The 57,671-nt window shown below is 54.1% G+C and carries 49 protein-coding genes; 19 read left to right on the forward strand and 30 right to left on the reverse strand.

Annotation, left to right across the window (positions count from 1 at the left end; translation table 11 throughout):
- Positions 1 to 995: 995 nt before the first annotated feature.
- Complete coding sequence (locus tag HCZ99_RS13525) at positions 996 to 2,291, forward strand: M23 family metallopeptidase (RefSeq protein WP_167447559.1); 1,296 nt, start codon at positions 996 to 998, stop codon at positions 2,289 to 2,291.
- A gap of 278 nt (positions 2,292 to 2,569) precedes the next feature.
- Here HCZ99_RS13525 and HCZ99_RS13530 read toward each other — a convergent pair whose 3' ends face one another.
- Together HCZ99_RS13530 and cyaY are read right to left on the reverse strand one after the other, a co-directional pair.
- The gene (locus tag HCZ99_RS13530; protein WP_368484263.1) at positions 2,570 to 4,366 is read right to left on the reverse strand and encodes an ABC transporter transmembrane domain-containing protein; all 1,797 of its coding nucleotides are present in this window, start codon (positions 4,364 to 4,366) and stop codon (positions 2,570 to 2,572) included.
- A 47-nt stretch (positions 4,367 to 4,413) separates the two neighbouring features.
- Positions 4,414 to 4,746 carry an iron donor protein CyaY gene (gene cyaY / locus HCZ99_RS13535; protein ID WP_167447560.1) on the reverse strand — a complete coding sequence of 111 codons (333 nt, stop codon included), beginning with the start codon at positions 4,744 to 4,746 and terminating at the stop codon, positions 4,414 to 4,416.
- Between the two features lie 276 nt (positions 4,747 to 5,022).
- Here cyaY and rpmE point away from each other — a divergent pair, with 276 nt between their 5' ends.
- Both rpmE and HCZ99_RS13545 read left to right on the forward strand, forming a co-directional pair.
- Positions 5,023 to 5,247 (forward strand): 50S ribosomal protein L31, encoded by a 225-nt coding sequence (gene rpmE, locus HCZ99_RS13540; protein WP_008891651.1) that lies wholly within the window; start codon positions 5,023 to 5,025, stop codon positions 5,245 to 5,247.
- A 256-nt stretch (positions 5,248 to 5,503) separates the two neighbouring features.
- Entirely contained in the window at positions 5,504 to 7,360 is a 1,857-nt protein-coding gene (locus HCZ99_RS13545) for an adenylate/guanylate cyclase domain-containing protein (protein WP_167447561.1), read from the forward strand.
- 167 nt (positions 7,361 to 7,527) lie between these two features.
- Here the strand turns inward: HCZ99_RS13545 and HCZ99_RS13550 are convergent, their stop codons facing one another.
- Together HCZ99_RS13550 and HCZ99_RS13555 are read right to left on the reverse strand one after the other, a co-directional pair.
- Positions 7,528 to 7,986 (reverse strand): DUF1465 family protein, encoded by a 459-nt coding sequence (locus HCZ99_RS13550; RefSeq protein ID WP_254869615.1) that lies wholly within the window; start codon positions 7,984 to 7,986, stop codon positions 7,528 to 7,530.
- Between the two features lie 541 nt (positions 7,987 to 8,527).
- Entirely contained in the window at positions 8,528 to 8,716 is a 189-nt protein-coding gene (locus HCZ99_RS13555) for a DUF1192 domain-containing protein (protein ID WP_368484264.1), read from the reverse strand.
- A 134-nt stretch (positions 8,717 to 8,850) separates the two neighbouring features.
- Between HCZ99_RS13555 and HCZ99_RS13560 the strand changes: the two genes are divergently transcribed.
- A complete protein-coding gene (locus HCZ99_RS13560) occupies positions 8,851 to 9,885 on the forward strand; it encodes an NAD(P)H-quinone oxidoreductase (protein ID WP_254869616.1) in 1,035 nt (344 codons plus the stop codon).
- A 313-nt stretch (positions 9,886 to 10,198) separates the two neighbouring features.
- Positions 10,199 to 10,879, forward strand: a complete 681-nt coding sequence (locus tag HCZ99_RS13565) for a DUF1013 domain-containing protein (RefSeq protein WP_167447563.1) — start codon at positions 10,199 to 10,201, stop codon at positions 10,877 to 10,879.
- A gap of 5 nt (positions 10,880 to 10,884) precedes the next feature.
- Here HCZ99_RS13565 and HCZ99_RS20830 read toward each other — a convergent pair whose 3' ends face one another.
- A complete protein-coding gene (locus tag HCZ99_RS20830; RefSeq protein ID WP_303047846.1) occupies positions 10,885 to 11,016 on the reverse strand; it encodes a hypothetical protein in 132 nt (43 codons plus the stop codon).
- 57 nt (positions 11,017 to 11,073) lie between these two features.
- Between HCZ99_RS20830 and HCZ99_RS13570 the strand changes: the two genes are divergently transcribed.
- Complete coding sequence (locus HCZ99_RS13570; protein ID WP_167447564.1) at positions 11,074 to 11,886, forward strand: DeoR/GlpR family DNA-binding transcription regulator; 813 nt, start codon at positions 11,074 to 11,076, stop codon at positions 11,884 to 11,886.
- A gap of 139 nt (positions 11,887 to 12,025) precedes the next feature.
- Here the strand turns inward: HCZ99_RS13570 and HCZ99_RS13575 are convergent, their stop codons facing one another.
- Both HCZ99_RS13575 and HCZ99_RS13580 read right to left on the reverse strand, forming a co-directional pair.
- On the reverse strand, positions 12,026 to 13,921 hold the full coding sequence (locus HCZ99_RS13575; protein WP_167447565.1) for a propionyl-CoA synthetase: 1,896 nt from the start codon (positions 13,919 to 13,921) through the stop codon (positions 12,026 to 12,028).
- Between the two features lie 468 nt (positions 13,922 to 14,389).
- Positions 14,390 to 14,554 carry a YdcH family protein gene (locus HCZ99_RS13580; RefSeq protein WP_167447566.1) on the reverse strand — a complete coding sequence of 55 codons (165 nt, stop codon included), beginning with the start codon at positions 14,552 to 14,554 and terminating at the stop codon, positions 14,390 to 14,392.
- Between the two features lie 114 nt (positions 14,555 to 14,668).
- On the opposite strand from HCZ99_RS13580, the gene HCZ99_RS13585 reads away from it, so the two are divergent.
- Positions 14,669 to 15,292 carry a UbiX family flavin prenyltransferase gene (locus HCZ99_RS13585; protein ID WP_167447567.1) on the forward strand — a complete coding sequence of 208 codons (624 nt, stop codon included), beginning with the start codon at positions 14,669 to 14,671 and terminating at the stop codon, positions 15,290 to 15,292.
- A 122-nt stretch (positions 15,293 to 15,414) separates the two neighbouring features.
- Here the strand turns inward: HCZ99_RS13585 and HCZ99_RS13590 are convergent, their stop codons facing one another.
- Entirely contained in the window at positions 15,415 to 15,888 is a 474-nt protein-coding gene (locus tag HCZ99_RS13590) for a TIGR02444 family protein (protein ID WP_167447568.1), read from the reverse strand.
- A gap of 72 nt (positions 15,889 to 15,960) precedes the next feature.
- Entirely contained in the window at positions 15,961 to 17,067 is a 1,107-nt protein-coding gene (locus tag HCZ99_RS13595) for an ATP-dependent 6-phosphofructokinase (protein WP_167447569.1), read from the reverse strand.
- Positions 17,068 to 17,175: 108 nt separating this feature from the next.
- On the opposite strand from HCZ99_RS13595, the gene HCZ99_RS13600 reads away from it, so the two are divergent.
- On the forward strand, positions 17,176 to 17,382 hold the full coding sequence (locus tag HCZ99_RS13600; protein WP_167447570.1) for a YdcH family protein: 207 nt from the start codon (positions 17,176 to 17,178) through the stop codon (positions 17,380 to 17,382).
- A gap of 302 nt (positions 17,383 to 17,684) precedes the next feature.
- On the opposite strand, the gene HCZ99_RS13605 is transcribed toward HCZ99_RS13600, so the two are convergent.
- Positions 17,685 to 18,524, reverse strand: a complete 840-nt coding sequence (locus tag HCZ99_RS13605; RefSeq protein ID WP_254869617.1) for a GGDEF domain-containing protein — start codon at positions 18,522 to 18,524, stop codon at positions 17,685 to 17,687.
- Positions 18,525 to 18,786: 262 nt separating this feature from the next.
- Between HCZ99_RS13605 and purE the strand changes: the two genes are divergently transcribed.
- The 3 genes from purE to HCZ99_RS13620 all read left to right on the forward strand — a co-directional run bounded on the left by purE (position 18,787) and on the right by HCZ99_RS13620 (position 21,346).
- Positions 18,787 to 19,287: a 5-(carboxyamino)imidazole ribonucleotide mutase gene (gene purE, locus HCZ99_RS13610; RefSeq protein WP_167447571.1), complete on the forward strand. Its 501-nt coding sequence runs from the start codon at positions 18,787 to 18,789 to the stop codon at positions 19,285 to 19,287.
- Between the two features lie 131 nt (positions 19,288 to 19,418).
- Positions 19,419 to 20,507: a 5-(carboxyamino)imidazole ribonucleotide synthase gene (locus HCZ99_RS13615; protein WP_167447572.1), complete on the forward strand. Its 1,089-nt coding sequence runs from the start codon at positions 19,419 to 19,421 to the stop codon at positions 20,505 to 20,507.
- Positions 20,508 to 20,686: 179 nt separating this feature from the next.
- The gene (locus HCZ99_RS13620) at positions 20,687 to 21,346 is read left to right on the forward strand and encodes a thermonuclease family protein (protein WP_167447573.1); all 660 of its coding nucleotides are present in this window, start codon (positions 20,687 to 20,689) and stop codon (positions 21,344 to 21,346) included.
- A 127-nt stretch (positions 21,347 to 21,473) separates the two neighbouring features.
- On the opposite strand, the gene HCZ99_RS13625 is transcribed toward HCZ99_RS13620, so the two are convergent.
- Positions 21,474 to 22,169 (reverse strand): COQ9 family protein, encoded by a 696-nt coding sequence (locus tag HCZ99_RS13625; protein ID WP_167447574.1) that lies wholly within the window; start codon positions 22,167 to 22,169, stop codon positions 21,474 to 21,476.
- Between the two features lie 10 nt (positions 22,170 to 22,179).
- On the reverse strand, positions 22,180 to 22,767 hold the full coding sequence (gene def, locus HCZ99_RS13630) for a peptide deformylase (RefSeq protein ID WP_167447575.1): 588 nt from the start codon (positions 22,765 to 22,767) through the stop codon (positions 22,180 to 22,182).
- Between the two features lie 235 nt (positions 22,768 to 23,002).
- Between def and rpsU the strand changes: the two genes are divergently transcribed.
- From rpsU to HCZ99_RS13645, 3 genes are all read left to right on the forward strand, one after another.
- Positions 23,003 to 23,206, forward strand: a complete 204-nt coding sequence (gene rpsU / locus HCZ99_RS20715; protein ID WP_007091098.1) for a 30S ribosomal protein S21 — start codon at positions 23,003 to 23,005, stop codon at positions 23,204 to 23,206.
- A 249-nt stretch (positions 23,207 to 23,455) separates the two neighbouring features.
- Positions 23,456 to 23,839 carry a hypothetical protein gene (locus HCZ99_RS13640; RefSeq protein ID WP_167447576.1) on the forward strand — a complete coding sequence of 128 codons (384 nt, stop codon included), beginning with the start codon at positions 23,456 to 23,458 and terminating at the stop codon, positions 23,837 to 23,839.
- Positions 23,840 to 23,928: 89 nt separating this feature from the next.
- Complete coding sequence (locus HCZ99_RS13645) at positions 23,929 to 25,353, forward strand: PepSY-associated TM helix domain-containing protein (protein ID WP_167447577.1); 1,425 nt, start codon at positions 23,929 to 23,931, stop codon at positions 25,351 to 25,353.
- A gap of 137 nt (positions 25,354 to 25,490) precedes the next feature.
- Here the strand turns inward: HCZ99_RS13645 and HCZ99_RS13650 are convergent, their stop codons facing one another.
- Positions 25,491 to 26,078: a hypothetical protein gene (locus tag HCZ99_RS13650; RefSeq protein ID WP_167447578.1), complete on the reverse strand. Its 588-nt coding sequence runs from the start codon at positions 26,076 to 26,078 to the stop codon at positions 25,491 to 25,493.
- A gap of 358 nt (positions 26,079 to 26,436) precedes the next feature.
- On the opposite strand from HCZ99_RS13650, the gene HCZ99_RS13655 reads away from it, so the two are divergent.
- Both HCZ99_RS13655 and HCZ99_RS13660 read left to right on the forward strand, forming a co-directional pair.
- The gene (locus HCZ99_RS13655) at positions 26,437 to 27,912 is read left to right on the forward strand and encodes a Na+/H+ antiporter family protein (RefSeq protein WP_368484265.1); all 1,476 of its coding nucleotides are present in this window, start codon (positions 26,437 to 26,439) and stop codon (positions 27,910 to 27,912) included.
- Positions 27,913 to 28,305: 393 nt separating this feature from the next.
- Positions 28,306 to 28,845 carry a glycine-rich domain-containing protein gene (locus tag HCZ99_RS13660; RefSeq protein WP_167447579.1) on the forward strand — a complete coding sequence of 180 codons (540 nt, stop codon included), beginning with the start codon at positions 28,306 to 28,308 and terminating at the stop codon, positions 28,843 to 28,845.
- 103 nt (positions 28,846 to 28,948) lie between these two features.
- On the opposite strand, the gene HCZ99_RS13665 is transcribed toward HCZ99_RS13660, so the two are convergent.
- The 5 genes from HCZ99_RS13665 to HCZ99_RS13685 all read right to left on the reverse strand — a co-directional run bounded on the left by HCZ99_RS13665 (position 28,949) and on the right by HCZ99_RS13685 (position 35,832).
- Positions 28,949 to 30,346 (reverse strand): NAD(P)(+) transhydrogenase (Re/Si-specific) subunit beta, encoded by a 1,398-nt coding sequence (locus HCZ99_RS13665; RefSeq protein WP_167447580.1) that lies wholly within the window; start codon positions 30,344 to 30,346, stop codon positions 28,949 to 28,951.
- A 12-nt stretch (positions 30,347 to 30,358) separates the two neighbouring features.
- Positions 30,359 to 30,790 (reverse strand): NAD(P) transhydrogenase subunit alpha, encoded by a 432-nt coding sequence (locus HCZ99_RS13670; protein WP_167447581.1) that lies wholly within the window; start codon positions 30,788 to 30,790, stop codon positions 30,359 to 30,361.
- Positions 30,783 to 31,946 (reverse strand): Re/Si-specific NAD(P)(+) transhydrogenase subunit alpha, encoded by a 1,164-nt coding sequence (locus HCZ99_RS13675; RefSeq protein WP_167447582.1) that lies wholly within the window; start codon positions 31,944 to 31,946, stop codon positions 30,783 to 30,785. Before HCZ99_RS13675 ends, HCZ99_RS13670 begins: the two co-directional genes overlap by 8 nt.
- Before the next feature lie 738 nt (positions 31,947 to 32,684).
- Positions 32,685 to 34,055, reverse strand: coding sequence for an ABC1 kinase family protein (locus HCZ99_RS13680; RefSeq protein WP_167447583.1), 1,371 nt, complete (start codon positions 34,053 to 34,055; stop codon positions 32,685 to 32,687).
- Position 34,056: 1 nt separating this feature from the next.
- Positions 34,057 to 35,832, reverse strand: a complete 1,776-nt coding sequence (locus tag HCZ99_RS13685; RefSeq protein WP_167447584.1) for a M3 family oligoendopeptidase — start codon at positions 35,830 to 35,832, stop codon at positions 34,057 to 34,059.
- Positions 35,833 to 36,376: 544 nt separating this feature from the next.
- On the opposite strand from HCZ99_RS13685, the gene HCZ99_RS13690 reads away from it, so the two are divergent.
- Together HCZ99_RS13690 and HCZ99_RS13695 are read left to right on the forward strand one after the other, a co-directional pair.
- Positions 36,377 to 38,197, forward strand: coding sequence for an AMP-dependent synthetase/ligase (locus tag HCZ99_RS13690; RefSeq protein ID WP_167447585.1), 1,821 nt, complete (start codon positions 36,377 to 36,379; stop codon positions 38,195 to 38,197).
- A gap of 34 nt (positions 38,198 to 38,231) precedes the next feature.
- Positions 38,232 to 38,654 carry an ATP-binding protein gene (locus tag HCZ99_RS13695; protein ID WP_167447586.1) on the forward strand — a complete coding sequence of 141 codons (423 nt, stop codon included), beginning with the start codon at positions 38,232 to 38,234 and terminating at the stop codon, positions 38,652 to 38,654.
- A gap of 50 nt (positions 38,655 to 38,704) precedes the next feature.
- Here HCZ99_RS13695 and HCZ99_RS13700 read toward each other — a convergent pair whose 3' ends face one another.
- Entirely contained in the window at positions 38,705 to 39,544 is an 840-nt protein-coding gene (locus HCZ99_RS13700; protein WP_167447587.1) for a DUF4197 domain-containing protein, read from the reverse strand.
- A gap of 148 nt (positions 39,545 to 39,692) precedes the next feature.
- Positions 39,693 to 42,284 (reverse strand): ATP-dependent chaperone ClpB, encoded by a 2,592-nt coding sequence (gene clpB, locus HCZ99_RS13705; protein ID WP_167447588.1) that lies wholly within the window; start codon positions 42,282 to 42,284, stop codon positions 39,693 to 39,695.
- Positions 42,285 to 42,625: 341 nt separating this feature from the next.
- Between clpB and HCZ99_RS13710 the strand changes: the two genes are divergently transcribed.
- Complete coding sequence (locus HCZ99_RS13710; RefSeq protein ID WP_167447589.1) at positions 42,626 to 43,390, forward strand: MOSC domain-containing protein; 765 nt, start codon at positions 42,626 to 42,628, stop codon at positions 43,388 to 43,390.
- A 161-nt stretch (positions 43,391 to 43,551) separates the two neighbouring features.
- On the opposite strand, the gene HCZ99_RS13715 is transcribed toward HCZ99_RS13710, so the two are convergent.
- The 10 genes from HCZ99_RS13715 to HCZ99_RS13760 form a co-directional block, all read right to left on the reverse strand.
- Positions 43,552 to 45,153, reverse strand: coding sequence for a type IV secretory system conjugative DNA transfer family protein (locus HCZ99_RS13715; RefSeq protein WP_167447590.1), 1,602 nt, complete (start codon positions 45,151 to 45,153; stop codon positions 43,552 to 43,554).
- 344 nt (positions 45,154 to 45,497) lie between these two features.
- Positions 45,498 to 46,373, reverse strand: a complete 876-nt coding sequence (locus HCZ99_RS13720) for a DUF4167 domain-containing protein (RefSeq protein WP_167447591.1) — start codon at positions 46,371 to 46,373, stop codon at positions 45,498 to 45,500.
- A gap of 452 nt (positions 46,374 to 46,825) precedes the next feature.
- Entirely contained in the window at positions 46,826 to 47,755 is a 930-nt protein-coding gene (gene prmC / locus HCZ99_RS13725) for a peptide chain release factor N(5)-glutamine methyltransferase (protein ID WP_167447592.1), read from the reverse strand.
- Positions 47,756 to 47,759: 4 nt separating this feature from the next.
- The gene (gene prfA, locus HCZ99_RS13730; protein ID WP_167447593.1) at positions 47,760 to 48,842 is read right to left on the reverse strand and encodes a peptide chain release factor 1; all 1,083 of its coding nucleotides are present in this window, start codon (positions 48,840 to 48,842) and stop codon (positions 47,760 to 47,762) included.
- On the reverse strand, positions 48,839 to 50,194 hold the full coding sequence (hemA, locus tag HCZ99_RS13735; protein WP_368484266.1) for a glutamyl-tRNA reductase: 1,356 nt from the start codon (positions 50,192 to 50,194) through the stop codon (positions 48,839 to 48,841). The genes prfA and hemA overlap by 4 nt, the downstream gene beginning before the upstream one ends.
- Positions 50,195 to 50,202: 8 nt before the next feature.
- Complete coding sequence (gene hisS, locus HCZ99_RS13740; RefSeq protein ID WP_167447594.1) at positions 50,203 to 51,444, reverse strand: histidine--tRNA ligase; 1,242 nt, start codon at positions 51,442 to 51,444, stop codon at positions 50,203 to 50,205.
- 128 nt (positions 51,445 to 51,572) lie between these two features.
- Positions 51,573 to 52,697 carry a flavodoxin-dependent (E)-4-hydroxy-3-methylbut-2-enyl-diphosphate synthase gene (ispG, locus tag HCZ99_RS13745; RefSeq protein WP_167447595.1) on the reverse strand — a complete coding sequence of 375 codons (1,125 nt, stop codon included), beginning with the start codon at positions 52,695 to 52,697 and terminating at the stop codon, positions 51,573 to 51,575.
- 178 nt (positions 52,698 to 52,875) lie between these two features.
- Positions 52,876 to 54,132 carry a helix-turn-helix domain-containing protein gene (locus HCZ99_RS13750; RefSeq protein ID WP_254869618.1) on the reverse strand — a complete coding sequence of 419 codons (1,257 nt, stop codon included), beginning with the start codon at positions 54,130 to 54,132 and terminating at the stop codon, positions 52,876 to 52,878.
- A gap of 168 nt (positions 54,133 to 54,300) precedes the next feature.
- Positions 54,301 to 56,583 carry a phosphoenolpyruvate--protein phosphotransferase gene (ptsP, locus tag HCZ99_RS13755; RefSeq protein ID WP_167447597.1) on the reverse strand — a complete coding sequence of 761 codons (2,283 nt, stop codon included), beginning with the start codon at positions 56,581 to 56,583 and terminating at the stop codon, positions 54,301 to 54,303.
- Positions 56,584 to 56,588: 5 nt separating this feature from the next.
- The gene (locus HCZ99_RS13760; protein WP_167447598.1) at positions 56,589 to 57,617 is read right to left on the reverse strand and encodes an NAD(P)H-dependent flavin oxidoreductase; all 1,029 of its coding nucleotides are present in this window, start codon (positions 57,615 to 57,617) and stop codon (positions 56,589 to 56,591) included.
- Between the last annotated feature and the right edge of the window lie 54 nt (positions 57,618 to 57,671).

Below are 57,671 nucleotides of genomic sequence, written 5' to 3' on the forward strand. Positions count from 1 at the left end.
TCCAGGATGCACAGACTTTGCGCCATAACGCTGCCCGCGCATCCCTTCCTACTGATCAACAATGTCAAAGAACTCTAAGGACCGAAGCCCATCCCGTCCGCCCCGCGTCGCCATTCTCGTTGGCGCCGCACTGCGTCGGTGGAGGCGGGTTATAGGGCGCTGTCACAGAACTGTCAAACCCTTTTTGGAAAGAAAATGCATTAAAAACGCAAAAACTTTCATTCGCGCAGATCTCATATAAAGAGACGTGTTTTACGCCCTCACCCTATGATTGAGCATGCCCCATAGACGTCAAAACCAAACGAAATCACCATGCATGGAAAACTGCGGATTTTGCGGTTTCGCCGCCTCCGAATGCCCCCTGTCGAGCCAGCCTTTAAACACATACATATATATGTGTCAGATCAGGGAACATTTCGAAGGTCCCTATAACGCACCCTATAAAAGGTGAAAGCTTTGGCGAATCTTTTGGGATGTGTTTTTCATAAAAATCCACGGCAAAGTGTTGTAATTCACATCCTTCGTGACGATGTAGCGACTGATCTTGCATCGCATTGCGATTTTTTTTACCCAATGTGGCAAGAAAACGCCGTGGGGGAATATGCCCATTATGACCGGAAGGCGGCTGCGCAAATATTTGTTTTAACAGGTGAAGTTTTCGCACCCCGCCGACAGCGCGCAGCGGCCCGTAAAAGACAGGCGTGCAGATTGCGCCAGATACAGGCTTTATGAACCGTGCTTTTGGTGTTCACCCGCCTTTATCTTGCCATTGTCGGGTGGCACCTCAGCGCCGCCCAAGATCGAAATGGCGTCGGTGTTCCTCAACGGTTCGTAAAGGAAATAGCGCCATGATATGTGATCGGGCGATGTCAGCCCCATGTTAATTGGCATTTCACAACCGCATCACTTTTTTGTATAAGGGGTGCGCCGGTGTTGCCAAAAAGAGCAACGGGTTGAGCATACTGCATTTTTGGTTCGAGGGGAGTTCTACGGCCATGGCCGGAAGAGACTTGGTATCTATTGTCACTGTGTTGGCAATTCTGGGGGGAACAGCGGGTTATCTGCTGTCCGATCATTATTCCACCGCTGACGATACAGCCTTATCGGCGAGCGCTGCCGAAAGCTTGCCAGAGAACGTCACCGAGACAGCAAGCATTCCTGTTCAACCTGCACGCCGTGAAACGGTTGTGCTTGAGCAGGGCTCAAACTTGATGGCAGCACTCACCTCCACCGGGGTTGAACGCAACACAGCCTATAGTGCGATTGAAGCACTGCGCGATGTTTACAATCCGCGCAAACTTCGCGCGGGTCAGAAATTTGAACTGGTTTATTCCGCTGACGCGCAAGACAGCGATGACCTTCTTGACGTGTTAAGCTTCCAGCCGGATCCCGAGACAATCGTTTCGGTTTCACGGACCGATGACGGTTTTGACGCCGCCACCGACAAAGTCGAATTGACCCCTGCTGAGAATGCGGCATCTGGCACCATTCAGCAGAGCCTTTTCCTTGCGGCGGAAAATAATGGTGTTCCGGTTCCGGTTCTGATGGAAATGATCGAGCTTTATTCTTACGAAGTCGACTTCCAGCGTGACATTCAGCCCGGCGACAGCTTTGAAGTCATGTATGAGCAGCTCAACAATGATGCTGGCGAACGGGTGCGCTACGGCGATATCCTTTATGCCAGCATGACGCTGAGCGGCAATGAAGTCCGGCTTTATTCCTATACCGACAGCAATGGCGACACTGACTTCTATAATCAGAAGGGTGAGTCTTATCGTCGTGCGCTGATGCGGACCCCGATCAATGGTGCACGCCTGTCCTCGGGCTATGGCGCACGCCGGCATCCGGTTCTTGGCTATACCAAAATGCACAAAGGTGTGGATTTTGCCGCACCGCCGGGCACGCCGATCTTTGCTGCGGGTAACGGCACCATCGCACGCATCGGTCCGTTCAGCAGTTATGGTAACTATATCCGTATTCGCCACAATGATTCCTACTCGACCGCTTATGCTCACATGCGTGGTTTTGCCAAGGGCCTGCACCAGGGATCGCGCGTTAAACAGGGCGACGTGATTGGCTATGTCGGGGCGACCGGCCGTGTGACAGGACCGCACCTGCATTACGAAATCCTCAAAGATAATGTTCAGGTCAATCCGATCAAAGTCAGAATGCCCAGCGGCAAGAAGCTCAAAGACAAAGAACTTGAACGTTTCATTGCCAGCGCGAACATGCGCCGCAAACAATATGCTGAGCTGTCGCTTAAAAACCGCAAGATCGCCAGCGCGGATTAAGCTGCATAAGCATCCGAAACACGATGATCAAAAAGCCCGCCAGTTTGGCGGGCTTTTTTAGTGCTTGCGCTATGTCCGCCCTACTTATCGACAAAGGCAACGCTTGCCGCCCTGCGGGACGAACGACACATGCCGGACGCACGGAGGCAGTACCCATTCCCCGCTAGCTGTTGCGCCATTACCGTCCTGTCAGAGCGCCACGCAAAAACAAAGCCCCTGACCAGATGGCAGGGGCTTTCGCTTTAGAGCGCCTTAACGGCTCGGTCGATAAAGACGGATCAGGCGGCGTCACGTTCAAATTGCAACTTGGCCAAACGCCCATATAACGGGGAGCTTTCGAGCAATTCCTGATGGGTGCCGATCGCAACCAATTTACCATCATCGACCACAGCAATCCGATCCGCATGCAGCACAGTCGCCAAACGGTGTGCAATAACAAGTGTGGTGCGTTCTTTCATGATGGTTTCAAGCGCCTTTTGAACCACCTGTTCGCTTTCGGCATCGAGCGCACTGGTCGCTTCATCAAGCAACAACACAGCCGGATTGCGCAAGATCGCACGCGCAATGGCAATGCGCTGACGTTGTCCCCCTGAAAGGCGCACGCCCTTTTCACCCAGGAAGCTGTCAAAGCCATCGGGCAAGCGATCCAGGAATTCACTGGCATAGGCCGCATCCGCCGCCGCACGCACATCCGCATCCGACGCATCCGGGCGACCATACCGAATGTTATCCCAGGCATTTGCCGCAAAGATCACCGGATCCTGTGCGACAAGGCCAAGCCGTTCACGCACATCAATCGGATCGGCATCGCGGATATTCACACCATCAACGCAGATGTTTCCGCTGTCGGGATCATAGAACCGCAGCAAAAGCTGAAACACGGTGGTTTTACCCGCACCTGACGGCCCAACAAGCGCGACGGTCTCGCCGCGTTTGACCTTAAGCGTGAATCCTTCAAGCGCGGATTGGTCTGGGCGGGCCGGATAGTGGAAGGTCACATTGTCAAAGCTGACAGATCCCTGATGCGGGACCGGCAAGGCCACCGGATTTTCCGGGGCGGCAATGGCGGGCTTCGTCGCCAGCAGGGCGACAAGGCGTTCGGCCGCCCCCGCAGCGCGCTGCAAATCACCGATCACTTCGCTGATCGCGCCAACCGATCCGGCAACCACGACGGCATAAAACACAAAGGCCGAAAGCTCCCCGGCGGAAATCGCGCCATCAAGAACGTCATGCCCACCAATCCAAAGGATGGTCCCCACCGCACCAAAGACCATCACGATCACAATCGCAGTCAAAAGGGCACGGGCTGAAATCCGCGCGACAGCGGTTTTAAACGCCCCTTCGACGTAACCGCCAAAACGGGCACTTTCGATTTCTTCGTGAGTATAGGCCTGCACGGTGCGCAGCGCATTGAGCGTTTCTTCGGAAAAGGCGCTGACATCGGCAACGCGGTCTTGGGACTCGCGCGATAAACGCCGAACCCGTCGGCCATACCCGATAATCGGCACTACCACCAACGGCACGACAAGAAGAACAAGGGCGGTAAGCTTGGGACTGGTGATGGCAAGCATGGTCAGCCCGCCAACAAACATCAGCATATTGCGAAGCGCAATCGACACGCTCGAGCCAATCACCGACTGCAACAATGTGGTGTCGGTGGTCAGACGCGAAAGAACTTCGCCCGTTCGGGTGACTTCAAAGAAGCTGGTATCAAGCCGGATGACATGGCGATAGACCGCCGCACGGATATCGGCAACAACGCGTTCGCCAATCCACGACACCAGATAAAACCGTGCATAGCTTGCCCCGGCCATCAAAAGTGTGACGCCAAACAAAACGAACAATGCACGATCAAGCAGGGTCGAGTCGCCTTCAGCAAAGCCTTGGTCGACAAGCATGCGCAGGCCATTACCAAGTGCCAACACCGTCCCCGATGCGGTAATCAGCGCAATCAACGCGCCAAAAAGCTGCAATCGGTAAGGTGTGACAAAGGGGATGATGGCCTTTAACGAGGACATATCCCGGCTTTTTTCGCGGTCGGTTAATTTTGCAGAAGCAGATGGTCTACGCGCCACGGCACTCTATCCCGTCGTCAAATAAAACATGAAAGCCAATCAACAGATCAGCCCAGGTCCAGCTTGTTTCCGGTCTTTACGGCCAGATCGGCGGACAATTGATCATGCAATGTCGTGGACCCACGGGTCGAGGTCCAGGTCTCGTTATCATCGTCGAAATCATAATGGCTGGCCCCGCTTACCGGGGATGACAGCCAAAGCTGACGGTTCGGACCGTGCTTATTGATGATGAATTGTTCACCCGAATCGAGTTCGATGGTCAAGATGCCAGCTTGCAAATCGACATCAAGGCTATCTCCGATCGCGTCATCAATGACGTCGGAGAGATTTTCTATCGTGTCATCTGCAATCTGATGAAATCGGGTTTCCTCAAGGGCCACAGTGCTGTTCTCCGTCTGTCATCGGGGGGAACACGCCCCCGTTTCGGCGATAATCATTCGTTGGCGCACCATACTATATAAAGAGTGCTGTGCAAGTATGCATAAGACCCCATGCGAGAAAAGCTTGAAACGCGGGCTGCGTACTGCTAAACGACCGCGAGATCGCTACTGCACTCCCTTCTATTTACGTTATTCGGCTAATTACCGTTTACAGGGGTTGCGCGAGCCGATTTTTTACACTATACACCGCGCTTCAAATTCCGGAGTGATTAGGCGATGAAAAAAGATATCCATCCCGATTACCATGAGATCACCGTTCAGATGACTGACGGCAGCACCTTCACCACGCAATCGACCTGGGGCAATCCGGGCGATGTGTTGAAGCTCGACATCGATCCAAAAAGCCATCCGGCTTGGACTGGTGTTCACCGTCTGCTGGACAGCGGCGGGCAGCTTGCGAAATTCAAAAAGCGCTTCGCTGGTTTCAATATCGGTAATTAAGAAAAGAACGTTTCTTTGCGTTCTGACGGATCAGCGCCCGCCGCATCTTCTTGATGCCGCGGGCGTTTTTCTTTGTCATATTGCAAAATCTGTTCAATTGTAACGAACAGACGCAAGTACCCTCTTCTATTCGTCGAGCTCGACATCATATGTAATGGTGAATTGGGATGTTGTTTGCCATAATCGGCAGTTCACGGGCTTAGATCGCGGGCGTTTCGCTGTCTCTGTCGCTTTGCAAGAGTTACCGGACTATTAGATGAACCAAACGGTTGCGCGTAACCAGGTAAGTTATGAGGTCTATGTCAAAGACCGTTCGGGGCGTTGGGAGATTCACGCTCACTTTACTGGTGCACAAAAATCGCAGGCTGAAGAAGAAGCAAAGCAGATTGAGCGTTCGGCCCATGTCAGCGCCGTCAAAGTCATTCGTGAAATTTACAGTCACGCGACCAACAGTTCCGACGAATACGTTATCTACGAAACCCGCGACAAGGGCGGTAAAACCGCACCGGGCGCACAAGCCCAGGCACCGCGTGGCAAAGCGCCAGCAAAACCCGCACCGTTTGTTAAACCTGCGGCCAATTGCGCGCCAAAGCCCCAAGCCCCGGCTCATTTCCGCACCACCACGGTCAAGAACGCACGTTCGGAACCGGACGAGTTTGGCATCATCGGTCTGTCCCTGAAAATTGCGATCACGTTCTGTGCTGCGGTTGCCCTTGGCCTAGCGGCCATGCTTCTTGGCGCCAAGGGACTTGAATATCTGGGCAAGTCAGGTGTCCACATCAGCCGGGACATTGTCGATAAAGCCAACTTTATGTTCTTTATCATCGGTTTCTTGGCAAGTGCCGTGCCCATGCTGATGGTGGTGACCAAGAAATACAAAGCCGCCCCGCGCAATCCATCGGCCAAGCCAGAACCCGTTTCACGGACCTCCGCCCAAATCGCTGCGGGGCCCAAAGACTCCGAAACGTTTGAAAGTGCGAACAGTGCTAACGCGGCACCGGCTTCTCATTCAACAACACCGGCCGCCGAGGTTACTGCTGAAAGCAGCACGGATACCACGCCCCCTGCGGCGTTTGACGTCGGGAACATGGGTGCGAATGACGTTGAGCCTGATAACGTGCTTTCTGAGCAAACCGATAGCGACGACGAAGCCTCCGCAATAACTGCCGACATTCCCGATACGCAGCCTATTGATACGCCGCGCATGCGCACCACACGTGCGAAGATGAAGGATTTTATCACCGGCTCGGTCAATGCGATCAAACGCAATGTCCAAAATCTGGATGCCTATAACAAGTTCGGGCTCAATCTTTATGTCGCAGGCGCCTGCGATGCCTGTAGCGAGAAAAACGAGCTGGAGCAAAAAGACGGCCGCACGGTGCTGCGCGATTGCATCACCGCCCTTGGCGCGGACAAAAGCATGGCCGATACGTTTTGTAAGAATGTCGATAGCTACATCCTCGAGCCGAAATACAAGGATATGTATGGTGCCGGGCGCCAATCGATGGATTCATATTTTGAAGATGAAAACAGCATCACAGAATCCGTTTCAAACGCGTTGAAATCATGGGGCGATAAAACCAGCTCCAAACCGCAAACGCCGAACGGCCCCAAACTCCATGCCCTGATGTTCACCGATATTGTGAATTCCACCCAAAGAACGCAGGAACTGGGCGATCACGGCGCACAACAAATGCTGCACGTTCACAATCAGATCGTGCGCACCGCGCTGATCAATAACTATGGCAAGGAAGTCAAACATATGGGGGACGGCATCATGGCTGTTTTCCCATCCTCAGCCAGTGCGGTTGAAGCCAGCATCGAGATTCAGAAAAACATGGCAGGCCACAACGCCAATAATGATCTGAAGTTCCAAATCCGGATCGGCATCAATAGCGGCGAAGCAATTGCCGAAGAAAACGATCTGTTTGGCACGGTGGTGCAGTTGGCAGCGCGCGTTTGCTCTCAGGCGGGCGGCGATGAAATTCTTGTGTCTGAGAACACCAAGAACACCTATGCCGGCAGCCGGGCCAGCTTCACCTCCCGCGGGCCCCGGACCATGAAGGGCTTTGCCGAGCCGGTCGAAGTTTTTGCCGTGACCGCGCGCGCTTAACCCCCGCCCACCCCACTCCGCCTATAACATCGCAGAACACACGCAAGACGCGGCCGCTTAGCCGTGCTTTGGCATGGATCATTGTGCCCGCCACCCACGATAAAACGTATCGCGTGCGGCTCACGGGATAGTGGGTGATAGACTGGTGAATGTCCGAAGGAGAAGCGTTAAGCGTTACAGCGCGCCGCCACCTGAAGCTCCATGCGTGCGGCACGCATATAAAGCCCGTGGGCACGCTCCATCAAATCAAGCAGTTCTGGTGACAGAAGGGTACAATCGGCGCGCTGATCATCAATACAGACCCGAAGATCCGTCATGAGATTGTCCGTATCCACGGCGTCTTCCCAATCAATTTCCCCGGCCTCAACCGCGCGCACTGTCATAAGCCAACCCATTGCGTGGATTAAACGCGTTGTCATACGCATTTCTTCGACGCATTTGGTCATCGCTTCCATGTCTCGTCCGGGTTTTTCGCGCTTGCTTCGATGATGCGAGAGATAATTTCTCGCCTCTACAAGCAGGGTAAAAGCTTCGTCATAGGTCCGCGAAAAATGAACGACTGCGAAATTGCTTTTGTAGGACGCCGAATTGGACGCCGCTGGATGCTCATTGTCCATATTAAGCATATTGGAAATGCATCCGCAGGCTTCAAGGATGAAATGTCACCCCAAATAGAAAGACCGCCCTTTTTAGGGCGGCCTCACCTCAACCTGCTAAACTTGCCGGACTTTTTTAGTATTGTTCTTGTTTGTGGGACGAACTGTAGCCAGCGGTTCATTAGTGGTCAAGGCTATTAATGGCACAATTGTGACAATACGTAGTAACCCGTACCCCATTTTGCCCCTTTTATGGCAGCCAAACCCAGCAAACCGCTAAGTCCTTCAAGAATAAGCTGAAACAAAAAAAACCGCCCTAAAAAGGGCGGTCTAGTTTAACAGGGAGGCATCGAAACATCACGTTCGACGGGGGTCAACAGATGACCCTTAACCCATATATAAGACGTTAGATTTAAATTTCAATTAACTCAGGGTATAAAAAACTATACATATGAATAATAAATTATACCCTGCGTATACCCTTCCAACGGTTGCAGCGTCAAATCCGCAGAAAACCGCCACGCATCAGTTGCACTCTTGGCACACCTAAACCGTGTTCCACTGATCGCGGTTACGATTTAAATAACGCCTGTGCCCCGGCCAAGGCCCCTTCGCGATGCGACAGCGCATGCTCGACACTGGCAATTTCTTGTTCCAACGCCGTGCGATATGCCTTCAAACTGTCAACGGACATGCCTTCCAGGCTGCGTGGCAACCCAAATTCCTGTGCTTTCGCGGCAAGCAGATCATCCTCGTTCACAATGAACCTCCAGTGCATTTTGGCCAACACCACACCTTTGCCTCTTTGAGGGCGTAAAGGTTTGTTGGTTTGAACAATTACCGTTTCTCGGTATTACATAGTTACAGATGTTTCCATTCGCCACGGAGGTCGATATGTCCCGGTCCAATTTTTCCCAAACTGATGGGTCCCACGCTGAAATACCAAAGCGCATGCAGGCCATCGAAATCAAAAACGACCGCAAAGATCCCTATCTGGCAATGACCGAGGAAGACGTGCCCGCCTTTGGCGCCGAAGATGTTTTGGTCCGTGTGCGCGCATGCGGGGTCAACCGCCCCGACTTGATGCAGGTTGCTGGCATGTATCCCCCGCCCCCGGGTGCCTCGCCGATTGTCGGGCTTGAACTGGCTGGGGAGATTGTCGCTGTTGGTGCAGATGTCACCGAATGGCGTGTGGGCGACGAAGTATGTGGCCTGGTAACCGGTGGGGCGTACGCGCAATACGCCACCGTTCCCGCCGCGCAATGCCTGCCAATCCCCAAAGGGCTTAATATGGTTCAGGCCGCCGCCCTTCCCGAAACCTTTTTCACCGTTTGGCATAACCTGTTTGATAAGGCCGGTTTAAAAGCGGGCGAAACCCTGCTGGTGCATGGCGGCACATCGGGTATTGGCACCACCGCCATTCAAATGGCCAAGGCCATGGGCGTTACGGTCATGACAACCGCGGGCTCGGATGAAAAATGCCAGGCCTGCCGCGATCTGGGTGCGGATATCGCAATCAATTATAAAACCCAGGACTTCGTCGAAGAAGTCAAAGCCGCAACCGACGGCAATGGCGCCAATGTAATTTTGGATATGGTTGGCGGCGATTACGTCAGCCGCAATTTCAAGGCCGCCGCCTTCGAAGCGCGCATCTTGGTCATCGCGTTCCTAAACGGCCCCAAAGCAGAAACCAATTTCACCCCGCTTTTGATGAAGCGACTGACCCTGATGGGGTCAACATTGCGCGCCCAGCCCGTCGCAAGCAAAGGCGCAATTGCCCAAAACCTGCGTAAAACGGTCTGGCCTTTGATCGAAGCAGGTAAAATCGCGCCGGTGATTTATAAAACACTTCCGCTTTCCGACGCCGAAGACGGCCATGCGATTTTGAAGGGTGGCGCGCATGTCGGAAAAGTGATACTTGAGGTATAGGTTGAGGCACTTTCAACCGATTACGGATCAAGTTGGCAGGTGACGGCTAACCGATCTTGGGCGGCAATTGATTGATTGCGGCGCGCCAAAGAAATATTCTTTTGGCAAACCCGCAACAGATTGTTGCATTTAACCGCACATTGATCGAAAAGAACGCTGTGGCGGATCTGGTGATGCGCGGCAACACTCGTGGTTGCCTTCGCAGCATTGCCGGACCACCAAAAGAGATTATATTCTGGGGCAGACATTCCTGCGTATTTGGGATCATCCCCATCGCCGGTCTCCAGAGAGATAGAAGGAAATAGGAGGAATCATGGCACAGCCCCTCATGCCCAAAGCAACCGCTGTATGGCTTATCGACAACACTGGTTTGTCATTCCGGCAGATTGCAGCCTTTACCGAACTGCATGAGCTTGAAATTCAGGCAATTGCCGACGGTGATGTAAGTCAGGGCATTGTTGGCCGTGACCCGATCGCCAACAGCCAGTTGACCCAAGAAGAAATCGCGCGCTGCGAAGCAGACCCGCGGGCTCTTTTGAAAATGGCCAAAAGCGATCTGCCGCGCCCGCGTACCCAGTCAAAGGGCGCGCGCTATACCCCGGTTTCCAAGCGCCAGGATCGCCCGAACGCGATTGCTTGGCTGCTCAAACATCACCCGGAACTGTCCGATGCCCAGGTTTGCAAACTGATCGGCACCACCAAGGACACCATCGGCAAAATCCGTGACAAAAGCCACTGGAACTCGGCCAACCTTGCGCCGCGCAACCCAGTGACCATGGGCCTGTGCACCGAACTTGACCTTGAAAAACAGGTCGTGATCGCGCGCTCTAAAAACCCGGAAAAAATCGTCACGAATGTCGAGCCGGATCCGCTGCCAGAAGAATTGCAGATCAATCCGGAACCAGAATATCCGGGCAGCAAAAAAAGCGACAAAAAAGAAGAGCCGAAAACTTCCGATTACATGGAAGCCGCAGAAAACCTCTTCCGCTCTTAATATCTTTAAAAGGCTGCCTTCACCCGGCAGCCTTTTTTCTTTGGGCCCTGTTCACGCTCGGCGAAGTCTTCGATGTCTTCGAAATCCGACGCACAATCTTTCATATGAACGCCGTTAAACCGTAATGAAACGGACATATGCGCGGCTTACCATGCGAAAGATTTTCGGATGAACAGCGCCAAAGATACATTTCCATGCAAAAACGCCCAACCGAACGCCAAGCTGGCATCGTTGAACTTGTGCGCGCCGATGGTTTTCGCACCATCGAACAACTTGCAGAACGCTTTGACGTCACCCCCCAAACCATCCGACGCGACGTAAACGCATTATGTGACGAAGGGTTGTTGCGCCGCCGTCATGGTGGTGTCGAACCTGCCCTTGAACATGAAAACATCGCTTATCGCGCGCGCAAGGTTCTCAATGTGAATGAGAAACGTAAAATTGCCGCCTTGGTCGCGCGCCAAATCCCTGATGATGCATCGCTGTTCTTTTCCATCGGAACCACGCCCGAACTGGTGGCCAGCGCACTTTTGCAGCATCGCAATTTGCGGGTATTCACCAACAATCTAAACGTCGCCTATGTTGCCGCCACCAATGACAGCTTTGATGTCACCTTGATCGGCGGGCGCTTGCGCAATCGCGACCGCGATGTACTGGGCCCCGACGTCGAGGCATTCTTTAACAGCTACAAGGTCGATTACGGCATCTTTGGCGTTGGCGGCATTGAAAGTGACGGCAGCCTGCTTGATTTCGACGAACAAGAAGTCCGCGCGCGCTCCGCCATTCTCAACAATGCACGGCAAAACTATCTGGTTGCTGATCATACCAAGTTTGGCCGCAACGCCGTGGTCCGCGGCGGCTCAATCACACAGGTCACAGCATTCTTCACCGATTGCCCACCGCCTGCTCATATTACGCAAATGATCAATAAGGCCGGTGTTGATCTTTACACCCCTGACGCAAATGCAGATTACCCAACCTTTATCCTGCCAAGCGACGCGGATTAGGCAGAGTTTCATCAATAACGCAAAGCCCAAAAATCCCGGCCGATGCCCTGGCCATAAAAAAACACCCGTCATCGGGGGAAATGACGGGTGTCAATTCGGCGACCTTTAAAATCGGGCCGCCAAAATATGAAGGGTACGGCTATTTCGCGTAGCCAATTTCCTTAAGGGCCTCGGAAATTTCCGGCAAAATCGCTGGATCATCGATGGTTGCGGGCGTGTTATAGCTTTCGCCATCGGCAATCGATCGCATGGTTTTGCGCAGGATTTTGCCCGACCGGGTTTTGGGCAAACGATCAACAATCGTTGCCTGCTTAAACGCTGCCACCGGGCCGATTTTATCGCGGACCATGGCAACAAGTTCGGCAATGATGGTTTCATTGGGCCGTGTGACCCCGGATTTCAACACGACAAAGCCAAGCGGCAATTGCCCCTTAAGGTCATCATGCACCCCAATCACCGCACATTCGGCAACGTCTTGATGCCCCGATAGGGCTTCTTCCATCGCACCAGTCGACAAACGATGCCCGGCGACATTGATGATGTCATCGGTCCGCGACATCACATAGATATAGCCATCATCATCAATAAAGCCCGCATCCCCCGTGGCATAGTATCCTGGGAATTCTTCCAAATAGGCCGACTTAAACCGGTCGTCATTCTGCCAAAGGGTCGGCAAGGTTCCCGGTGGCAGGGGCAGCTTGGTCACCAATGCGCCAATCTTGCCGCGTTCAAGCGGCTTGCCACCTTCGTCCACCACCTGCACGTCCCAGCCACAGACCGCGACAGTTGGGGAACCATATTTAATCGGCATCATTTCGATCCCGCGCGGATTGGCGCAAATCGACCAACCGGTTTCGGTTTGCCACCAGTGATCAATCACCGGCACGCCAAGGCTTTTCTCCGCCCATTGCAGGGTATCGGGATCGGACCGTTCCCCCGCAAGGTAAAGCGCCTCAAAACAGCTCAGATCATAATCGGCCATCAAGGATGCATTGGGATCATCCCGCTTAATCGCGCGAAATGCCGTCGGGGCGGTAAACAGGACCTTGACCCGATGTTGTGAAATCACCCGCCAAAACGCGCCCGCATCGGGCGTTCCGACCGGTTTTCCTTCATACATCACGGTGGTGCAGCCCGCCAAAAGCGGCCCATAAACGATATAGGAATGGCCAACAACCCACCCGACGTCGGACGCCGCCCAATACACATCGCCCGCATCCACGCCGTAAATATTCTTCATCGACCAATGCAACGCGACCATATGCCCGCCATTGTCACGGACAACGCCCTTTGGCTGGCCCGTGGTGCCCGACGTATACAGAATATAAAGCGGATCGGTCGCCGCCACCGAAACGCAATCAGCCGGTGTTGCCTTGGCGCATTCCCCGGCCCAATCATAATCACGCCCGTCAACAAGTTCGGCTGTGCATTGCGCACGCTGGAACATCAAAACGCTTTCGGGTTTGTGATCGGCCATTTCAATCGCACGATCCAAAAGCGGTTTATATTCAATCACCCGACTGCCTTCGATCCCGCAACTCGCCGCCAAGACCAGTTTTGGTTTCGAATCATTAAACCGCGTTGCCAATTCATTGGCGGCAAAGCCACCAAACACCACCGAATGGATCGCCCCGATCCGCGCACAGGCCAACATCGCCATCGCGGCCTGCGGGATCATCGGCATATAAATGATCACCCGATCACCTTTGGTCACGCCGCGCGCCTTAATCGCCCCGGCAAGGCGGGCAACTTCGTCGCGCAACTGGCGATAGGTGAATGTCTCAACGGTGGATGTGACCGGGCTGTCATAGATCAGGGCCGCTTGGTCGCCCCGACCATCGTCGATATGACGATCCAGCGCGTTAAAGCATGTATTGACCATGCCACCGGCAAACCAGCGGTAAAACGGCGGATTACTGTCATCAAGAACGCGGTCCCACTTCTTGTCCCAAGACAGCTTCTGCGCAGCCTCCCCCCAGAATTCTTCTGGGTTGGCAATCGAACGATCATAGATTTCCTGATAGCGACCGGTCATAGACAAAACATCCTCCCGCAAAGTTGGGTCTTACGCCCAAATGGTCTGCGTCGTGTGGCGCCGTGTATTGTCTGCTGACCGATCGGGTCAATCGCGCGCCAGCAAAATCAGCCGGGTCAGCGACAATGCGGATTGGCCTAAACCAATAAATCGGCATTATAATACCGATTTATTTTCCACTTGCCCCTTAGACATTGGTCGAGACCCCAAAACCCGCAGAAACCTGCGGACTGTAATCACTCCAAATTCATACCCTTACAGGGGATGATCCATGCAAGGCGGTCTTGACGTATATCGTGAAAGGATCAAAGCACGTGGCTTGAAGGGTGCCCACAAGAATGCCGCCTCACGTCGTGGGCGACTGTCGGAGGCGGCAAAAGATAAAGGATCAGAGTTTACGACGTCTCGAAACCGTCAGCACAGGTCAATCACGCTGATCATCACGTGACGATGACCTTGCATCGACGGCTAATGGGTTATTCGGTTTATCTCGTCCTTGATTTCAAGCTTGCGACGTTTAATGTCTGCGACAATCGAATCATCGGGCGCCGGTCGGCGCTGCTCGTGATGGAGGTCCTGCTCAAGTGCAGCATGTTTGGCAGTTAGAGCTTCGATATGGCTTTGAACGCTCATCGCCTACTCCTTATATCTGACATTGCCCACAAGAAGATGGTAGTAATTTTGTAACATGATTTCCAGTCTTTCGATCACCATCGTGAACTAGAACACAGGCCAACAAGGATCGGCATGACCCAAAAAGATCGACTTATCATTGGCATAACCGGCGCATCCGGGGTGATTTACGGCATACGTTTTTTACAATTGCTCAAAAACACGCCGATCGAGACTCATTTGGTCCTCTCTAAGGCGGCAGAGCGTACCATCGCCTATGAGACCGATTTTAAAATTCGCGAAATCAAAGAGATGGCCGACGTCCTGCACGACATCGCCGACATCGGTGCACCGATTGCGTCTGGTTCCTTCCGGGCACGCGGCATGGTGATTGCCCCCTGCTCGATGAAGTCCCTGGCCGAGGTTGCCAGCGGAGTCGCCGATAATTTGATCGCACGCGCCGCCGATGTGATGCTCAAAGAACGCCGTCGTCTGGTCCTGATGGCGCGTGAAACCCCGCTGCATGCCGGGCATATTCGCAACATGGCGCAAGCCACGGAAAACGGCGCAATCATTGCCCCGCCGGTCCCGGCCTTCTATGCCCGTCCGACATCGCTTGATGAAATGGTCACGCAAAGCTGCGGTCGGATTTTGGATCTCTTTGACATTGATCTGCCCGAAACCGCCCGCTGGGGCGACGAAGATGCCCTAAACCACATCCCGGTAACCGGCAAGCCGCGCAATCGGCAACCAGACTAGGGTGATAGCTTAATAGGCTAAAAAGGCTGATAGGGCTCATAAGACTGATCCGCCAAGCGCCCGTCATCGCACGTGCGCTTGGCCGAAAACCTCTCGGCTTTGCGGTTTCGGATCACTTGGCTTTATGCCGTCTCGCTCAACCCCATCAAGCCACAAAGCGATGCAAACGCCGCGTCACATTCCGCCTGGCTTAAATCAAACCGTGTCGGCGATAAATACGCCCGTGCTGCCGCCAAACCATCGCTGGCGGCAACGGTTTGAACGGTGTCACACAGAATATGTTGCTCGATCCGTTCGGCCTGAAGCTCGTCTGATTTGACTTTCTGGCGCAATGCTTGCGCCGCATCGCCTTGGGCATTTTTCAAATACCGTCGGGTTTGGCGCAACGGAATAATCACATTATCCCGCCAGTCTTTCACCGCGGTTTCAAGCGCCGAAATACTGCTGGGGGCTTTGCCCTGCGTGCCCAGATAGAACATGAACAACATCATGTTCACATCCAGCCCGCAGCGCTCCTGAAGCGTTAGAAATAACGGCGCAACGCCGTCACGGCCATACATCTTGACCGTGAACTGCCAAACATCTTCGTGGTCCATCGCCAACCCAACCTATGTGTTTTTTGTTCTCTGACGGGCTTATTGCGCGCCAGATCTTAAACCGTCTTTATCTTAAACCGTCTTTGCCGTGCGCGCGATCTTTGGCGGTTCACCAAGATACGCGCCAAGCCCCTTGGCGGTCGAAACCATCGTTCCGGCGGTCTCGACCAAACGCGGGCCGACAATAACATCTTGCATGGCAACATCGACGACTTTGCGGCGTGACCATGCAACAACCCGGTCAAATTTCTGATCGGCAATCAAATCGACCGCATGCACGCCAAAGGCCGATGCAATCACCCGGTCGCGTGGTGATGGAATACCACCGCGTTGAACATGGCCCAAAACCGTCACCCGGGTTTCCCAGCCGGTGCGCGCCCCCAATTCATCGGCCAACCAATGACCAATGCCGCCATATCGGGCCTTTTGGCCGTCATTACCCTGTGTCACTGCCGCGCCGTCATCGCGTTTAACCGCCTCGGCAACAATCACCAGCGCATGATTGCGCCCGCGCTTGCGGATATTCAGGCAATGCTCGGTCAGGGCCTCAAGATCATAATCCATTTCCGGGATCAAAATCGCATCCGCCCCACCGGCCACCCCGGCAAACAGGGCAATATGCCCGGCATCACGGCCCATCACCTCAAGGATCATGATCCGATCATGGGATGCGGCCGTTGGCTGCAACCGATCAAGTGCTTCCACCGCAACATTAACCGCCGTGGTAAAGCCGACCGAATATTCCGTCAGGGCCAAGTCGTTATCAATCGTTTTGGGAATCCCCACCAGATTGATGCCGCCCTTTTTGGCAAGGCGGTGCAAGATGGACATGCTGCCATCCCCGCCAACCCCGATCAGCGCATCAAGACCCAGCGTGTGATACCCGCGAATGACATCATCGGACCGGTCGGCAAAGCTGCCATCGGGCATGGGATAGTTAAACGGATCACCCTTGTTGATCGTGCCAAGGATTGTGCCGCCCATGCGCAACATCGCGTCGTTATTAACCTGATCATTCAGGTCAATCGCCTGTGGCGGGTCTTGCATCAAACCATGGGTGCCTTGGCGAATGCCGACCACGTCCCAGCCATAGCCAAGGACAGCGCGCCGCACCACCGCCAGAATAACCGCGTTCAATCCCGCGCAATCCCCACCGCTGGTCAAAATACCGATCCGCATCTGCCTTCTCCGTCCTATTGGCGCTTTTGTAACAAATCATATGGGTTGCCCATGTGATATCTGTTAATATCATTCTCACTTCGCGTTGATTAAGAAGCTGGATCAAAAATGGACGAAATCAATCAGATCGAGATTGAAAAGAAATTGATGTCGTTGCGCGAGGAACACCGGGATCTCGATGTTGCCATTGAACAAATGGCAAGCTCCCCGCATCACGACCAACTGCGTCTTGGGCGCATGAAAAAGCGCAAACTCGGCCTTAAAGACGAAATTCGTTATGTCGAGTCGCAGCTGGTTCCAGACATCATTGCCTGATGGACGCCCATTTACTTCATGATATTGGGGTGCCCTGCCCGGCGTATTAAACGCCGTCGGCCTCCCTGCATCTTGGCATCCTCGCATCCCATATCAGATGCAAACGCGCGACCGTGACGTTCCACAAAACGCAACGTCATAGAACTGAACCAATCCACGCCCCTTCACCGCACCACGTGACAGCGTGAAAACAACGCAGCGGCCTTAAAAAGCCGTGGCGATAGCGATCTCTCGGTCAATTTCGTCAGCGGGAAGGTTTATCGCCGGGGTGATGGATGCCCGCAAAGGCAAGCTGCCTTAAATCACACCCCGAACGGAATGCGGGCAAGTTGGGCAAGACAGGTTTGTTTTTCCGCACGCAGCGAAGAATCCGCGGCATTTAAGGCCGAATGCGCATCATCCCCATTGCGTATTTCATAAATGCCAAACACCGGATGCACGGCGACCGCCTGCCCATTATGGGAATACGGTTGGCGGGAAATCTGACGGATAATGGCATCGGCCCGTTGGCGCGTATCGTCCTTATCGACATTATACAGCAACGCGACAAAGTCATTGCAGCCCAGATACCCCAACTGATGGGGTGGCATGATAAATTGCGCCATTGTTTGATGCACATGGCGAAACACACCGTCTTTGCAGTCCTGCCCATGAAGCTGCAAAATCTCTTCAATATTGGCCAATTCACACACAACCAGCATCCGGGTCGTTCGATCCGTGCCCTGAATGGTCATTTCATTTTCAAGGATTTGCATAAAGGCCGGACGGCTCAGCGCACCGGTAAACGGATCGCGCCCTTCGGTCCGGGCCAAAAGGCTGTGATGCTTTTTAAGGTTGGTCAGCTTATCGCTTAACCCGTTAATCCGCACCATCAGCCGGCCAATCGCCTGCTCGACCGCGGGCGTTACCTGTTCATCGGGAATGCCCAAAACATTGGCGATATCGGCACTTTGTACTGGGGGTTTTTCAATGGGATCTGGCAGGTCAGCGGTATCAATATCCACGGCATGACGTTGGTCATCGCGCGAACGACGGCCCGTCGCGTCCTTGCCATAGGCAAACGCCGTATATGGATTTGATGAATACCTTCCATCTCCTCCACCCATAGAGGGTATCGACGATGGCGGTCTTGTGACCTTCATGTCTGACCTTTCCGCGCTACGTGCGCAGTTATATAAGAATTACTTAAATAATAAATTAAAACTGCCGCCAAGTCACCTGCTATTCAACCATAAATAAGGATAGGCTTGATCTATACATATGATCAGGTTTGCGTACGCTTGCGGCGATCAGTCGTGTGTTTAAAACTCTGTCTTGTCTTGGCGCGTCAGTAAGCTTGCATGATACCGGTTGCTGCATATAATGCGGCCCTTCACGAAACCGCCCGCAAACGGAGCCGCCAACATGAGCGATCAAACCCCGGTCATCGGCATTATTATGGGAAGCCAGTCAGACTGGGAAACCATGAAAAACGCTGCAGATGTCCTTGATGTGCTGAACGTTCCTTATGAAACGAAAATCGTTTCAGCCCATCGCACCCCTGATCGCCTGTATGATTATGCCAAATCGGCAAAATCGCGCGGCCTGAAGGTCATCATTGCTGGCGCGGGTGGTGCCGCCCACCTTCCGGGTATGGCCGCTGCCATGACCCCGCTTCCCGTCCTTGGCGTTCCGGTACAAAGCAAAACCCTTAAAGGGCTGGATAGCTTGCTGTCGATTGTCCAGATGCCGGGCGGCGTTCCGGTCGGGACCCTTGCCATTGGATCGGCCGGGGCAAAGAATGCCGGGCTGATGGCTGCTGAAATCATGGCGCTGATGGATGATAATCTCGCCAGCCGCCTTGATGACTGGCGCGCGGCCCAAACCGATGCCGTGGCAGACGCGCCGGTTGATCCGGCCCCGTAACACGCAACACACGATGCGCGCCCGGTGGGGCGCGTTTTTGTTTTGGTCACATACCGCCAAAGCACGAAAACACCGAAACACAAAATACCCAACGGCCGCATACCGGCATCCAATGATCATTCGAGGAACACATGTCGCAGGACTTCGACACGCGCGTTATCGCACCGGGCAGCACCATCGGCATCATGGGCAATGGCCAGTTGGGCCGAATGGCCGCCTTCTGTGCCGCCGAACTTGGTTACAAGGTCCATGTGTTTGGTCCGGGTTCTGACAGCCCGACCGAACAGGTCTGTGCCAAGGCAACCGTTGCCAATTACGATGATCTTGATGCCCTGCGCGCCTTTGCCGAAGATGTCGATGTGGTGACATTTGAATTTGAAAATGTCCCCCATGATAGTGTGAAATTGCTGTCCGAACTGGTCCCGGTGCGTCCGGGTTGGAAATGTCTGCATCTTTCGCAAAACCGTCTGCGCGAAAAATCCTTCTGCAATGATCATGGCATCGGCACCGCCCCGTTTGAGGCCGTCCGTTCCCTTGCCGATCTCGAATCCGCCGTTGCCAAACTTGGCCGCCCATCGGTTCTGAAAACCACCGAAATGGGCTATGACGGCAAAGGTCAGGTCAAGATCACCGACGAGATCGATCTTGCCGATGCTTGGGCCGAAATGAACAATGCCGAAGCCATCCTTGAAGGTTTCATTTCGTTTGAACGCGAAATCTCGGTCATTGTCGCGCGCGGTGTCACCGGCGATACCGCCTGCTTCTGCCCGGTCGAAAACGTGCATACCAACCATATTCTCGATGTCACCGTCGCCCCGGCAGAAATCGCCGATGACCTGTCGAAAAAGGCCGAAGCCATGGCGATCAAACTCGCCCATGCGATGGAATTTGTGGGTCTGCTGGCGGTTGAAATGTTTGTCACCACCGATGGCAGCATTCTGGTCAATGAGGTCGCTCCGCGCCCACACAATTCCGGGCATTGGACGATTGATGCCTGTGTCACCAGCCAGTTCGAACAATTTATCCGGGCTGTCTGTGGCCTGCCGCTTGGCGATCCGACCCATCATTCCAAAGCCCGGATGAAAAACCTTTTGGGTGACGACATTAACGACTGGCAGGCAATTTTGGCCGACCCGACGGCAAAACTGCACCTGTATGGCAAGGCCGAAGCAAAACCGGGCCGCAAAATGGGCCACGTCACCTGGGTCCTGCCAAAATAAGGCTGATACCCCGGTCCCAGAACCCCGCATTTACGCCCCGGATACCACACTGTATCCGGGGCTTTTCTTTGCGCATCAATCCGTTACCGCCAAAACACCCGGCCAAGCATTTTGTGCCGGGCGAACTGGCATCAGACTTGCTGATAGGAAGGCAGGAAACTCTTTTCGGATGAAACGCGATGAAAAAACTGCTCTTCATTGTTTCGGTACTGTTTGGCGTCCTGTTTATTCAGGGTCCCCAAAACCGCGCTGTTGCGGCCCCCGGTGCTGCGGGCTTCCCGCAAGTCATCGAAGGCGACAAGCTGCGTTTTGGGAATATGATTGTCGAACTGTTTGGCATTCGCGCCCCGCGTACCGGCATGATCTGCCGGGCGGGCAGCATTGAATTTCAATGCGGTGACGCCGCCACACAGGCCCTGCGCCGCATCATCGAAAACTATGCGGTTAAATGCCAGCAAGTCTCAGAAACCCAACTGTTTCCGATGCTGACCGAATGCACCATGGGGCGCAGTGACCTGAACCGTCTTTTGCTGCGTGCCGGCTGGGCCTTGGTCGATATGGCCAGCTGCGACAGCAACCCGACCTGTGCGACATATTTGCGCGATCAGGCCTTTGCCAAGGAAAACCGCAAAGGCATGTGGATGGGCACCCCGCCCCATGAATTGGTCGCCCTCGCCGCCAAACCAAAATCACGCGACACCAATGTCGCCAGCGATGACAATAATTCCGACGACGAAAATTACGTCACCGGGCCAATCGCGATCAACCTTGCCGCGGAAATGGAAAAAGCCAACGAGCCGGATCGCACGTTGCTAAGCTTCCTCGACCCGACATCTTAGGTCTTGGGTCTTAAGCCTAAAACAAACACACCGTGCTGAGTTTCCTTTGGCACCGCCACAAAAAAACGCCACCGCGCATTATGCCGGTGGCGTTTTGTTTTATCTGTCGGCAGAAGTTGGCTTGAACTTAACTGCTAAACTGGCGGCGGATACGCCCCGGTGTCGGCATACAGCGGGCAACCTTGGCACCGATCTTAAACGGTGCTTTGGCAATTGCGCCAGCTTTGCTGATCTTGCCGGTGATTTTCGGGATTTGCATCACATTGCCAATCCGGCGATCCAAAAACGCCCATGTATCGCCATGGCCCTCGGATGTGTCATCAAGCCAATAGGCCAATGTCGATGCATAGACACCCGCCAGCAACATGCGCTTGGTGTACCAATTGTGATCGGTCGATGTGTCGCCCGCGGCAATCCACATTTTATCAACCGTCCCATGGGTCAGTTTAAGCCCCTTGGCGACATTTTGCGGCAACGCGGTCCATGCAAGGGCGGCCCGCACGGCATCTTTATGCTTTTCCACAAGATCAAGACGGGTTTTCACCGCAACCGCGATCCGTTCACGGATTTTCATCTGATCAAGTGACAGTTCATCGAGTGCCTCGACCATCTTGCGGTCGGTCAGCTCGACAAAGGTGATGATCGCCTGTCCGGTGCCCTGTGGCAAAAGGCGATCAACCTCGCCCGGTGCCAGATCAAGGTCCTCGGCCCCGGCCAACAAGGCCTGCTTGGTCCAACCATCAAAAGGCACATGTTCCAATGCGGCTTCGACCAAGGCTTCGCGCTGGGCGCGCAGTCGGGATATGCTTTCGGAAACGGTCATTTATGCCTCCTTAAGGTTCATCAGACTCGACCACCGCATCACCCGATGCCGCGGCTTGCCTGAATGTCGTTTCAGGCGGGTATTCGCGTAATTCTTCGTTGAAACCAAGCAACGTCATATCTTCTATACGTTCCGGATACATCACGCCGATCAAATGATCATATTCGTGTTGCAGCACACGCGCATGGAAACCACCCGCGATGCCTTCAACTTCTTCGCCCTTTTCATTTAACCCGCGGTAACGGATTTTGTTCCAACGCGGCACCACGCCCTGCAATCCGGGAATCGACAAACAGCCTTCCCAGCCATCAACGATTTCATCGCCAATCGCCTCTATTTCCGGGTTGATCAGAACGCTCAGCGGAACTTCACCATCGTCGGGATCATCGCTTTTGCGAAGAGACGGCACAAAATAGACCATGATCGCTTTGGATTGAAACACCTGTGGCGCCGCAAGGCCAACGCCCCCGGCATCCTTCATGGTGTCCATCATATCCGCAATCAGTTGCTGGATCTCAGGATCAAGCGGGTCTTCGACCCGGTCTGCGACAGCACGTAAAACCGGGTGGCCCATCCGGGCAATTCTAAGGATCGACATAGCCCTATATCCAACCAAAATGCCCCCTGTGTAAAGCCCCTATGCATCCCCCATCATGCCTTGGCGTTTTAAGCCAGCCCCACGAATAAACGCCAAAGGCGAATATCCTCTTCCCTCTTTTCTTTTTCGCCGGTTTGCACTATATACAGCCCACGGTCATGTTGACCGTAAATCCAACCGGTAGGCATTCCGCCTGTCCGGGTGTTTTTGTTTTTTTGAAAGGAGCGTGGTTTCCGTGCAGGTAATCGTTCGCGACAACAATGTCGATCAGGCTCTGAAAGCCCTTAAGAAAAAGATGCAGCGTGAGGGCATTTTCCGTGAGATGAAACTCCGTCGTCACTTTGAAAAGCCGTCGGAGAAGAAAGCTCGCGAAGGGGCGGAAGCAGTCCGTCGTTCCCGCAAGCTGGAGCGTAAGCGCATCGAGCGTGAAGGCTTCTAGTCTTCTTTTTCACTTTCGGGGTATCTCGAACGTGATACTGCATGGTCGAATTTAGCGCGCTAAATTCGGACCCGTGCGCCAAACCCGCCTCGGAGCAATCCGGGCGGGTTTGGTTTTTTATGGCCCCTGCTGATTCCCCAGATTTCAAAACCGAATAATTCTCGTGGTCTAGTCCTTTGAAATCGGCTAAAAAGAATACAGGTCGTTGTCATTGAGCTCCCCTCAATGACATCACTTGGGGAACGATCCATGTCAGGTTTGCGATCAAAAGCTCGGTTGATGGTCCGCATTTTATGCGTGACAGCCTTGATGCTTGCGGGTGTGTCGCACAAGCTGGCGTCATTTGGACCCGTTCCCGACGCGGATCTTGCAAATTATGCCTTGCCTGACGGCACGCTTCCCGTTCTGTGCCTGAGTGGCCAGGCAAGCGATCCGGACAACGACAAGGGATTGCTTGAGTCGTGCGAATTCTGTCGTATCGCTGCGGCGGTTATCCTGCCCGATAATCCATCCGTTCCGACACCGATCGAATTCGTAACACGTGTGTTCCCCCAACTGCCCAGACGGGTTGAACTGCGTGTGGCAATCCATGACACACCCGCGATCCCGCGCGCCCCACCCTTCTTCGTCTGATCTGCCCATCATTGACCGCAGTGATTGCACTTCCTCATCGCAGCTTTCTGCGGTTTTTTGTGCATTTCTGATGAAAAAGGTACATCTCCATGACAAAGCAAACCGCTTTGGCGGATGCGCCTGTGCGTGATCGCGAACAACGCACAGTTTCACGCAAATTCTATATGGCCGCATGGCGCTGGCATTTTTATGCTGGCCTCTATGTCGTCCCGTTCCTTTTGATGCTGGCTGTGACCGGCCTGATGATGATGTATTTCAACGTCATCGAAACACGCTTTGGTGACCGCATCCTTGCGTCCGCTGGCCAACATCAATCCCTGACCGCACAGGCCAAGGCCGCCGCCAACAGCCTTCCGGACGGATCAGTCAGCCAATATATCGCGCCGATTGACGATAACCTTGCCACCATGTTTCTGGTCGATAGCGGCGGAAAGCAGCATGTTGTCACCGTTGACCCGGTCACCACCGAAATCCGTGAAACCATTGTCAAAGATGACAGTTGGTTTTATTGGGCAAGTGATATCCACGGCGAACTTCTGATTGGCGATCTTGGTGACCGCCTGATCGAAATTGCCGCAGGTCTTGGCATCGTTCTAATAATCACAGGCCTCTATATGTGGTGGCCCCGCAACGGCAAAGGCCTTCGCAGGGTACTTTGGCCCGATTTTTCAGCAACGCGTCGGACATTCTGGAAAGAACTCCATGTCACATCAGGTTTTTACATATCTGTTGTTTTGTTCTTTTTCCTGATTTCCGGCCTGTCTTGGGCTGGAATATGGGGTGGACAGTTCGTTCAAGCCTGGAGCACCTTTCCCGCCGAAAAATGGGATAATGTTCCACTTTCTGACGATATCCATGCCGATATGAACCATGGCGTACTGCATGATGCACCATGGGGCCTCGAACAGACCCCGATGCCCGCATCCGGATCAGACATCGGCACAACCGGCCTTCCAAAAGGTACGGCTATCAACCTTGACAGCATGAACACCTTCGCGCGCTCCATCGGGTTTAGCGGCCAGTACCGCATCAACCTGCCGCATGGCGAAGACGGCGTTTACACCCTTTCCGCCGACACCATGAGTGGCGATAGCGTCCCTCCCACCGGGGACCGCACCATTCATATCGACCAATATAGCGGCAAGGTTCTGGCCCAAGTCACATATGATGACTATTCGCTTGGCGCCAAAAGCATGGCCGTTGGGATTGCCCTTCATCAGGGCGATCTAGGATGGTGGAATGTCATCGCCAATACGCTTTTCTGCCTGACCGTCATCTTCCTGTGTATCAGTGGGATTGTGATGTGGTGGATGCGCCGTCCGGCAAATGCGCAAAGTCTGCGTTTAACCCCGCCGCCGCTTCCCAACAATTTGCCACTGTGGAAGGGCGCTGTGTTCCTGATGCTGGTTCTGTCCTTGGCCTTCCCTCTTACCGGAATAACCCTTGTGACAGTGCTGGCACTTGATGTGCTTATCTTATCAAGGGTGCCTGCCCTACAACGTGCCTTTGGCTAACCCATCCCCCGCCAAACCCTTTGGCGGGGGATTTGTTTTCTAAGCTGACTTGCAGATCGAATTCCCGCCATCTGCCAGCATCGGCGTGCCAGTAACAAAGCTTGACGGATCAGACACCAGGGACAAGGGGCAAAGGGTCAATTGCCAGAAACCCATGCCCGGATGTCATCAAGCACAGACGGCTCATAGCCAATCGGCTTTGGCATCGGCTCTGATCGCACCAAAATCCCCGCCTGCCCGCGATACACCGTGTAAATCACATCTGGCGCAATATCGGTAAAGGTCGAACTGCCATATTCGGCATCGACAAAAAAGTTCCAGTCCGAAAGGTAATTGGCAATGTCGCGCACATCGCCCTGACCAAGTTCATAGGCCAGATGCGGTCGGGTGTTTTCTTTCTCAATATCGCCATACCGTCCTTCAAACCGCACAAGCTTATAACGCGCATCCATGCCCAGAATATTGGCCCATGGCTTAAGCTTTAAAAACTCGGCATCAATGCGCCACTGATCGCCATAAATCTCATAAGTTCCACCAACGCCATCATCATCGGACACCAGATGGGCGGTAAAAACATCTTCCGACACCGGCACAAAATAAAGCGACGCAATCGGGGTTTCGGCGGTCAGGCGCACATAGGTCAGCACGGTCAATCCCATCGACGCCACCAATGCGACCGACAGAACAACCACCAACACCAACGAAATTTTCACCAACCGAAACATGGGATGTTCCCCAACCAGAACCCACTTAACACACGCTGTTTTAAACTTATACGCAGCACATCGGACCTAAAAAAGGCAACCGCCCGCCCCATAAGCAGACCAGCAAAAACGGCGCATTTAATCTTAACGGCTTAGCGCTTAATAAAGTTCCGCCGTCTGCGTGCCCGGCGTTTAATCGGCCAAATCCCAAGCAATATAAGTTTGACGTCACGTAGAATTGGGCTAAACACGCCGCTTAAGATCAATCGTCATGCGTGCTGCCCTTCTTTTTATGAAATCCCCCATCAGACCGATCTGTTTTGGCCCGACCGGGACGCGGCATGTGTGACGCTCGCTTGTCCAACAGGGAGACCTGACTGTGTCCTATCGCCCCACTGCCGATGCGGTCCCCGCCGCAGCGGATTATACTGGCCGATATCGCCTGACCCGCGTTCTGCCGGTTATCGTTGCCTTTGCCGCCATTTACGGCATCGCGATGATCGCCGACTATCATATCAATGCCGTGCTTCTGACCATTGCGGTCATGATCGCGCTGTGTTTGTTGCGGGTACCGGTTCCCATTGCGCTGATTTCGGCCGCCTTGCTTGGCGGGTTACATGCGGGCATGGATACCGCGACTGCCATTGGCGCACTGAATGACAATCTGTTGGTTGGTGCGCAGGTCGGCATGACCTATGTGATGATCGGGGCCTTTGCGGTTGCGATTGCCCGCTCTGGCCTGTTGGATTTGTTCGCGCAAAAAATCGCCGCCCAGGTTGGCACGGATGCACAATCCACATCCAAGGGCCTGAAATGGTTCCTGTTTGCGATCTTTATCTTCTGCTCGCTGATTTCACAGAACCTTGTGCCGGTGCATATTGCCTTTATCCCGGTGATGATCCCGCCCCTTTTGGGCGTATTTAACAAGCTGCGCATGGATCGCCGTGCGGTTGCCTGCATTCTCGCCTGCTCCATGAGCACGTCTTACCTGCTGCTGCCCACCGGTTTTGGCGCGATTTACCTCAACGAAATCCTGATGGCCAATGTCAACGACGTCGGGGCGGCGTATAACCTGTCCATGACAGCCGATATGGCCCCGCGCGCAATGTTTCTGCCGGTGATGGGGATTATTGCTGGCATGCTGGTGGCGGTGTTCATCACATACCGCAAACCGCGCGACTACGTGACGGACGAAACATCCGCCCTTGCCCTTAAAACTGCCGAGCCGGTTAAGATTAACCCGCTGCAACTGATCGCAACCCTTGCGGCCTTGGCCGCCGCCCTGATTTGTCAGTTGAAATTTGACAGCCTTTTGATCGGTGCGATGATCGGCTTTGTCATTTTGGCGGCATCGGGTGTGTTTCGCTGGCGCGAACAGGATGACGTCTTTACCGAAGGCATGCGCATGATGGCGCAGATTGCCGTGATCATTACCATTGCGTCGGGCTTTGCCGGGGTTTTGGATGCCACCGGCGAAATTGCCCCACTGGTGCAAGCCAGTGCCGAACTGATCGGCGACAACAAGGCACTTGGTGCTTTGATCATGCTGCTGGTCGGCCTGTTCATCACCATTGGCTTTGGCGATTCCTTTGCCAGCGTGCCGATCTTGGCCCCGATCTATATCCCGCTGGCCTTGGCCCTTGGCTTTTCACCCATGGCAACCATTGCCCTGCTGGGTGCCTCGGCGGCATTGGGGGATGCAGGCTCCCCGGCATCGACCATTACGCTCGGCGCCACTTCGGGCCTTAATGCCGACGGCCAGCATGACCACGTCAAAGACTCCGTCATCCCAACCTTCATCCACGCCAACTTCGGTATGGTCCTGTTTGCCTGGGTCGCCGCAATGGTTCTCTAACCCCATCTTGCGACCACAGCACCACAAAAAACACCCGCCTGACACAGATCAGGCGGGTGTTTTCGTTTATGGCTTTAACCGCAAAGGGTTTGGCTGAAACTGACGTCTACAGTCCCGGCACCGAAACCTTCTTTGATCCCACCCCAGCCACCGCGACCAAACAAAAAGGGCAGCCCGATGGACTGCCCTTTCGCTAAGATCGATGGATCATGCTTAACCGCTAGTCATCCAGATGAACAAAAAAAAATTTCGCGCTCAAACTTCACCTATAGAGAAGAACTTTAGTTTTTTCCTGCGTTTTTGAAGCCTAACCACCCCAAAGAATAACTTACTTAAGTGAAATAAAATTCAACCCATGATAGATTTATATTCCCCAATAAAACGGAGGACGTCATGAACGCAGCCTTAGCTGAAGCTCTTACTAAATGCACTCAAATCGTCGCGGGCCTAGATTTCAATCTACAAAAACGAAAAATGGTCGAGGTTCAAGGATGGACACAGGAAGCTGTCGATATAATGGAGAATGAGTACCGAAAGTTCTTAGCATTATCGGCCGCACTTGAAGTGACCCAAGACGAGACCGTAGTTGTCCCAAATAGGACAATCGACCTATTTTGGCATGCGCACATCATGGATACCGAGAAATATCACAATGATTGTGACGCCGTCTTTGGCCATTACTTACATCACTTCCCATATTTTGGAATGCAAGACAGCGCAGATACACAAAACTGGCAAAACTGCTCAAGCAACGCAAACGCCCTTTGGGAAGAGGCATTTGGTGACCCTCTATACGAAGAGCATACGAACGAAGATGCTTATCAGTTAGACAAAAAATGGGCGACCGACCTATCAAAATCTATTGTTGTATCAGCTATGAGTCCTCCAAAACGGTGCATGAGAAAGAACTGTAAACCTCAAAAATGCAGATAATCTGTTACTAGATTTTTCAACCTCTTGTGCAAAGCCAAGAAATAAAGAAAGGCGGCCCAAATGGGCCGCCTTTCTTTCTACAAATCTTAGCTCTGATATTCGGCTAATCATCCAGATGACCGACGATTTCCTCACACATCTTTTTGGCGTCACCAAACAGCATCATCGTATTGTCCTTAAAGAACAACTCGTTCTGAATGCCGGCATAACCAGCCGACATGCCACGTTTGATGAACAGCACGGTTTTGGCTTTTTCGACCTCAAGGATCGGCATGCCAAAGATCGGGCTGGATGGATCGGTTTTGGCCGCCGGGTTGGTGATGTCGTTGGCCCCAATCACAAAGGCCACATCCGCCGACCCGAAATCACGGTTGATTTCGTCCATTTCCAACACGTCTTCATAGGGCACATTGGCTTCCGCCAGCAGCACATTCATGTGACCGGGCATACGCCCCGCAACCGGGTGAATGGCATAACGCACCTTAACGCCCTCGGCCTTAAGGATATCGGCCATTTCACGCAGCGCATGCTGTGCCTGCGCGACCGCCATGCCATAGCCCGGCACGATGATCACGCTAGATGCGTTTTTCATGATGAATGACGCATCATCAGCAGACCCCGACTTCACAGGACGATCCGCATCGCCACCGGCAACAGCGGCACTTTCGCCTTCGGCGCCAAAGCCGCCAAAGATGACGTTAAAGATCGACCGGTTCATGCCTTTACACATGATGTAAGACAGGATCGCACCCGATGCCCCCACCAGCGCACCGGTGATGATCAAGGCATTATTTTGCAGCGTAAAGCCGATGCCACATGCCGCCCAACCCGAATACGAGTTCAGCATGGACACAACAACCGGCATGTCCGCCCCGCCAATCGGAATGATCAACGTGATGCCCAGAACAAGGGCCAGGATTACCAAAATCCAAAACGCCATGTGGCTTTCGGTCACCACCAAAATGACGCCAAAGACAACAATCGCAATCGCGATCGCAAGGTTCAGCATATGCTGCCCGGTAAAGCGCACAGGCGTGCCCGAGACAATGCCCTGCAACTTGCCAAACGCTACCAACGACCCGGTAAAGGTGATGGCACCAATCGCAACACCCAGCCCCATTTCAATCAGGCTGGCTGCACCGATATTACCCGCCGTTCCGATGCCATAGGCACCCGGCGAATAAAGGGCAGCACCGGCGACAAACACAGCCGCCAAACCGACAAGCGAGTGAAAGGCCGCCACCAATTGCGGCAGCGCAGTCATTTTGATCTTAAGCGCGATCACCGTACCGATCGAACCGCCAATCAGAATGCCGACGATAATGGTGGTATAAGACAGCACCTCGGGCGATGCCAGCGTGGTCGCAATGGCGATTGCCATCCCCACCATGCCAAGGATATTGCCCGTACGTGCAGAGTCAGGTGACGACAGCCCGCGCAATGACAGGATGAAGCAGACCGAGGCCACCAGATAAAGGAAAGCCGATAGGTTTTCCGACATTGTGTGTTCCCCCTACTTCTTCTTCTTGAACATTTGCAGCATGCGCTGGGCAACAATGAAGCCGCCAAAGATATTGACCGACGCCAGCACAACAGCAAGGAAGCCCATGACCTTGGACAGGTTCATGTCAACCGGGCCGGACGCCAGAAGCGCACCAACAATGATCACCGACGAAATGGCATTGGTCACCGCCATCAAGGGCGAATGAAGTGCCGGGGTTACTTTCCACACAACGTAATAGCCAACAAAGCAGGCCAGAACGAAAACCGTAAGCCCCATCACCGTCGGGCTGACACCCGTACTGTGAACGGTGGTTGTTACGGTGTTGGCCGCGTCCCCCGCACCATTGGCCAGCTTATCGGCCAACTGTGCAGCCTTTTCGGCCATTCCAAGGGCTGCATCGCGCAGCTCATTGGCATTTTGGGTTACCGACTGATCAGCCATTTGCGACCTCCTCGCCACCGAATTTCGGGTGAACGATCTTTCCATCGTGGGTCAGGCGGGTTTCTTTGATGATCTGATCTTCGCCATCAAAGACCAATGCGCCCTTTTCCGTATCGACAGAAAGCGTGATGAAGTTCAAAAGATTCTTGGCATACATCGCGGTTGCATCGGTTGCGACCGCACTTGTGATGTTTTCCGGGCCAATCAATTTCACGCCGTTATCCGTCGTGAAGGTCTGGCCAAGTTTCACACCCGCCACATTGCCACCGCGTTCGGCTGCCAAATCAATGATCACCGAACCCGGTTTCATGCCTGCCACCATATCGGCGGTGACAATTTCCGGGGCCGGACGGCCGGGGATAAGCGCTGTTGTGATCACAACATCGGTTTTCGCCAGAACTTCCTTAAGCTTATCGGCCTGCTTTTTCTTGTAGTCGTCCGACATTTCCTTGGCATAGCCACCGGATGTCTCGGCATCTTTTGCACTGTCGTCGTCGACTTCAATAAACGTCCCGCCAAGCGACTGAACCTGTTCCTTAACCGCCGGGCGCACATCAAATGCGGACACCACAGCACCAAGGCGCTTGGCAGTTGCAATCGCCTGCAAACCGGCAACACCGGCCCCAACCACAACAACGCGCGCCGGGGCAAGTGTGCCCGCTGCGGTCATCATCATCGGGTAAATGCGGCCAAATTCATGGGCGGCGTCAAGCACCGCGCGATAGCCCGCAAGGTTGGACTGCGACGACAAAACATCCATCGACTGTGCGCGTGAAATACGCGGCATCAATTCCATGGAATAGCCATCGACACCGGCCTTGGCCATGGCATCAAGAAGCTCTTTGCGGTCAAATGGTTCAAGCAGGGCCACAACCGCGGCCCCCTTTTTATAAGCACTAAGCTCATTGGTTTTACCGTCAATGACAGGTGGGCGCACCTTAAAGATGACATCGGCATCCTTAACGGTGGTTTTCATTGTCTTGGCAATGGTTGCCCCGGCATCGACAAAACGATCGTCGGGTATGGCGGCATCTATTCCGGCGCCAGCTTCAATTGCAACGTCAAACCCCAGTGATTTCAGCTTTTTGACTGTCTCTGGTGTGACGGCAACGCGCTTCTCACCGGGCCATATTTCCTTTGGAACGGCCAGTTTCATCGCGTTCGACCTCCTTCCCTTAAATCCTATGTTACGCATGGTGTTTTTTATTATTTACCGTGTGATCGGTATCAGGGCATCACAGTGCGCCCTGTTTGCTTCCGATTACAAGCTTCCCTTGCCAGATAAAGAAAAAGGCGGTTCTTCCAGCTTACGCAGAAGAAACCGCCCACTTTCCCACCACGCATTCCAAGACAGTTAAGTCTTAGCGACACATCAGGTCCCACCCGCCATCGGTGCTCAGGACAAACATTCAATGGCGCCCTTCTGTGTCTGCGTTGAAAGCAAGATGCGTTTTCCGCTTGATAACCTCAATATCAAAAAACATCGAAAAATCACTTTAACCAAATAACGGTTTATAATTCTCGAAAATAAATATGTGCGATTTTCCACACATTTTATATCCCCTACGGAACAGGTCTTTAAACCCCGGCCCGCACAATAGATCTTTGATATTGGTCAGTTTCCCCCATTTTACCCCCACGCAAGAAGTGAACATTATCTTACAAATAAACGCATAAGTCTTCATTTATCATGCCAACACCACCCAGAACGCGATAGGTTTTCGAACAAAAAGACGACGAAAAAAAATGCCGCGGGCACGAACACCTGCGGCATTTTGTCATGATAAGGGATCATTTCACGGACACTAGCACACCAAAAGCATGCCGATTCCGGACACAGAAAACACATAAACTGCGAATCTAATCCCCAAAATCGCAACCGCGCTTTTTAAAGTTATGGCCTTTCCAACCCAACCAACTTCAACGCCGCGTCCTGATCAGCGGCAAGTTTGGCGGGATCAAAGTCCCCAACCAGATCATTGAAAATCTGATACCAGTTCACATGCGCATCAAGGCGCAGGAACACCGCACCAAGTCCAACTGCCGCCCGATCCACCAGAACAAACTCACGCGGCGGCTTTACCCCGCCCACGGATTTCAGTTCCTTGTGCACTTTGGCCGCCACTTCCGCGCCATAGGCAACAGAATTGGTTTCGCCCATCTTGCGTTTGCGATCATCCAAAATCGGGCCATAGACAAAGCTGGCCCAGATGTTCAGCACATCAATCAGTTCGCGTGACGGATTTTCAAAGCCCCAGCTTTCATACGCCGAAACAGCCTTTTCCTCGTCCCCATCGCGAAGTGCTTCATAAAGGGTCAGCACCGCATTGACGAATTCGGGTTTGAAAATACGGATACAGCCAAAATCAAGCAGGTTCACCGACAGATCATCGCGCAGCGTATAGTTGCCCAAATGCGGATCGCCATGAATAACGCCATAGCGATAAAACGGCACATACCATGCGCGGAACATGTTCAGCGCCACTTGATTGCGCGCATCCTGATCGGCATCACTGTCCAAAAAGCTTTGGAATTTCTGCCCGCTTTGCCACGTCATGGTCAGCAAACGGCTGGTGGTTAAATCCTCCACCGGTTCGGGCACATGCACGGTGTTTTCGGTCGCCAGCATATGGCGATACAGCCGCATGTTTTTGGCTTCGCGTGTGTAATCAAGTTCTTCGCGCAGGCGTTCGGACAATTCATCTTGGATATTTTGCGCGTCAATCGCACTGTCATAGCGCTTATAAATCGCAAAGGCCGCGCGAAGCTGTTTTAGGTCGGCCTCAACCGTTGCCGACATATCGGGATATTGCAGTTTGCACGCAACATCGCGCCCATCGGGCAAGGTCGCCTTATGCACCTGGCCAAGGGATGCGGCCGCAACGGCTTCGCGGCTAAAATCGGTAAAGCTTGATTGCCATCCCGCCCCCAATTCGCTGCGCATGCGGCGCTTGACAAACAGCCACCCCATGCTCGGCGCATCGGCCTGAAGCGATGCCAAGGCCTCGGTATATTCCTTGGGCAGGGCATCGGGGATGCTCGATAAGATTTGCGCAACCTTCATCAACGGGCCCTTAAGCCCGCCAAGGGCTGAGGTCAGCTCGGCGGCGTATTTCGCATGATCGATTTCGCCGCCGAACACTTTCCCGGTGGCAAGGCGCGCAGCCAGCTTGCTGGCCGACGCCCCCACCCGTGCGTAACGACGAACCCGTCCGCCAAATCGGTTTTCTTCGTTTGGCGCGGTATAATCGTCGTCGTTACTCATATCAGGAAAGCTCCTCCAGCTCGTCGATCATGCGTTTGATCATGTTAAGCCCACGCTGCCAAAACGCCGGGTCCGATGCATCCAGACCAAACGGTGCCAGAAGCTCTTTATGGCGTTTCGTGCCGCCAGCTTTCAGCATCTCAAGATATTTCTGCTGGAAGCCGTCCTCGGCATTTTCATAAACGTCATAAAGCGAATTGACCAAGCAATCGCCAAACGCATAGGCGTAAACATAAAACGGTGAATGGATGAAGTGCGGAATGTAGGACCAGTAATATTTGTACTCGTCCTCATAGCGGATCGCATCACCCAGACTTTCATGCTGTACGGTCATCCAGATGTCGCAGATCTCATCGACCGTCAATTCACCTTCACGGCGTTTCTCATGGACGCGTTTTTCAAACTCAAAGAACGCAATCTGACGGACAACGGTGTTGAGCATATCCTCAACCTTACCCGCCAGCATGATGCGTTTCATTTTCGGATCGGTTTCCGCGCGCAACATCGACTGGAACGTCAACATTTCACCAAAGACCGACGCGGTTTCCGCCAGTGTCAGCGGGGTGTCAGACAGGAAATAACCCTGCTCACCGGCCAAAACCTGATGCACGCCATGGCCCAGCTCATGGGCAAGCGTCATCACATCGCGGGTTTTCCCGTGATAGTTCAGCAACAAATAAGGATGGGCAGACGGCACCGTTGGATGGGCAAACGCGCCCGATGATTTGCCCGCACGCGGCGGCACATCAATCCACGGATTATCAAAGAATTTCTGACCCACTTCGGCCAGTTCCGGCGAAAATTCACCATAGGCCTTAAGCACGGTCGAACGTGCCGTATCCCAATCGATCTGACGATCGTCATCATCAGGAAGCGGCGCATTGCGATCCCAATAATCAAGCTGATCAACACCAAACCATTTGGCTTTCAAACGGTAATAACGATGCGACAGGTCCGCATGGCTGTCTTTCACCGCGGTATTAAGCGCATCAACAACTTCGTCTTCAACCTGATTGGTCAGGTTGCGCGAGGAAACCGGGGTGTCAAACTTACGCAGGCGATCATCAATTTCCTTGTCTTTGGCAAGGGTATTGGTGACATGCGCCAAAAGTTTGATGTTTTTGCCCAAAACCTCGCCAATCGATTTGGCGGCCGCTTTGCGTTCTTCAACCTTGGTCGATGACAACATGTTCGACACGTCCGACATGGTCAGTTCTTCGCCATTAATCGGGAAACGAAGCTCGGCCATGGTCTGATCAAACAAACGCACCCACGCGGCCGATCCGGCCACACGGCGTTCATGCAAAACCTGCTCGACCTCATCAGAAAGCTGATGCGGACGGAACGCGCGGTTTTCATCCAAAAACGGACGATAGCGGCGCAGCTCTTCGCTTTGGGCATATTTCGCATCAAGCGATGCGTCATCAATGCGGTTAATCTCCAAGCCAAAGAACAAGGTCAGGCTGGAAATGCCGGTCATTTCTTCTTGAACCGACTGATAGAACTGCCCAATCGCCGGGTCGGAACTATCCCCCGCATAAAGCAACTGCGCATAAGACCCAATTTTACCGCAGATTTCGCTGACCGCTTCAAATTCGGCAATCGCCGCCATCAGCTCGTCCCCGGTCAGGCCATCAAGCTTGCCCTGATACGTGCTCTGAAATGCTTGCGAGCGGGACTTGGCATCATCAAGATCGCGCCGAATGGCCGGGTCTTTCGGATCGTTATAGAGATCAGTCAGATCCCACGTCGGCAAATTCTTGTTGATCGCGTTCATTTGTCCTCCAGACAGTCGACTTTATTTATATGCGTCACAGTATCTTATGGGCTGCGGGCAAAGGCTAAGCATCCAGCTCACATTCAGCCCATAAGATACTGCGCACCGATCATATATGACGCGACATGGGGCCGCGCCACCCCCCAATGGCATTGGCGTTGCACTTGGCCCCCATTGCGCTTGGCCCAACACACCCTGCCACCATACCGCGTGCGTGCCGCCGATCATATAAGCCCCACCACATGCTGCAACCTTGTTCACACCCCAAGGGATCAAATCCGGTGGTTTTTGCGTTTATCTGATCACAATATTGCGAGTGAAGGGCAATCACTGTCATTTTTTGGCTGCAAAGCACGATCATCCCTGATACCACACGTTTTTTTACGTAAATGTACGTAGGTGTCGACTTTATAAGGCAGTTGTGTAGACGTCACAGCATGCAGACCAGCACATTCTAACTGTGGTTGAACTGTTCGGCATCTCGCGTAACATGTTGCGTGCCTATTGCGACAAACAGAAACGAAAATAAAGGCAAGGAACCGTCATGACGAATTTGCAGGATTATGCCAACTGGCAGAACTTGCCCGCGATGTTTTTTGAAAAGGCCAAGGCATACGGCGACGCACCGTTTGTTTGGACAAAAAGCCGCGAAACCGGGGAATTTGTCGCGACGACATGGAACGAGGCCGCCGATCAGGTGCGCGCAATCGCCAAATCACTGTATGATATTGGCGTGCGGCCCGGTGATCGGGTTTTGCTGGTGTCGGAAAACCGCACTGAATGGGGTATTGCCGACCTTGCCATCATGTGTGTCGGGGCGATGACCGTTCCGGCCTATACCACCAATACCGAACGCGATCACTTGCACGCCATCGAAGACAGCGGTGCGGCGGTCGCCATCATCTCGACCAAAAAACTGGCCCAGCCCTTTTTGCATGCCGCCCTTGATAGCGGGCGCTGCCGTCATGCCATCATGATGGAAGAATGGGGCCAAAGCTTTGTCGGGGACATCACCATCACCCCCTGGACCGAGGTCATCGCCAATGGTCAGTGCCTCAACCACGATGTCGATGCGTGGGTATCTGGGATTAAGCGCGATGACATTGCCTGCCTGATTTACACATCGGGCACGGGCGGCGCGCCCAAGGGCGTCATGCTGTCGCACGGGGCGGTCATTTCAAACTGCATGGGTGCGTTTGACATCATTGATACGCTGGGCATTGGCGACGAAGTCTTTTTGTCCTTCTTGCCGCTGTCGCATTCCTATGAACACACCGCCGGGCTTTATTTCCCGATCAGTATCGGCGCACAGATCTACTATGCCGAGAGCATCGACAAACTTGCCGCCAACCTGGCCGAAGTTCGCCCGACCATCATGACCGCCGTGCCGCGCCTTTATGAAATGCTCTATCAACGCATGAGCCGCATGGTCGAAAAAGAAGGCGGCTTCAAACAGAAACTGTTTAACCTGACCCTGCGTCTGGGGCGCAAAACCTACGAAGGCGAACGCCTTGGCCTGATTGAAAAATTCCAGAACTTTATCTGCGAAATCCTGCTCCGCCGCAAATTGCGCCAGCGTTTTGGTGGCCGGATCAAGGCGATGGTGTCGGGCGGCGGGCCGCTGAACTATGAACTCGGCGTCTTGTTTGTGTCGTGTGGCATTCGCATCCTCCAAGGATACGGTCAGACGGAATTTGCCCCGGTTGTGTCGTGTAACCGTGCCGAAAACAACAAACTGCGCACTGTCGGCCCACCGATGGTCGGCGCCGAAGTCAAAATCGCAGATGACGGTGAAATCCTGCTGCGCGGCGAAAGCATGATGAAAGGCTACTGGAACCTGCCCGACGTCACGGCGGCCACCATCATTGATGGCTGGTTGCATACCGGCGACATCGGCATGTTCGACGAAGAAGGCAGCCTGATGATCACCGACCGCAAAAAGGATATCATCGTGAATTCCGGCGGCGATAATATCTCGCCCCAGCGGATCGAAGGTCTGATGACCTTGGAAACCGAGATTTCCCAAGCCATGGTTTACGGCGATGACAAGCCCTATCTGGTGGCAGTGATTTGGCCCGATGACGAGGTAATGCGTGAATTTGCCCGCGAACATTCGATCGCAAACAATATCGATGACCTCGCGCAAAATGATGCATTCCGCAAAATGATCCGTGCGGCGATTGATCGGGTGAATACCCGCCTGTCGACCATCGAAAAAGTCCGCAGCTTCATGTTCGCAAACGAGGCCTTTGGCATCGACAATGCGATGCTAACCCCGTCGATGAAAATCCGTCGTCATAAAATCCGTGATGCCTATGGCACGCAGCTTGATGCGCTCTATCAGCGTAAACGCAAGGGGCAGTAACATCGCCCCACCCACCGCAAAGGCTGCCCGGTAAATGGCAAATCGCCCAAAATCATCGCAAAGCTTAACCCTGATCCGGGGCCTCCCCGGATCAGGGAAATCCACCTTGGCCACCGCCTTGGCGGCCCAAACCGGCGCCACACATCTTGAGGCCGACCAGTTCATGGTCGACCGCTCAGGTGCCTATCGCTTTGATCCACGACGCCTGCGCGATGTTCACCAAACCTGCGAAAACGCCTGTAATGACGCTTTGGGGGCTGGCAACAGTGTCATTGTCGCCAACACCTTTACCGAAATCTGGGAAATGCAGGCCTATCTCGACATGGCAGAACGCTTTGGCGTGACGCTTCAAATCATTGAATGTCACGCCCCGTTTGACAACACCCACGGCGTTCCAAACGACAAGATCAAAATCATGCGCGACCGCTGGGAAACCCTGCCGGAAAAGTACCGCTAAGCACCGACCTGCGCCGCTATGCCCTTAACAGCCGACCTTCCTGACAACGCTTACTTCGCCGCCGAAAACACCTTTTTCAGCACATCCGTCGTCCACCGCGCCGGGTCACTTCGAATGTCGGCTTCCTGAACGGCGATATAATGAAACAGCCCTTCCATCGCCTTGTCCGTGGCGTGATCGGTCAAAGAGCTTTTTAAATCCGGCACAAACGGCAATGTTTCATATTGCCCGACCATCTGATCATACATCGACAATGCCCCGGTATCGGCCAGCGCTTCGCTAATCACCGGGCGCAGACGGGATTCAATATCGCCCCCCGATACCCGACGTAAATAACGCGTCGCCGCATCATCAGGCCCCTGCAAAATGCCCTTGGCATCGGTCAGGGTCATCTGGCGAACCGCATTGACCAAAATATCGCCCGCTTCACTCATGGTGCTTTCGGCTGCCCGGTTCATGCGCAATTCGATTTCATCGGCATAGCTTCCAAGCCCGGCCTTGTTCATCAACTGTTGCGCGGTTTGAACACTTGCCGGCAATGGAATATGCGCCGCCGGATCGGCGTTAAACCCATCCTTTGCGCCAAGCTGGGCGGTTACCGCATCCACCCCGGCATCCAGCGCCTGTTTCAATCCCTGCTCGACCGTATCGGATGACAATGCGGAAACCGCGGCACTGCCAACCGACGATGATGAAGTTGATGATGAAGATGAAGACGCAGCACCACTATCGCCGCCCTCAGATTGCTTCATCACATCGCCAAGCGCGTCTTTGGCCTTATCAAAAAAGGACTGCGCCATCACGGGCTGCGCAATACCCGCACCGATGATCCCGATGGCAAGGGCCATGGTGCGCATGCGCACCGACGAACGATTTTTGACTGCCTGCATGGTAAATCCCGGTCCGTTTTTTGATGGTAAACAATGATGGCGAATGCTGCTTTTGAATATGGTTTCTATCGTGCCCAATAATCATGGCCCGAAAAAGACAAAACCCCGGCCAATTGACCGGGGTTTTGCATGTGTGGGTTATCGGGTCTTATTCAATGACCTCGACCTTTTTACCGTTCAGCAAAAGGTCCGCGCCCTCGACGGAAACCGGGACAGCATCGCCATCCTTAATCCCGCCTTCAAGGATCTGCATCGCCAGCGGGTTTTGCAGATACCGCTGGATGACGCGTTTAAGCGGACGCGCGCCATAGACCGGGTCATAGCCTTTTTCCGCCAGCCAATCCTTGGCCCCGTCATCAAGTTTCAGTTCAATCTTGCGATCAAACAGAAGCTTTTCCAAACGGCCCAGCTGGATATCGACAATCGTGCCCATCTGTTCGCGCTGCAAACGATGGAACAGGATCACTTCATCCAGACGGTTCAGGAATTCCGGACGGAACGATGCCCGAACAATTTCCATCACCTGACTGCGCACTTCGCCACTGTCATGACCCGCTTCCTGATTGGCAAGAATTTCGCCCCCCAAGTTAGAGGTCAGGATAATCAGCGTATTGCGGAAATCGACAACACGTCCCTGCCCGTCGGTCAAACGCCCTTCGTCCAGGACCTGCAGAAGCACGTTAAACACATCTGGATGTGCTTTTTCGACCTCATCAAACAGGATCACCTGATACGGACGGCGACGGACCGCCTCGGTCAAGGAACCGCCTTCTTCATAGCCGACATACCCCGGAGGGGCGCCGATCAACCGCGCAACGGCATGTTTTTCCATGAATTCGGACATATCAATCCGCTGCATGGCCTGTTCATCATCAAACAGGAACTGCGCCAGTGCTTTGGTCAACTCGGTTTTACCAACCCCGGTTGGGCCAAGGAACAAGAACGACCCCATTGGACGGTTCGGGTCTTGAAGGCCCGCACGTGCCCGGCGTACCGCATTGGAAATCGACCGCACCGCTTCATCCTGGCCGACGACCCTTTTGCGCAGGGTATCTTCCATTTCAAGAAGCTTTTCGCGTTCGCCTTCCAGCATCTTGTCCACGGGAATACCGGTCCAGCGTGACACGATCGATGCGATGTGCTTTTCAGTCACCGCTTCTTCCTTGATGCCGTCGGCCTGATCGTCCTCTGCTTTTTCCAGCAACCGCTCAAGTGCGGGGATTTCTTCGTATTGAAGCTGCCCGGCACGATCAAGCTTGCCATCGCGCATCGCACGTTCAAGTTCACCGCGTGCAATATCAAGCTGTTCCTTGATATGCGTCGATGCGGCCATTTCGGTTTTCTGCGCTTCCCACTTGGCGGTCAGCGACGCCGAACTGCTTTCAAGCCCGACAAGCTCTTTTTCCAGTCGACCAAGGCGATCTTTCGATGCGCTATCGTCTTCCTTCTTCAAAGCTTCTCGTTCGATCTTAAGCTGGATGATCCGACGATCCAGTTCATCGATTTCTTCCGGTTTGGAATCAAGCTCCATACGCATCCGCGATGATGCTTCATCCATCAGGTCAATCGCCTTATCGGGCAAGAACCGATCGGTGATGTACCGGTTGGACAAGGTTGCCGCCGCCACAAGTGCGGCATCCGCAATCCGAACCCCGTGATGAAGTTCGTATTTATCCTTAATCCCACGCAGGATCGATACCGTATCGGCAACCGTTGGCTCGGACACGAACACCGGCTGGAACCGCCGCGCAAGGGCTGCGTCCTTTTCAATGTTCGTGCGATATTCATCAAGCGTCGTCGCACCGATGCAATGCAGTTCCCCACGGGCCAAAGCCGGTTTCAAAAGGTTGGAGGCATCCATCGATCCCTCTGCCTTACCAGCCCCGACCAGGGTGTGCATTTCATCAATGAACAGCACGACCTTACCGGCCTCAGATTCAATTTCGCTCAAAACCGCTTTAAGGCGTTCTTCAAACTCGCCGCGGAATTTCGCACCGGCAATCAACGCCCCAAGATCAAGAGACAGAAGTTTCTTGTCCTTAAGCGTTTCAGGCACATCACCCTTCACAATCCGAAGGGCAAGTCCCTCGGCAATGGCGGTTTTACCCACGCCGGGCTCACCGATCAAAACCGGGTTGTTTTTGGTCCTGCGCGACAGAACCTGTATGGCACGACGGATTTCCTCGTCCCGGCCAATCACCGGGTCAAGTTTGCCCTCACGCGCCGCTTCCGTCAGGTCGCGGGCGTATTTTTTCAACGCGTCATACTGGTTTTCCGCACCGGCACTATCGGCAGTCCGGCCTTTGCGGATGTCATTGATCGCACCGTTCAACGCCTGTGCGGTCACACCTGCATCGGCCAACACTTTACCGGCGACGGATTTCGGATCAAGCGCAATGGTCAGAAGCAACCGTTCAGCGGTGACAAAGCTATCACCGGCTTTCTTGGCCACGTCCTGTGCCTGTTCGATCAGTCGGGCAAATTCAGATGACAGATAAATCTGGCCGTTTCCGCCAGATACCTTTGGCAATTTGGCAAGTTCCGCCGCACAGCGCTGCTGCGCCAGCTTTGGCTTGCCGCCTGCTGCCGTGATCAGATTGGCTGCCAGACCTTCTTCGTCGTCCAGCAACACTTTCAAAAGATGGATCGGCACAAATTGCTGATGGTTTTCCCGCAACGCCAGCGACTGCGCCGACTGCAGGAAACCTTTTGACCGGTCCGTAAAGTTCTCAAATTCCATTCCTGTTACTCCTCGAGTCAACAGTGTTCATAAGATGTGGACCTTCTTGGAAGCATCCACGGCCTAAACGATGAATAAATTATAGATTTTTTCACCGTCGACTACCTTGATATGTATCACTTTACCCGCTTCGCAAGCCGATACCCCTACAAAAGTTGCAAGAATTATTTGTGCGCCGCAGCATATTTTCTGTCATTGTTAAAACCTACTGCCAAGGGCGCTGAATTTGCACGCAAAGCAAGGGTTGCCACGCGCAAAACAACGCATTAACGTCACGGCAAAACCATGCCACTGCGCCCGCCGAAAATGGCATGATAAAGCGCCAAACAGGAAGAACGACCATGACTGTCCAGCTCAAAGCCATCAAACGGTACCCGGTCAAAGGGATGCGCGGCATTGATATGTCCGAGGCCCAGATCAAAGCCCACAAAATGATCACCGATGACCGGCGCTTTGTCATTGCCACCCAATCTTCGACCGGGCAGGACGGTGTTAACGCATGGGCACGCAAACGCAACTTCCTGCAATTGGTCAACACCCCCAAACTGACCGAGATTGGCACCGAATATGACGAAGCCACCTCGACCTTAACGATCTTGCGCAATGGCCGCGCGATCTGCAAAGGCAATCTTGATCAGGCGATGGGCCGCACCGTGATCGAAGATTTCCTGACCGCGTTTCTCAAAAACGATATCGCAGGCAGCCCCAAAATCTATTCCGTGCCCGACGTTCAGTTTGGCGACATGGAAGAACCCTATATCTCGGTTCTGAACCTGGCCTCGATCCGCGATTTTGGCGAGCGGATTGTACAATCTGAAATCGATCCGATGCGCTTTCGCGGCAATCTTCTGATTGATGGCCTCGCCCCATGGAAAGAGCTTGAGTGGCAAGAAGGCCAGACCGTCACGATCAATGACGCCACGTTCCGTGTTGTTCACCCCATCACGCGCTGCAAAGCCACCAGCATCGATCCGGAAACGGCCGTTTCGGATATCAACGTCCCGCTGATGCTGCGCAAAGGGGTCAATCACCTTTACATGGGCATGTATGTTGAGGCCACCAACGACGCAGTCATCAAACCGGGCGACGAACTGACCATCTCCTGATCTCACCTGATCCTCTCGTAACCTCACCTGAGTATCTCACGCCCCTCACCGGATCCGCTCGTCATCCTCACCCGATCCGGCCGGGCAACGCATGCACCGCCGCCAACGCCCGCCAATCCGCACGCTTAAACACCCCGCCGCCGTTGGGGTGATCCGCTGCCCTAAGCGGGGTTATAGGTCGGCGCGTGCACGGCGATCCCGTCAAATAGCGGATCATGATACCAATCGATCCGGTGCGCCTTGATTGGCGGCACGCCCTTGCGAAACAGGATTTGTTCTTCCTTGGGAAAACGCGCAACGTCGGGCGATTTTAAAATCGGCTGCATGTCGCGCCCGCGCAAATGAACCGGGCGGTCGGTTGCCTCCCCACTTCCGGTATCGTCAAATTTTGACATCGCGGTCAGGCCCGACACCCAATCAAGGTTAAACGCCCCGTCCTGGCTCAGCACCGAAATCGCATCCACCCGCCCAACAACATTTTCCCAATTCAGGCACACATCCATCAATCCGCTCACCCCGCTAAAGCCGGGCCAAACAACCATGCCTTCGCCGTATCCCCCGCCCAGCAAACGCTCAAACAACGGCATCCGCCCGACATGTTCAATCCCGTCCATCAGGACAAGGAATTCCGGATCGCCGCTTTTCCAATTGCGCTGACTAAGCAAGTTCATCATCGCCACCAGCATCACCCGGCTAAACGATATGTGGACTTCCGGCGCATCCCCGCCCAGTTGCCCAATGACGAAAATGGAAACCGCCCCTTTGGCAATGTCGTCCAATTCAAAGCTGCTTTTGCTGACAACACGCGCGATCTGCGGATTATCAAACTCCGCCGTGGCCCCGCGACAGGCCTCGATGATCTTCATGCGCTGATCTTCGCTCATATCAAGGATATTCAGCGCCACATCTGAAATCCGGCCATCGGCGGAATCAATGTTCATCAGCTCTTCAAGGATTTTATAAAACCGGTGCGATGGCATAATCAAGTTACGCCGCACTTCGCCCAATGTTCGGTTTTCCTTGGCACTGGTCAAAAGGGTATGAACAATAAAGCCCTGCAACAAAGACCGCGCAAGCCGCGCTTCCTTCTCGTCCAGTTCATTGACAAAGACCGGCGCCAACAAGGTATCAGCGATCAAACCGGTATCGGTGATCATGCCCTCGCCCTGCTGGCGGATAAAATCAAACGGGTTGAACTGATCGGTTTCAAATCCGCTCTGGCCATGCGGATCAATCACAATCAAATTTTGGCCAAGCCGCCGACGCCGTTCATGAATGGCGCGAAAAATACTGCCATAGCGTTCATAAACAAACAGATTGCCAGTATGGAGCAACGCGTTGGGTTCGGCACTGGCGCGGTAATATTCTTCGGGCGTGGTCGAAAAGGTCAAAACACGTTTAAGGCCCGACGCCCCGATCAAACTTTTATCATCGCCCCAACGCCCCAACACCAAGGTCGGATTGCTTTCAAGCATCTTGCGACCGTCCAAATCTTCGCGCTTGGCCCATTGGCCTTCGGCCTTGATTTTTGCCGCCTGTGCCGGGGACATCGATTTTGTCGGACGGCTGTTTTTGCCACCGGACGCGGATGATTTTGTCCGGTTCAGCGCAATCACAATCAGTGGCAAGAACATCGGGATGATAAAGCAAACAGCCCCCAAAAGCGCCATTTCATAATCGCCGCTAAACAGACCAAGTGCTACCACCATCGCACCAAGCGCCCACAGCAACACCATGACAACCCGAAACAAGCCTGTCCCCATTAAACACTCCCTCAATGTTGCCGTTTGCTTGGCCCCGTTGGTCCCGTCGCGCTGCGATACGGCGACGCAATGATCACTTCTTTACCGTGATCTTATATAAACAAATACCAACTATACGTAAGGGTTGCACGTCTTATTCTTCTAATTAACCCAAAGGCATAAGAGATAATCGCAATCCCCGCCCCAAATGACTGCCCCCAAATGACAGCATCCACCCGCGATCAGCGACAAACAGCAAACCGCCCCCAGTAAACCGCACCTCGTAAACCGCACATAGCAAAACACCCCGCAGAATGATTTCCGCTGGGGTGTTTTACGTAACAGGCAATTAGTAAATGTCGTGATCAGGCCGAAACGGGTTCGGTCCCTTCATCAGATGACGCATCGCCACCTTCGCCGTCTTCACGGCCGGCTGCCCGGCTGCGTCCACGACGCGCTGTCGGATGACGGCCACGTGTGCGCGCGGTACCTGCTGCGGCACGGCGCGGCTTTTTCTTTTCTTCGCCGTCCTGACCTGCATCGGTGCTGGCGTCTGGCGCTGCATTATCTGCATCAGATGCTGCTGCCGCGGGCGTTGCGATTTCTGCTGGCGCATCCGCATTGGCACCCGCCACTGCAATCACGTCATCAGATGCCGGGGCCGCATCGGCATTTGCCGGTTTGCGGGGACGGCGTGCATCGGTACGACGGGCACGCGGTGCGCGTTTCGGCTTTTCTTCACCACCATCAGCAGACGCCGCAACGGTATTTTCCTGGCTGGCATTGTCGCCGCCATTATTGTCCCGGTTGGTGTTGTCGCTGTTTGGTGCGCCGTTGGCTGCATCGTCAGATGCCGCAACCGTTTCGGTGTTTGCGCCCTGCCCATCGCGTTGATTGGGCTGGTTATCACCGCGATCGTCGCGATTGTTACGCTGATTACGTTGACGGTTGTTGTTGTTATTGCTGTTATCGCCGCCGCGTTCTTCGCGACGTTGATTTTCCCATTCCTGCGCAGCTTGCAAGATACGGTAGTAATGTTCAGCATGCTGATAATAGTTTTCAGCCAGAACCGGATCGTCAGTACAATCCTTGGCCAGCGAAACATATTTCTCGTGAACCTGTTGCGCGTTACCGCGAACACGTCCATCTGGACCATTACTATCAAAATTCTGAAATTTTGGATTTACTGGACGTTTATTAGGCTGTTGCCGTCCGCGCGGACGTTTATTGTTATTTCTCATATCAACATGACTTTGGTGTTGAAGGACAATCCGGTGACATCATCGGTCCCGGAACCACTCCGTCTGAAAAACATATTTCCCGCTAAACAGACCCGATCAAACGGCATCAAGATAAATCAACCAAGAACCTTATCAGGAACGGAGATTATTAACTGTTTACTGGGGAACACGGCGCTTTCATAAGCGCGTCGGGCACCCGGCCCGTTCAAACCAACCTATATGGCTTATTCAGTTATTCCAACTGTTTTTTTCATTGCCAAACGCTTTTTTTCACATAGGTCATATGCAGAAGCAAAAGCGTTTCACTTTTAAGCTGTGTCGTTTTGCCGAAGCCCGCCTTTTGCCAGGCAAAGAAAGCCCTACACAGCGCAGCAGCACAACGATCAAGGGCCTTGACGAAGCGCGGTAAAAGGCCGTCGCGACAAAATGCTGCAGGTTAAATGCGCCACGCTCTAAATCACGCAGCGCCCCACGGAACAGCGGGTTTTCTTCGCGGCAACACACCGGACAATGCCGCCAAGATCTTCGCGGTGTTCAACGCCGACAAACCCGGCCTCCACCAGCAAATGCCCCACATCGGCTTCCTGCCCACGGCCAATCTCAAAAATCACAAACCCGCCCGGCTTGGTCAATTCAAACGCGGTCTTTGATAAAATCCGATAGGCTGCCAGTCCATCACCCTCGTCGGTCAAGGCACGCCGTGGGTCAAACTTTTGGACCTCCGGGCTTAAGCTGTCCATCTCGTCGCGGGTGATATAGGGCGGGTTGGACATCACAAGGTCAAACCCCGCTTCGCGCTCGGCGGGGCTTAGCGCACTATCCCAATCAGACACCCGAAATTCCGCCTGATCTTCCATCTCAAGCGCGGCTGCATTTTGCTGTGCGCAGGCAACCGCCCCGTCACTGATATCAAGCCCGATACCCGTTGATCCCGGCAAATCGCCAAGGGTCGACAACAACAAACACCCGGTTCCCGTCCCGAAATCAACGATGCGCGGCGCATCCGCGTCTTCAAGGAAATCAATCGCCCACTCGACCAGTGTTTCACTATCGGGGCGCGGTTCCAACGTATCGGGGGCCAGCTTAAAGGTATGACGCCAAAAATCACGCTCCCCCAAAATGCGGCCAACCGGCTCATTCTGGGTGCGCCGTGTAATCATATCGCGAAAGACCGCAACCTTGTCGGGCGCAACCGCGTCTTCGGGCCATGCCGTAATCCGGCCACCATCCACACCCGCCGCACGGGCCAGCAAAATACGCGCATCCATGCGTGCATTTTCGATCCCGGCCGCATTCAGCGCCGCAACAGCCTCGGCCATCAACGTACCAAGTGTCGCGCCACGGATCGCACCATCATGCGGGGTCGGATGGTCACCTGCCATGATCTTAACTTTCGATCTCGGCCAGTTTCTGTGCCTGTTCTTCGGAAATCAGGGCATCAACCATTTCATCGACCGATGGGCCACCGGCAATGAAATCATCCAACCGATACAGCGTCAGGTTAATACGGTGATCAGACACACGTCCCTGCGGGAAGTTATAGGTCCGAATACGTTCGGAACGATCCCCCGAACCGACCTGTGATTTACGGTCGGCGGCACGGGCGGTGTCCTTGCTTTCGCGTTCCTGATCATACAGGCGCGACAGCAACATCTTCATCGCTTTTTCTTTGTTCTTATGCTGGGATTTTGCTTCTTGGCTGGCCGCAACCACGCCGGTCGGAATATGGGTAATCCGCACCGCACTATCGGTCGTGTTGACGTGCTGGCCACCGGCCCCTTGCGACCGGTATGTATCAATGCGCAAATCCTTGGGATCAACACGAATATCAACTTCTTCCGCTTCGGGCAAAACCGCAACCGTTGCCGCAGACGTGTGAATACGCCCGCCACCCTCGGTCACCGGCACACGCTGAACGCGGTGCACGCCACTTTCAAATTTCAACCGGGCAAACACATCGGTCCCCGACACGTTGACGATGACTTCCTTAAACCCGCCAAGGTCGTTTTCGCTGGCATCCATCTGCTCAAACTTCCAGCCGCGCCCTTCGGCATACCGCTGATACATCCGATACAGATCGGCCGCAAACAGGGCGGCTTCTTCGCCCCCCGTCCCGGCGCGGATTTCAAGGATGGCGTTCTTGCTGTCCGCACTGTCTTTGGGGATCAGCATCAGCTTAACGGCGTGTTCGGCCTCAGGCAGCTTTTCCTGAATTTCGTACTTTTCCGCCTCGGCCATTTCGCGCATATCGCGGTCGCCTTCTGGATCGGCCAAAATTTCCTTGGCTTCATCCAGATCGTTTAACAGCTTGCGATAAACTTCAATCGCCTCAACCACCGGCGACAAATCAGCATGTTCGCGCGACAGTTTGACAAAATCATCCCCATCAAGCTCGCCACTCGACAGAAGTGAATTAAGCTCGTCGAACCGGCGTACAACACCATCGAGTTTCCCAAGGTCCAGACTCACTCTTTCTTCTCCTGTTCGGGGTCGGTCGGGGTGTCTTCATCCCCAACCCGTTTGTCATCAAGATCAAATAAACGCGCCAACAGTTTCTGGGCCTTCACCCACTCAACCGTGCCAGCACCTTCTGTCGTCGTCGCCAAGTCTTTTAGGGCCTTGGTCGGCGTATGCAACAATCGATTAATCAAAAGCCGCGTTGCCTTTTCCGCATCGCCGTGACTTTCGTTTAACGCATCTGCGCGCACCATTTCAAAACGTCGGCGCAAATCGGCAATTGCGGGGACGGCGGCACGCTGGGCACGCCCGCGTACAAAACCATCCAGCTCCGCCTCAATCAGTGCCCAGGCCTCATCGGCCTTTTCTTCACGTCCGCCGCGCCCTTCGGCGGCAATATTTTCAAGGTCCTCCAGACGATACAGGAAAACCTCGTCAATCTCGTCAACCTGCGGATCAATGTCGCCGGGAACGGCGGTATCAATCATCAAAACCGGGCGATACCGGCGGCGCTTTACCGCGGCCAGCGCACGGTCGCGATCAATCATATACCGCCGTGAACCACCCGCCGTCAGGATAAGGTCCGCCTCAGCCATCAACCGATCAAGGTCATCCATTTCCGACCAATGGCAATCAAGACGCCGGGCGACAAGGCGTGCGCGTGCGGCCAAACGATCCGTCACCAAAATGCGGCCAATGCCGCGTTCGGCCAACGATGCGGCGATCAATTCGCCCATATCACCGGCCCCGGCCAGCAACAGGGTGCAATCTTTTAAATCGCCATGTAAATCACGCGCAACCGATTGGGCCGCTGCGGCAATGGAAACCGCCCCTTGCCCAATGCCGGTTTGATTGCGGACCTTTTTGGCAATCGCATATGCCGTCTGGTAAACCAGTTCAAGCTCACGCCCAACAAGGTCATGCGCGCGTGCAATCCGATGGGCGTCCTTGACCTGACCAAAAACTTCCGGTTCGCCAATCACCAAACTGTCAAGCGATGCGGCAACCGCAAACATGTGGCGCAATGCATCGCGCCCGGACCGGATATAAAGCTCGGCGGCCAATTGATCACGATCCACATCCGCCCAAAGCGACATCAGATCGATCAACCGTTCCCGGCCGCGCTCGGCCTCGGACGCCAAAAGATGAATTTCCGTGCGGTTGCACGTCGATAACACAACCGCCTGCCCCAAACGGGCTTGGGCAATTGCCGATAAAAACTGTGGCAGGCGGGCTTCGTCAATGAACAGACGGTCGCGGGTATCTTCGCTCGACCGCCGATGATTGGTGCCGATCACCAAAAGGCGATCTAGCGGCCAATCTCCGGCATCGTCCTGCGAAATCCCGTCTGCCCCGTCTGCCACGCCTTAACTCATCCTTTGCTGATCACGTCAGCCAGTTGATCAAGGGCAACTTCACGCTGCTCACCTTTATCAAGGTCACGCAACTGCGCCACACCGTTTGCCAATTCATCATCGCCAAGGATCACGGCCATGCGTGCGTTGGCTTTATCGGCACGCTTCATGCGTTTTTTCATATTGCCCGAATAACCCAGCTCAACCGCAATCCCAGCTTCGCGCAGGCTCTGCGCAAGGGTCCGGCATTTTGCTTCGGCCGCGTCTCCCATCGGGATCAACGCAACCGGGCGCGGACCCGCCGGGGCTTCACCCACCATCAGGGCCAAACGCTCAACACCCGCGGCCCAGCCAACACCGGCGGTCTGCGGGCCGCCCATGGTTGAAATCAGGCCATCATAACGGCCACCGGCCATCACCGTGCCCTGCGCACCAAGGGTGTTGGTGGTGAATTCGAAACAGGTGTGGCAATAATAATCAAGGCCACGCACCAAACGCGGGTTCAATTCGTAATTGATCCCGATATCGCCAAGCCCTTCGGTCAGGCCCTTAAAGAATTCCTGACTGTGCGCATTCAGGTACTCGGCAAACAGCGGCGCATTGGCCACCAATTCGCGGTCGCCTTCATCCTTGGAATCAAGAATACGCAGCGGGTTCTTTTCAAGACGATTACGGCTGTCTTCTGACAGTTTATCGAAATGCCCCTTAAAGTAATCGACCAGAACATCGCGATATGCCGCACGGCTTTCCGGATCACCAAGGGTATTAAGCTCAAGCGTGATGCTGTCCCAAAGACCAAGCGCCTTAAGGATATGCGCACCATAGCCGATCATCTCGATATCACCGGCAACCTGTTCCACACCCAGAAGTTCCGCACCGATCTGGTGGAACTGACGCTGGCGGCCTTTTTGCGGACGCTCATAACGGAACATCGGGCCGTAATAGCTGACCTTTACCGGCGACATTTGCTGCATGCCGTTTGACATATACGCACGCGCAATCCCCGCCGTTCCTTCGGGACGCAGCGTGATCTGCTCACCGCCGCGATCTTCAAACGTGTACATTTCCTTGGTCACGACATCGGACGTATCGCCAAGGGTGCGGGCAAAGACATCGGTAAATTCAAAGATCGGCGTGGTCATGCGGTGATAACCATACAACTCGCCAATGTCGCGTGCAGTATTCGCGATATGATCCTGCAATCGGTTCTGTTCAGGCAGAAGGTCATGCGTACCACGGACGGGTTGAAGCGATGCCACTTTGGGGTCTCCGATCTAAGTTTAATTCCAGCACTTTACGCCCAATGCATTTGGCGCAAATTCTTGCAAACATGAAAATAGCTTCCCGCCAGTGTGGCGGAAAGCTAAAACTGATTAAGACAACTTTGCTATTCCGCCGCTGCCAGTTTGGCGGCTTCTTCGGCCTCGATCTTTGCCGCACGTTCTTCGACCAACTCAACGATATGGTCGACCATCTTTTCCGTGCTGACATTATGATCCGGGCGTCCGGAAATATACATTTTGTGGTTGCCGCCACCGCCACCCGTCAAACCGATATCGGTTTCACGCGCTTCGCCCGGACCATTGACGATACAGCCAATGATCGACAGCGAAATCGGGGTCGAAATATGTGCCAAACGTTCTTCAAGGGCCGCGACGGTTTCCACCACGTTAAAGCCCTGACGCGCACAAGACGGGCACGAAATGATCTGCACACCACGGGTCCGAAGACCAAGCGATTTTAGGATATCAAACCCGACATGGATTTCCTCAACCGGATCGGCTGACAGCGACACGCGCAACGTGTCCCCAATACCGGCCCACAAAAGGTTGCCCATCCCGATGGATGATTTCACCGTCCCACCGCGCAGGCCACCGGCCTCGGTAATGCCAAGATGCAGCGGATAATCACAGGCTTCTGCCAGCCCATAATAGGCCGCAACTGCCAGGAACACATCCGACGCCTTGACCGAAATCTTGAATTCACGGAAATCAAGGTCTTCAAGGATTTTGGCGTGGTTTAACGCACTTTCGACCATCGCCTCTGGGCACGGTTCGCCGTAACGCTCAAGCAGCTCTTTTTCCAACGACCCGGCATTCACACCGATCCGCATCGAACAGCCATGATCTTGGGCGGCTTTGACAACTTCGCGCACACGCTCGGTCGATCCGATATTGCCGGGGTTAATCCGCAAGCACGCAGCACCGGCTTCGGCGGCTTCAATCGCGCGCTTATAATGGAAATGGATGTCGGCAACGATTGGGACATTGACCTGTTTGACAATGTCTTTCAGCGCAAAGGATGATTCCTGATCCGGGCAGGACACGCGCACGATATCTGCACCGGCCTCTTCCAACCGATGGATCTGCGCGACAGTCGCGTTCACATCGGTGGTCAGGGTGTTTGTCATCGACTGCACCGAGATCGGTGCGTCTCCGCCAACTTCCACATTTCCAACACGGATTTTGCGGCTTTGGCGGCGTTCAATATCACGATATGGGCGGACGCTCATTTCCGGTTCCAAAATGTTCAAGGTATCTTGTGGTGTATATAGCTTATCAAACGCCGATTAGAAACCGTTGGCTTGCGGATTTTCTCTGCGATCTTGCATGGCAGGTGCGAAAAAGGCGACCCAACCGGGTCGCCTTTGGCATTTAATCTGTCACATCTACCGTTTATCGGCGTCGTGTTTACTGAGAAGCTTGGGCTTGTGAATTTTCCAAGTCATCCACATTCAACGAGAAGTCCGACATCACCGCACCATACTCACCAACCGGAAGAGCTTGGCTTCCGTCGATGCTATAGGTCAATGCGCCTGCATTCCCAACTTCAAGCTTAAGCCCGTCACGGTTTGGCACGCGGTAAGTATCACCCGCGGTCAACATCCGGGTCAGCAACACAGTGCCATCGGCTTCGCGAATACGAACCCAGCTGGTTTCAACCGCTGAAATGGTCACACGGCTGTCAACATTGACCGCGCCAAACACACGCGCCCCGCCCGCATCACCAACTTCTGGTGCATCGGGCACAGATGCCACTTCCGCAGCCGGGGCTGCTGGCGTGTTCTGGGCTGTGTTTTCGGCTGCGTTCTCAGTCGTCGCTTCGGCTGTCGCCTCTGGTGCTGGCTCAGCTGGTGCCTGCGCAACTTCTGGCGTTTCCAACGCCGCAGCAGGTGACGCACCTTGTGTTGCCGGTGCCTGTGCGACTTCTGCCGCTGGTGCTTCGGCTTGCTCTGCCGGTGCGGCGGCTTCTGCCTGCTCAGTTGGGGCATCTACTGCTTCTGATGCGACTTGATCGCCAGATGCATCCGCGGTTTCGGTGGTTGCCGCTGTATTTGCTGTATCCGCACCTTCATCAGAACCGGTTGCCGATGCTTGATCGGTCTGCGGAACACGAAGGGCGTCAGAACCACTGCCTTCGGACGACGCTTCGGCTGCTTGCGCATCGGCGGCGTTTTCAAGTGTGCGTGGTTCTCTGGTGTCTGATGTTGGCGTGGTATAGCTCGCCAATTGCTGCGGCAGCGGATCGACCAGATCGGCAATGGTTTTGCCCTGGCTCGACAAGTAGTACCACCCGCCATACGCACCAAGCCCAAACAGGGCCGCGATCAAAAGAACCGCCCCGCCCGGAACCCGGCTTTCTTGAACCGGTTTGGGGAATGACAATTCCGACCGCACTGCCGGCGCGTGGCTTTCCTCGCGGAAGCGACGCGTAATCTCTGCCCCATCAAGACCAAGATGCTCGGCATATGCTTTCACAAAGCCAAGGCCATAGGGTCCTTTGGGCAACAGCGCAAAGTCACTATTTTCGATGGCTTCGATGTAAATTTTGCGAATACGAAGCAGTTGGCAAACGTCATCAACGGATTGCCCTAAACCCAACCGGGTCGTTTTTAACAGATGGCCGACTTCGGCATCTTTTCCGAACTGGTTGTTCTCTGCTTCCATATTAATATCATTCGAGGGATTATCCCCGGACAAAGGCCTGAAACGCAGGCGCCCGCGGGCATCCTCATTCAAATGATCATCCTTTCGCTTTTTGACCGCCAATTCACGCACCCCCACGTTACGATCTAGCAACAAACTAACAGATATCCCCACCAAAAGCGATTGTTTTTAAAGTTTTACACCGTGATCTATTGCAAAAGCCTTAAGACGAGATCGCAGAGATCTGGTGGAATTATCCATAATCGTCAGAACATAACGCTCAACTTCAGATTTACACATACTTCTAACCATTTCCTTTACAGGACCGATCGAAGCAGGCGCCATAGATAAACGCTTTATTCCCAAACCGATAAGGGCCATGGCTTCCAACGGCCGACCGGCCATCTCGCCACAAATGGTTAAGCGTACACCTTGGGCGTCACACAGCGTCACCAACTGGCGCATAAATGCAAAAACACTTGGTGACAATGTATCATATCGTCCTTCTATCCGCGGATTACCACGGTCAGCTGCAAACATAAATTGCAGCAAGTCATTGGTCCCCACGGATAAAAAGTCGACCCGTTTAAGCAATGCGGGTGCCTGCCAGATCAAGGCGGGCACTTCAAGCATCGCACCGACTTCAACTTTGCGCGGAATAAATCCGCGTGCGGCTTCGCGTTTTAACTGCTCATCAAGGACGGCTTTGGCCTGATCAAATTCCGCAACCTCGGCAATCATCGGGAACATGATATAAAGATCGCGGTCATGTCCGGCCCGGATCAATGCGCGCAGCTGATGAACCAACACAGCCGGCCGATCCAGCGTAATGCGGATCGAACGCCACCCCATCGCGGGGTTCTCTTCTGTCATATCTTCCCAATAGGGCAACAATTTGTCACCGCCGACATCCAGCGTCCGGAACACAATCGGGCGGCCTTCGGCCTGCTCAAAGATACGGTTATACAGTTTCGTCTGATCGGTGATGTCGGGCATGGCCGACCGCACCATGAACGGGATTTCCGTCCGATACAGGCCAATCCCGTCTGCCCCGCTTTCAATCACATGGGGCACATCAATCAAAAGCCCGGCATTCACATTCAGCGAAACATCCACCCCGTCCGTCGTGCAAGACGGCATGTCGCGCATCTGGGCATAAAGGGCCTTGCGTTCTGCGCGCGCTGTCAGTGCCCCGTCAATAACCGCGCGCACATCTTCACTTGGCCGCACAAAGAGCTGCGCATTATCCGCATCCACAATCAGCGGATCACCGGCCTCGACCTTGTTAAGAACCCCCTTAACCCCGCCAAGCACCGGAATATCAAGTGCACGTGCAACAATCGCAACATGGGAGGTGTGCGACCCTTCTTCAAGGGCAAGCCCGCGTAAAAGCTTGTGATCGTAGTCCAAAAGCTCCGCCGGGCCGATGTTGCGTGCCACCAGAATGATTTCTTCGGGCAGGTCGCCAAAGGCCGGGGATTGATACTGCCCGGACAAATGCTGCAACAACCGATTGGCAAGATCTTCAAGGTCCTGCAACCGTTCGCGCAAATACGGATCGGTGACTTGCGCCATGCGTGCACGCGTGTCGTCATGCACCTTTTGCACGGCAGCCTCGGCGGTAAGGCCGGTATGAACCGCCTCGGTAATCCGGTTCAGCCACCCGGTATCTTGCGCAATCATCCGATAGGCTTCAAGGATGTCACCGGGATCATCGGCCTCATCAAGGCCGTCAATATCGGACACCGCCTCAAGCATCTTATCAAGATGGTTTTGCAGGCCGCGCATCGCTTCGCGCAGCCGTGTTAATTCTTCTTCCGGGTCATCAGAAACCATGCGGTCAATGACGATGCGCGGTTCATGCAAAACCGCAATCCCCTTGCCGATCCCCGGTGCAAGTCGCGCCCCGCCAAGGCGCAGCGGCAACAGCGCGATCCCATCGGTTGGCATCAATTCATCGCGGCTGACAAGCTCGCCACCCGCCACCATTTCGGCCAGCACCATGGCAACGTTTTCAAGCGCTTCTTGCTCGTCTTCGGAATATTGCCGTTCGGTGCGGTTCTGCACGGCCAACACGCCGATGATCCGGCCCCCGCGCAGGACCGGCACACCGATCATGGAATGATAAATTTCCTCACCCGTTTCCGGGCGATAGGCAAAGTTCGGATGGCTTTGCGCATCTTTAAGGTTCAAGGGCCGCGCATGGGCGGCAACAAACCCGACAATGCCTTCCCCGACCCGAAGGCGGGTCATGTGGATGGCTTCTTTGGACAGACCACATGTCGCAAACAGCTCAAGCACTTCGCCCGCGCGCATGACATAGACCGAACACACCTCTGCGACCATATCGGCCGCAATGATGGTCACGATCTGTCCAAGGCGTTCCTCCGCCGTCCCCGGTCCGGCCATAACATCGCGGACGCGCTTTAAAAGGCGTCGCGGGCCAGAAACTGCGGCGGAGGGAATGCTCATGTGTCTTAGCTGTCTCTCTTAACCAAAGATTGAACGGCCTGTTCGACCAGCTCATCAAGAATTTCGGAAACCGGTTGTTCTTTCTTTACCATACCAACCGACTGTCCTGCCATAACCGATCCGCTTTCCACATCACCATCAATCACGGCCCGGCGCAATGCACCCGCCCAGAAATGTTCAATTTCAAGCTGTGCCGCGCCTTGATCTAGCTCACCCGCGCGGAACTTTTCGATCACCGAACGCTGTTTTTCACGGAATTCATCCGTCCCCTTATTGGCAAGGGCACGCACCGGAATAACCGGGAACCGTTCATCAAGCTGAACCGTGGTGATCGCATCGCGCGCACTGGCCCGGATAAATGCTTTTTTGAAATCAGGATGGGCAATGCATTCTTCGGCACACACCAAACGCGTGCCAATCTGAACACCCGATGCCCCCTGCTCAAGCAAACCGGTAATTGCTTCACCGCGGCCAATCCCCCCGGCACAGAACACCGGAATATCGGCAACATGAGGCAAAATTTCTTGTGCCAGAACCGTCAACGATACCGGGCCAACATGGCCACCGGCTTCGCTGCCTTCAATCACCAGCGCATCGGCACCGGATCGGATCAGCTTTTTGGTCAAAACAAGCGCCGGGGCGAAACAAATCACCTTGGCAAATTCTTTGGCCTTTTTGATTGATGCTGACGATGGCAACCCACCGGCCAGAACCACATGCCCGACATTATGTTCGCGGCAAACCTCAATCAAATCATCAAGCATCGGGTGCATGGTGATCAGATTGACGCCAAATGGCTTGGATGTCATTTCCTTGGTTGCGGCGATTTCAGCTGACAGCAAGTCAGGCGTCATCGAGCCACACGCAATCACCCCAAAACCGCCCGCATTCGACACAGCCGATACAAGGTGACGTTCTGACACCCACGACATTGCGCCCGCCATAATGGCGTAGTCGGTGCCCAGAAAGTCCTTGCCCGCTGCCCACAATTCTTCAAGGCGCGCGCGTGCTGCGTCAAATTTCGGATCGCTCATATTCTATGTTCCCCAAAGCAGAAATGCAGGGAACGCGTGTTTCCCTGCCATTTC

It is taken from the genome of Thalassospira lucentensis, assembly GCF_011806425.1.
GTDB lineage: Bacteria > Pseudomonadota > Alphaproteobacteria > Rhodospirillales > Thalassospiraceae > Thalassospira > Thalassospira lucentensis_B.

Excerpts from the sequence above, each read along its gene's own strand:
- HCZ99_RS13525 (WP_167447559.1), top strand. The coding sequence starts at position 996 with ATGGCCGGAAGAGACTTGGTATCTATTGTCACTGTGTTGGCAATTCTG.
- rpmE (WP_008891651.1), top strand. The coding sequence starts at position 5,023 with ATGAAAAAAGATATCCATCCCGATTACCATGAGATCACCGTTCAGATG.
- HCZ99_RS13545 (WP_167447561.1), top strand. The coding sequence starts at position 5,504 with ATGAACCAAACGGTTGCGCGTAACCAGGTAAGTTATGAGGTCTATGTC.
- HCZ99_RS13550 (WP_254869615.1), bottom strand. The coding sequence starts at position 7,986 with ATGCTTAATATGGACAATGAGCATCCAGCGGCGTCCAATTCGGCGTCC.
- HCZ99_RS13560 (WP_254869616.1), top strand. The coding sequence starts at position 8,851 with ATGTCCCGGTCCAATTTTTCCCAAACTGATGGGTCCCACGCTGAAATA.
- HCZ99_RS13565 (WP_167447563.1), top strand. The coding sequence starts at position 10,199 with ATGGCACAGCCCCTCATGCCCAAAGCAACCGCTGTATGGCTTATCGAC.
- HCZ99_RS20830 (WP_303047846.1), bottom strand. The coding sequence starts at position 11,016 with ATGTCCGTTTCATTACGGTTTAACGGCGTTCATATGAAAGATTGTGCG.
- HCZ99_RS13570 (WP_167447564.1), top strand. The coding sequence starts at position 11,074 with ATGCAAAAACGCCCAACCGAACGCCAAGCTGGCATCGTTGAACTTGTG.
- HCZ99_RS13575 (WP_167447565.1), bottom strand. The coding sequence starts at position 13,921 with ATGACCGGTCGCTATCAGGAAATCTATGATCGTTCGATTGCCAACCCA.
- HCZ99_RS13580 (WP_167447566.1), bottom strand. The coding sequence starts at position 14,554 with ATGAGCGTTCAAAGCCATATCGAAGCTCTAACTGCCAAACATGCTGCA.
- HCZ99_RS13585 (WP_167447567.1), top strand. The coding sequence starts at position 14,669 with ATGACCCAAAAAGATCGACTTATCATTGGCATAACCGGCGCATCCGGG.
- HCZ99_RS13590 (WP_167447568.1), bottom strand. The coding sequence starts at position 15,888 with ATGGACCACGAAGATGTTTGGCAGTTCACGGTCAAGATGTATGGCCGT.
- HCZ99_RS13595 (WP_167447569.1), bottom strand. The coding sequence starts at position 17,067 with ATGCGGATCGGTATTTTGACCAGCGGTGGGGATTGCGCGGGATTGAAC.
- HCZ99_RS13600 (WP_167447570.1), top strand. The coding sequence starts at position 17,176 with ATGGACGAAATCAATCAGATCGAGATTGAAAAGAAATTGATGTCGTTG.
- HCZ99_RS13605 (WP_254869617.1), bottom strand. The coding sequence starts at position 18,524 with ATGAAGGTCACAAGACCGCCATCGTCGATACCCTCTATGGGTGGAGGA.
- purE (WP_167447571.1), top strand. The coding sequence starts at position 18,787 with ATGAGCGATCAAACCCCGGTCATCGGCATTATTATGGGAAGCCAGTCA.
- HCZ99_RS13615 (WP_167447572.1), top strand. The coding sequence starts at position 19,419 with ATGTCGCAGGACTTCGACACGCGCGTTATCGCACCGGGCAGCACCATC.
- HCZ99_RS13620 (WP_167447573.1), top strand. The coding sequence starts at position 20,687 with ATGAAAAAACTGCTCTTCATTGTTTCGGTACTGTTTGGCGTCCTGTTT.
- HCZ99_RS13625 (WP_167447574.1), bottom strand. The coding sequence starts at position 22,169 with ATGACCGTTTCCGAAAGCATATCCCGACTGCGCGCCCAGCGCGAAGCC.
- def (WP_167447575.1), bottom strand. The coding sequence starts at position 22,767 with ATGTCGATCCTTAGAATTGCCCGGATGGGCCACCCGGTTTTACGTGCT.
- HCZ99_RS13640 (WP_167447576.1), top strand. The coding sequence starts at position 23,456 with ATGTCAGGTTTGCGATCAAAAGCTCGGTTGATGGTCCGCATTTTATGC.
- HCZ99_RS13645 (WP_167447577.1), top strand. The coding sequence starts at position 23,929 with ATGACAAAGCAAACCGCTTTGGCGGATGCGCCTGTGCGTGATCGCGAA.
- HCZ99_RS13650 (WP_167447578.1), bottom strand. The coding sequence starts at position 26,078 with ATGTTTCGGTTGGTGAAAATTTCGTTGGTGTTGGTGGTTGTTCTGTCG.
- HCZ99_RS13660 (WP_167447579.1), top strand. The coding sequence starts at position 28,306 with ATGAACGCAGCCTTAGCTGAAGCTCTTACTAAATGCACTCAAATCGTC.
- HCZ99_RS13665 (WP_167447580.1), bottom strand. The coding sequence starts at position 30,346 with ATGTCGGAAAACCTATCGGCTTTCCTTTATCTGGTGGCCTCGGTCTGC.
- HCZ99_RS13670 (WP_167447581.1), bottom strand. The coding sequence starts at position 30,790 with ATGGCTGATCAGTCGGTAACCCAAAATGCCAATGAGCTGCGCGATGCA.
- HCZ99_RS13675 (WP_167447582.1), bottom strand. The coding sequence starts at position 31,946 with ATGAAACTGGCCGTTCCAAAGGAAATATGGCCCGGTGAGAAGCGCGTT.
- HCZ99_RS13680 (WP_167447583.1), bottom strand. The coding sequence starts at position 34,055 with ATGAGTAACGACGACGATTATACCGCGCCAAACGAAGAAAACCGATTT.
- HCZ99_RS13685 (WP_167447584.1), bottom strand. The coding sequence starts at position 35,832 with ATGAACGCGATCAACAAGAATTTGCCGACGTGGGATCTGACTGATCTC.
- HCZ99_RS13690 (WP_167447585.1), top strand. The coding sequence starts at position 36,377 with ATGACGAATTTGCAGGATTATGCCAACTGGCAGAACTTGCCCGCGATG.
- HCZ99_RS13695 (WP_167447586.1), top strand. The coding sequence starts at position 38,232 with ATGGCAAATCGCCCAAAATCATCGCAAAGCTTAACCCTGATCCGGGGC.
- HCZ99_RS13700 (WP_167447587.1), bottom strand. The coding sequence starts at position 39,544 with ATGCAGGCAGTCAAAAATCGTTCGTCGGTGCGCATGCGCACCATGGCC.
- clpB (WP_167447588.1), bottom strand. The coding sequence starts at position 42,284 with ATGGAATTTGAGAACTTTACGGACCGGTCAAAAGGTTTCCTGCAGTCG.
- HCZ99_RS13710 (WP_167447589.1), top strand. The coding sequence starts at position 42,626 with ATGACTGTCCAGCTCAAAGCCATCAAACGGTACCCGGTCAAAGGGATG.
- HCZ99_RS13715 (WP_167447590.1), bottom strand. The coding sequence starts at position 45,153 with ATGGGGACAGGCTTGTTTCGGGTTGTCATGGTGTTGCTGTGGGCGCTT.
- HCZ99_RS13720 (WP_167447591.1), bottom strand. The coding sequence starts at position 46,373 with ATGAGAAATAACAATAAACGTCCGCGCGGACGGCAACAGCCTAATAAA.
- prmC (WP_167447592.1), bottom strand. The coding sequence starts at position 47,755 with ATGGCAGGTGACCATCCGACCCCGCATGATGGTGCGATCCGTGGCGCG.
- ispG (WP_167447595.1), bottom strand. The coding sequence starts at position 52,697 with ATGAGCGTCCGCCCATATCGTGATATTGAACGCCGCCAAAGCCGCAAA.
- HCZ99_RS13750 (WP_254869618.1), bottom strand. The coding sequence starts at position 54,132 with ATGGAAGCAGAGAACAACCAGTTCGGAAAAGATGCCGAAGTCGGCCAT.
- ptsP (WP_167447597.1), bottom strand. The coding sequence starts at position 56,583 with ATGAGCATTCCCTCCGCCGCAGTTTCTGGCCCGCGACGCCTTTTAAAG.
- HCZ99_RS13760 (WP_167447598.1), bottom strand. The coding sequence starts at position 57,617 with ATGAGCGATCCGAAATTTGACGCAGCACGCGCGCGCCTTGAAGAATTG.